General features: G+C 57.1%; 55 protein-coding genes and 1 riboswitch (2 of these 56 cut by a window edge). Of the genes, 28 read left to right on the forward strand and 27 right to left on the reverse strand.

What is annotated here, in order from left to right; translation table 11 throughout:
- Window positions 1-446, forward strand: the 3' end of a protein-coding gene (locus tag V4835_RS16740; protein WP_331412925.1) for a glycoside hydrolase family 31 protein. 1918 nt of this gene lie to the left of the window's left edge; 446 of the gene's 2364 nt are visible here — the last part of the coding sequence; the start codon falls outside the window, past its left edge; it ends in the stop codon at window positions 444-446.
- Between the two features lie 82 nt (window positions 447-528).
- On the opposite strand, the gene V4835_RS16745 is transcribed toward V4835_RS16740, so the two are convergent.
- Complete coding sequence (locus V4835_RS16745; protein ID WP_063143084.1) at window positions 529-2124, reverse strand: ABC-F family ATPase; 1596 nt, start codon at window positions 2122-2124, stop codon at window positions 529-531.
- Between the two features lie 222 nt (window positions 2125-2346).
- On the opposite strand from V4835_RS16745, the gene ldtB reads away from it, so the two are divergent.
- Entirely contained in the window at window positions 2347-3267 is a 921-nt protein-coding gene (gene ldtB, locus V4835_RS16750) for a L,D-transpeptidase (RefSeq protein WP_029740604.1), read from the forward strand.
- Between the two features lie 42 nt (window positions 3268-3309).
- Here ldtB and V4835_RS16755 read toward each other — a convergent pair whose 3' ends face one another.
- The 9 genes from V4835_RS16755 to mntR form a co-directional block, all read right to left on the reverse strand.
- On the reverse strand, window positions 3310-4026 hold the full coding sequence (locus tag V4835_RS16755; protein ID WP_121425670.1) for a GntR family transcriptional regulator: 717 nt from the start codon (window positions 4024-4026) through the stop codon (window positions 3310-3312).
- A gap of 15 nt (window positions 4027-4041) precedes the next feature.
- Window positions 4042-5364 carry a PTS sugar transporter subunit IIC gene (locus V4835_RS16760; RefSeq protein ID WP_320709427.1) on the reverse strand — a complete coding sequence of 441 codons (1323 nt, stop codon included), beginning with the start codon at window positions 5362-5364 and terminating at the stop codon, window positions 4042-4044.
- Window positions 5365-5415: 51 nt separating this feature from the next.
- Complete coding sequence (locus V4835_RS16765; protein ID WP_331412926.1) at window positions 5416-6792, reverse strand: glycoside hydrolase family 1 protein; 1377 nt, start codon at window positions 6790-6792, stop codon at window positions 5416-5418.
- Between the two features lie 160 nt (window positions 6793-6952).
- Window positions 6953-7993: an aldo/keto reductase gene (locus V4835_RS16770; RefSeq protein ID WP_331412927.1), complete on the reverse strand. Its 1041-nt coding sequence runs from the start codon at window positions 7991-7993 to the stop codon at window positions 6953-6955.
- Window positions 7994-8097: 104 nt separating this feature from the next.
- Entirely contained in the window at window positions 8098-9621 is a 1524-nt protein-coding gene (locus V4835_RS16775; protein ID WP_331412928.1) for an efflux transporter outer membrane subunit, read from the reverse strand.
- Complete coding sequence (locus V4835_RS16780; RefSeq protein ID WP_063143090.1) at window positions 9621-11192, reverse strand: DHA2 family efflux MFS transporter permease subunit; 1572 nt, start codon at window positions 11190-11192, stop codon at window positions 9621-9623. Before V4835_RS16780 ends, V4835_RS16775 begins: the two co-directional genes overlap by 1 nt.
- Window positions 11189-12283, reverse strand: coding sequence for an HlyD family secretion protein (locus tag V4835_RS16785; RefSeq protein WP_331412929.1), 1095 nt, complete (start codon window positions 12281-12283; stop codon window positions 11189-11191). Before V4835_RS16785 ends, V4835_RS16780 begins: the two co-directional genes overlap by 4 nt.
- Before the next feature lie 101 nt (window positions 12284-12384).
- Entirely contained in the window at window positions 12385-13494 is a 1110-nt protein-coding gene (locus V4835_RS16790) for an anion transporter (RefSeq protein WP_331412931.1), read from the reverse strand.
- A complete protein-coding gene (gene mntR / locus V4835_RS16795) occupies window positions 13491-13964 on the reverse strand; it encodes a manganese-binding transcriptional regulator MntR (protein ID WP_023335001.1) in 474 nt (157 codons plus the stop codon). Before mntR ends, V4835_RS16790 begins: the two co-directional genes overlap by 4 nt.
- A 183-nt stretch (window positions 13965-14147) precedes the next feature.
- On the opposite strand from mntR, the gene mntS reads away from it, so the two are divergent.
- Together mntS and V4835_RS16805 are read left to right on the forward strand one after the other, a co-directional pair.
- Window positions 14148-14276: a manganase accumulation protein MntS gene (gene mntS / locus V4835_RS16800; RefSeq protein WP_014831181.1), complete on the forward strand. Its 129-nt coding sequence runs from the start codon at window positions 14148-14150 to the stop codon at window positions 14274-14276.
- Window positions 14277-14559: 283 nt separating this feature from the next.
- Window positions 14560-16143, forward strand: coding sequence for a phosphoethanolamine transferase (locus V4835_RS16805; RefSeq protein WP_331412932.1), 1584 nt, complete (start codon window positions 14560-14562; stop codon window positions 16141-16143).
- Between the two features lie 163 nt (window positions 16144-16306).
- Here the strand turns inward: V4835_RS16805 and ompX are convergent, their stop codons facing one another.
- Window positions 16307-16825 (reverse strand): outer membrane protein OmpX, encoded by a 519-nt coding sequence (gene ompX / locus V4835_RS16810; RefSeq protein WP_024908709.1) that lies wholly within the window; start codon window positions 16823-16825, stop codon window positions 16307-16309.
- 354 nt (window positions 16826-17179) lie between these two features.
- On the opposite strand from ompX, the gene rhtA reads away from it, so the two are divergent.
- The 6 genes from rhtA to ybiO all read left to right on the forward strand — a co-directional run bounded on the left by rhtA (window position 17180) and on the right by ybiO (window position 23778).
- The gene (rhtA, locus tag V4835_RS16815; protein WP_331412933.1) at window positions 17180-18067 is read left to right on the forward strand and encodes a threonine/homoserine exporter RhtA; all 888 of its coding nucleotides are present in this window, start codon (window positions 17180-17182) and stop codon (window positions 18065-18067) included.
- 299 nt (window positions 18068-18366) lie between these two features.
- Window positions 18367-18870, forward strand: coding sequence for a DNA starvation/stationary phase protection protein Dps (dps, locus tag V4835_RS16820; protein ID WP_010428924.1), 504 nt, complete (start codon window positions 18367-18369; stop codon window positions 18868-18870).
- Between the two features lie 362 nt (window positions 18871-19232).
- Entirely contained in the window at window positions 19233-19976 is a 744-nt protein-coding gene (gene glnH, locus V4835_RS16825) for a glutamine ABC transporter substrate-binding protein GlnH (protein ID WP_023310880.1), read from the forward strand.
- Window positions 19977-20060: 84 nt separating this feature from the next.
- Entirely contained in the window at window positions 20061-20720 is a 660-nt protein-coding gene (gene glnP, locus V4835_RS16830; RefSeq protein WP_010428919.1) for a glutamine ABC transporter permease GlnP, read from the forward strand.
- Window positions 20717-21439: a glutamine ABC transporter ATP-binding protein GlnQ gene (gene glnQ / locus V4835_RS16835; RefSeq protein ID WP_023310879.1), complete on the forward strand. Its 723-nt coding sequence runs from the start codon at window positions 20717-20719 to the stop codon at window positions 21437-21439. The genes glnP and glnQ overlap by 4 nt, the downstream gene beginning before the upstream one ends.
- A gap of 125 nt (window positions 21440-21564) precedes the next feature.
- A complete protein-coding gene (gene ybiO, locus V4835_RS16840; protein WP_331412936.1) occupies window positions 21565-23778 on the forward strand; it encodes a mechanosensitive channel protein in 2214 nt (737 codons plus the stop codon).
- A 45-nt stretch (window positions 23779-23823) separates the two neighbouring features.
- Here ybiO and rlmF read toward each other — a convergent pair whose 3' ends face one another.
- Window positions 23824-24735 carry a 23S rRNA (adenine(1618)-N(6))-methyltransferase RlmF gene (gene rlmF / locus V4835_RS16845; RefSeq protein WP_063143096.1) on the reverse strand — a complete coding sequence of 304 codons (912 nt, stop codon included), beginning with the start codon at window positions 24733-24735 and terminating at the stop codon, window positions 23824-23826.
- A gap of 243 nt (window positions 24736-24978) precedes the next feature.
- Here rlmF and mcbA point away from each other — a divergent pair, with 243 nt between their 5' ends.
- From mcbA to ybiJ, 3 genes are all read left to right on the forward strand, one after another.
- Window positions 24979-25245 (forward strand): DUF1471 family periplasmic protein McbA, encoded by a 267-nt coding sequence (gene mcbA, locus V4835_RS16850; protein WP_331412938.1) that lies wholly within the window; start codon window positions 24979-24981, stop codon window positions 25243-25245.
- Between the two features lie 122 nt (window positions 25246-25367).
- Complete coding sequence (locus tag V4835_RS16855; RefSeq protein WP_331412939.1) at window positions 25368-25634, forward strand: DksA/TraR family C4-type zinc finger protein; 267 nt, start codon at window positions 25368-25370, stop codon at window positions 25632-25634.
- A gap of 285 nt (window positions 25635-25919) precedes the next feature.
- Complete coding sequence (gene ybiJ, locus V4835_RS16860; protein ID WP_023310874.1) at window positions 25920-26180, forward strand: DUF1471 family protein YbiJ; 261 nt, start codon at window positions 25920-25922, stop codon at window positions 26178-26180.
- Window positions 26181-26297: 117 nt separating this feature from the next.
- Here the strand turns inward: ybiJ and ybiB are convergent, their stop codons facing one another.
- Window positions 26298-27260, reverse strand: coding sequence for a DNA-binding protein YbiB (ybiB, locus tag V4835_RS16865; protein ID WP_063143098.1), 963 nt, complete (start codon window positions 27258-27260; stop codon window positions 26298-26300).
- 256 nt (window positions 27261-27516) lie between these two features.
- Between ybiB and V4835_RS16870 the strand changes: the two genes are divergently transcribed.
- The 5 genes from V4835_RS16870 to V4835_RS16890 all read left to right on the forward strand — a co-directional run bounded on the left by V4835_RS16870 (window position 27517) and on the right by V4835_RS16890 (window position 32888).
- On the forward strand, window positions 27517-28053 hold the full coding sequence (locus V4835_RS16870; protein ID WP_063143099.1) for a fimbrial protein: 537 nt from the start codon (window positions 27517-27519) through the stop codon (window positions 28051-28053).
- A 68-nt stretch (window positions 28054-28121) separates the two neighbouring features.
- Window positions 28122-28796 carry a fimbrial biogenesis chaperone gene (locus tag V4835_RS16875; RefSeq protein ID WP_331412940.1) on the forward strand — a complete coding sequence of 225 codons (675 nt, stop codon included), beginning with the start codon at window positions 28122-28124 and terminating at the stop codon, window positions 28794-28796.
- A 27-nt stretch (window positions 28797-28823) separates the two neighbouring features.
- The gene (locus tag V4835_RS16880; RefSeq protein ID WP_331412941.1) at window positions 28824-31403 is read left to right on the forward strand and encodes a fimbria/pilus outer membrane usher protein; all 2580 of its coding nucleotides are present in this window, start codon (window positions 28824-28826) and stop codon (window positions 31401-31403) included.
- Window positions 31390-32379 (forward strand): fimbrial protein, encoded by a 990-nt coding sequence (locus V4835_RS16885; RefSeq protein ID WP_063143101.1) that lies wholly within the window; start codon window positions 31390-31392, stop codon window positions 32377-32379. The genes V4835_RS16880 and V4835_RS16885 overlap by 14 nt, the downstream gene beginning before the upstream one ends.
- Window positions 32380-32384: 5 nt before the next feature.
- The gene (locus V4835_RS16890; RefSeq protein ID WP_331412943.1) at window positions 32385-32888 is read left to right on the forward strand and encodes a fimbrial protein; all 504 of its coding nucleotides are present in this window, start codon (window positions 32385-32387) and stop codon (window positions 32886-32888) included.
- On the opposite strand, the gene dinG is transcribed toward V4835_RS16890, so the two are convergent.
- On the reverse strand, window positions 32875-35052 hold the full coding sequence (dinG, locus tag V4835_RS16895) for an ATP-dependent DNA helicase DinG (RefSeq protein ID WP_331412945.1): 2178 nt from the start codon (window positions 35050-35052) through the stop codon (window positions 32875-32877). The two genes, V4835_RS16890 and dinG, sit on opposite strands and share 14 nt — an antisense overlap.
- Window positions 35053-35149: 97 nt before the next feature.
- The gene (gene rhlE, locus V4835_RS16900) at window positions 35150-36535 is read right to left on the reverse strand and encodes an ATP-dependent RNA helicase RhlE (RefSeq protein ID WP_331412946.1); all 1386 of its coding nucleotides are present in this window, start codon (window positions 36533-36535) and stop codon (window positions 35150-35152) included.
- 207 nt (window positions 36536-36742) lie between these two features.
- Here rhlE and cecR point away from each other — a divergent pair, with 207 nt between their 5' ends.
- From cecR to V4835_RS16925, 5 genes are read left to right on the forward strand one after another with little or no spacing between them, the layout of a single operon-like run.
- Window positions 36743-37420, forward strand: a complete 678-nt coding sequence (gene cecR, locus V4835_RS16905) for a transcriptional regulator CecR (protein ID WP_331412948.1) — start codon at window positions 36743-36745, stop codon at window positions 37418-37420.
- A complete protein-coding gene (gene hlyD / locus V4835_RS16910) occupies window positions 37417-38412 on the forward strand; it encodes a secretion protein HlyD (protein WP_331412950.1) in 996 nt (331 codons plus the stop codon). The genes cecR and hlyD overlap by 4 nt, the downstream gene beginning before the upstream one ends.
- A complete protein-coding gene (locus tag V4835_RS16915; RefSeq protein WP_331412951.1) occupies window positions 38405-40144 on the forward strand; it encodes an ATP-binding cassette domain-containing protein in 1740 nt (579 codons plus the stop codon). The genes hlyD and V4835_RS16915 overlap by 8 nt, the downstream gene beginning before the upstream one ends.
- On the forward strand, window positions 40134-41267 hold the full coding sequence (locus V4835_RS16920; RefSeq protein WP_331412953.1) for an ABC transporter permease: 1134 nt from the start codon (window positions 40134-40136) through the stop codon (window positions 41265-41267). Before V4835_RS16915 ends, V4835_RS16920 begins: the two co-directional genes overlap by 11 nt.
- A 9-nt stretch (window positions 41268-41276) precedes the next feature.
- A complete protein-coding gene (locus V4835_RS16925) occupies window positions 41277-42383 on the forward strand; it encodes an ABC transporter permease (protein WP_039261395.1) in 1107 nt (368 codons plus the stop codon).
- Here V4835_RS16925 and V4835_RS16930 read toward each other — a convergent pair.
- On the reverse strand, window positions 42345-42755 hold the full coding sequence (locus V4835_RS16930) for a YbhQ family protein (RefSeq protein ID WP_014883088.1): 411 nt from the start codon (window positions 42753-42755) through the stop codon (window positions 42345-42347). The two genes, V4835_RS16925 and V4835_RS16930, sit on opposite strands and share 39 nt — an antisense overlap.
- 133 nt (window positions 42756-42888) lie before the next feature.
- Between V4835_RS16930 and V4835_RS16935 the strand changes: the two genes are divergently transcribed.
- Genes V4835_RS16935 through V4835_RS16945 form a run of 3 tightly spaced genes read left to right on the forward strand, consistent with a single transcriptional unit; the run spans window position 42889 to window position 45847 of the window.
- Window positions 42889-43650 (forward strand): endonuclease/exonuclease/phosphatase family protein, encoded by a 762-nt coding sequence (locus tag V4835_RS16935; RefSeq protein ID WP_331412955.1) that lies wholly within the window; start codon window positions 42889-42891, stop codon window positions 43648-43650.
- Window positions 43647-44885, forward strand: coding sequence for a cardiolipin synthase ClsB (gene clsB / locus V4835_RS16940; protein ID WP_063143110.1), 1239 nt, complete (start codon window positions 43647-43649; stop codon window positions 44883-44885). Before V4835_RS16935 ends, clsB begins: the two co-directional genes overlap by 4 nt.
- Window positions 44885-45847, forward strand: coding sequence for a lysylphosphatidylglycerol synthase domain-containing protein (locus tag V4835_RS16945; RefSeq protein WP_063143111.1), 963 nt, complete (start codon window positions 44885-44887; stop codon window positions 45845-45847). Before clsB ends, V4835_RS16945 begins: the two co-directional genes overlap by 1 nt.
- Before the next feature lie 77 nt (window positions 45848-45924).
- Here the strand turns inward: V4835_RS16945 and V4835_RS16950 are convergent, their stop codons facing one another.
- The 6 genes from V4835_RS16950 to moaA form a co-directional block, all read right to left on the reverse strand.
- Window positions 45925-46632, reverse strand: coding sequence for a Bax inhibitor-1/YccA family protein (locus V4835_RS16950; protein ID WP_029742164.1), 708 nt, complete (start codon window positions 46630-46632; stop codon window positions 45925-45927).
- 64 nt (window positions 46633-46696) lie between these two features.
- The gene (gene moaE, locus V4835_RS16955; RefSeq protein ID WP_063143112.1) at window positions 46697-47149 is read right to left on the reverse strand and encodes a molybdopterin synthase catalytic subunit MoaE; all 453 of its coding nucleotides are present in this window, start codon (window positions 47147-47149) and stop codon (window positions 46697-46699) included.
- Between the two features lies 1 nt (window position 47150).
- Window positions 47151-47396, reverse strand: a complete 246-nt coding sequence (gene moaD / locus V4835_RS16960) for a molybdopterin synthase sulfur carrier subunit (protein WP_023292961.1) — start codon at window positions 47394-47396, stop codon at window positions 47151-47153.
- The gene (gene moaC / locus V4835_RS16965; RefSeq protein ID WP_063143113.1) at window positions 47389-47874 is read right to left on the reverse strand and encodes a cyclic pyranopterin monophosphate synthase MoaC; all 486 of its coding nucleotides are present in this window, start codon (window positions 47872-47874) and stop codon (window positions 47389-47391) included. Before moaC ends, moaD begins: the two co-directional genes overlap by 8 nt.
- A gap of 3 nt (window positions 47875-47877) precedes the next feature.
- On the reverse strand, window positions 47878-48390 hold the full coding sequence (moaB, locus tag V4835_RS16970; RefSeq protein ID WP_331412957.1) for a molybdenum cofactor biosynthesis protein B: 513 nt from the start codon (window positions 48388-48390) through the stop codon (window positions 47878-47880).
- Between the two features lie 24 nt (window positions 48391-48414).
- Window positions 48415-49404, reverse strand: coding sequence for a GTP 3',8-cyclase MoaA (gene moaA / locus V4835_RS16975; RefSeq protein ID WP_063143115.1), 990 nt, complete (start codon window positions 49402-49404; stop codon window positions 48415-48417).
- A riboswitch (molybdenum cofactor riboswitch) is annotated at window positions 49392-49525 on the reverse strand. It overlaps the preceding gene by 13 nt.
- Window positions 49526-49750: 225 nt before the next feature.
- Here moaA and yvcK point away from each other — a divergent pair.
- Window positions 49751-50659, forward strand: coding sequence for a uridine diphosphate-N-acetylglucosamine-binding protein YvcK (gene yvcK, locus V4835_RS16980; protein ID WP_331412958.1), 909 nt, complete (start codon window positions 49751-49753; stop codon window positions 50657-50659).
- A 72-nt stretch (window positions 50660-50731) separates the two neighbouring features.
- Here yvcK and uvrB read toward each other — a convergent pair whose 3' ends face one another.
- Entirely contained in the window at window positions 50732-52747 is a 2016-nt protein-coding gene (gene uvrB, locus V4835_RS16985) for an excinuclease ABC subunit UvrB (protein WP_331412960.1), read from the reverse strand.
- Between the two features lie 753 nt (window positions 52748-53500).
- Here uvrB and V4835_RS16990 point away from each other — a divergent pair.
- Complete coding sequence (locus V4835_RS16990; RefSeq protein ID WP_331412962.1) at window positions 53501-54223, forward strand: ABC transporter ATP-binding protein; 723 nt, start codon at window positions 53501-53503, stop codon at window positions 54221-54223.
- Here V4835_RS16990 and bioD read toward each other — a convergent pair.
- The 4 genes in view from bioD to bioB are tightly spaced (each overlapping or abutting the next) and all read right to left on the reverse strand, a layout consistent with a single transcriptional unit that may run on beyond the window.
- A complete protein-coding gene (gene bioD, locus V4835_RS16995) occupies window positions 54186-54887 on the reverse strand; it encodes a dethiobiotin synthase (protein WP_331412963.1) in 702 nt (233 codons plus the stop codon). The two genes, V4835_RS16990 and bioD, sit on opposite strands and share 38 nt — an antisense overlap.
- Window positions 54880-55635, reverse strand: coding sequence for a malonyl-ACP O-methyltransferase BioC (gene bioC / locus V4835_RS17000; RefSeq protein WP_331412964.1), 756 nt, complete (start codon window positions 55633-55635; stop codon window positions 54880-54882). Before bioC ends, bioD begins: the two co-directional genes overlap by 8 nt.
- Window positions 55619-56776, reverse strand: coding sequence for an 8-amino-7-oxononanoate synthase (gene bioF, locus V4835_RS17005; protein WP_331412966.1), 1158 nt, complete (start codon window positions 56774-56776; stop codon window positions 55619-55621). Before bioF ends, bioC begins: the two co-directional genes overlap by 17 nt.
- A protein-coding gene (bioB, locus tag V4835_RS17010; RefSeq protein ID WP_331412967.1) for a biotin synthase BioB crosses the window boundary here: on the reverse strand, window positions 56773-56843 show its final stretch. The gene runs 970 nt beyond the window's last position; only the last 71 of its 1041 coding nucleotides appear in the window; its start codon lies beyond the right edge, outside the window — the gene reads right to left on this strand; its stop codon occupies window positions 56773-56775. The genes bioF and bioB overlap by 4 nt, the downstream gene beginning before the upstream one ends.

Here is a 56843-nt window from a genome sequence, read left to right on the forward strand (position 1 = left end):
TCTGGCTGCCGGATAACGAAACCGGCTGGTACGATTTTTACACCCACGCGTGGTTCGCTGGCGGCCAGTCGATCGTTCTCGACGCGCCGCTGGAAAAACTGCCGCTGCTGGTGCGCGCCGGTGCCGGTCTGCCGCTGAGCGAACGCATTACCCACGTGTCCGCTGAAAAAGACAACACCCGCGAGCTGAAGCTGTTCCCGGTGAAGGGCGTCGGGACAACCTCGGGCATGCTGTTTGAAGACGACGGCGAAAGCTGGGGCTACCAGAACGGCAGTGCGCTGTGGGTGGAATGGGAAATGGTGTGCGATGGCGCAACCATCAACCTGAAGGTCAACGCGCGCGGGGATTATCGTCCGGCGTGGAAAGCGCTTAAGGTATCGCTGCCCGTAGGGGAAAAACGTACGCTGCTGGTGAATGGGGTTGAAGGGGGCGAGTGGGTGCTTTGAGCATTGCCGGGTGGCGGCTTCGCCTTACCCGGCCTACAAACTGACTCGTAGGCCCGGTAAGCGTAGCGCCACCGGGCTTTTTTTAGCCGTCGATACCTTTACTGCGCAGGTAATCTTCGTAGTTACCGGTGAAGTCCACCACGCGCTCTGGCGTAATCTCGATCACGCGGGTCGCCAGCGAGCTGACGAACTCGCGGTCGTGAGAGACGAAGATCAGGGTGCCCTGATACATCTCCAGCGCCATGTTCAGGGATTCAATAGATTCCATGTCCAGGTGGTTAGTCGGTTCGTCCATCACCAGGATATTCGGTTTTTCCATCATCAGCTTGCCGAACAGCATGCGGCCCTTCTCGCCACCGGAGAGCACTTTAGCCGGTTTTTTGATGTCGTCCTGGCTGAACAGCAGACGGCCCAGAATGCTGCGCACCGCCTGCTCGTCGTCGCCTTCCTGCTTCCACTGGCTCATCCAGTCGAAGACGGTCAGATCGTTTTCGAACTCGTATTCATGGTCCTGCGCGTAGTAGCCAATCTGCGCGTTTTCGGACCACTTCACGGTGCCGTTGTCCGGCTGCAGTTCGCCGACCAGGGTTTTCAGCATGGTGGATTTACCCACGCCGTTGGCACCGAGGATGGCAATCTTCTCGCCCACTTCCAGCAGCAGGTTGAATTTGTTAAACAGCGGGCCGTTCTCAAAGCCTTTTGCCAGGGCTTCCACTTCCAGCGCGTTACGGAACAGTTTCTTGTCCTGCTCGAAGCGGATGAACGGGTTCTGACGGCTGGAGGCTTTGACTTCGTCCAGCTTGATTTTGTCGATCTGACGCGCACGCGAGGTCGCCTGACGCGACTTAGAGGCGTTGGCGCTAAAGCGGCTGACGAAGGACTGCAGGTCAGCAATCTGTGCTTTCTTCTTGGCGTTATCCGCCAGCAGACGTTCACGCGCCTGGGTGGCCGCCGTCATGTATTCGTCGTAGTTGCCCGGGTACACGCGCAGCTCGCCGTAGTCCAGATCCGCCATGTGCGTACAGACCATGTTCAGGAAGTGACGGTCGTGCGAAATGATGATCATGGTGCTGTCGCGATCGTTCAGCGTCTGCTCCAGCCAGCGGATGGTGTCAATGTCCAGGTTGTTCGTCGGTTCGTCGAGCAGCAGGATGTCCGGGTTAGAGAACAGCGCCTGTGCCAGCAGCACACGCAGCTTCCAGCCTGGAGCCACTTCGCTCATTGGACCGTAATGCTGTTCAACCGGAATGCCTACGCCCAGCAGCAGCTCGCCCGCGCGCGCTTCCGCAGAGTAACCGTCCATCTCGCCGTACTGCGTTTCCAGCTCGGCCACTTTATAGCCGTCTTCTTCACTCATTTCAGCCAGCGCGTAGATGCGATCGCGCTCCTGCTTCACTTCCCACAGTTCCCCATGCCCCATGATCACGGTGTCAAGCACGGTGAACTCTTCGAAGGCGAACTGATCCTGACGCAGCTTACCGATACGCTCGTTAGGGTCGAGCGATACGTTGCCGAGCGTCGGCTCCAGGTCACCGCCGAGGATCTTCATAAAGGTGGATTTTCCGCTACCGTTGGCACCAATCAGGCCGTAACGGTTGCCGCCGCCAAATTTGACGGAAATGTTTTCGAACAGCGGCTTACTGCCAAACTGCATAGTGACGTTGCTGGTAACTAACACGGGGAGATTCCTGCGAAAAGTGTGATAAACACGGCATTATGCCACAATTCCGAATTGAGATCCCGTGTTGCGGCAATCCACTAAACTTTAACAAAATCGAAAAAAATGTGATTTCGTACACATCTGAATTCCCTGTGAGCGGGAATGCACATATAATGCGCTCCCATCACAGATTCAGACTTATCAACTCATCGCCGGAATGGCTTAGATACCTCGCACAACATGAACATGAAATTAACAACGCTTTTTGCGGCGGCGTTAGCCGTAGTAGGTTTTTGTAAGACCGCGTCTGCGGTGACGTATCCCCTGCCAACAGACGGTAGCCGTCTGGTAGGCCAGAACCAGGTTGTGACGGTACCAGAAGGTAACTCTCAGCCACTGGAGTATTTCGCTGCGCAGTACCAGTTGGGCCTGTCTAACATGCTGGAAGCGAACCCGGGCGTTGACCCGTATCTGCCAAAAGCGGGTACCGTGCTGAATATTCCTCAGCAGCTGATCCTGCCGGATACCGTTCATGAAGGTATCGTGATTAACAGCGCCGAAATGCGTCTGTATTACTACCCGAAAGGCACCAACACCGTTATCGTGCTGCCAATCGGTATCGGCCAGCTTGGTAAAGACACCCCAATGAACTGGACCACGAAGGTTGAGCGTAAGAAAGCGGGCCCAACCTGGACGCCGACTGCCAAAATGCACGCAGAATACATCGCTGCGGGCGAACCGCTGCCAGCCGTTGTGCCAGCCGGTCCGGATAACCCAATGGGTCTGTACGCGCTGTACATTGGCCGCCTGTACGCTATCCACGGGACCAACGCCAACTTCGGTATCGGCCTGCGCGTAAGCCACGGCTGCGTGCGCCTGCGTAACGATGACATCAAATTCCTGTTCGAAAACGTGCCGGTCGGTACGCGCGTGCAGTTCATCAACGAACCGGTGAAAGCGACCTCTGAGCCAGACGGCAGCCGCTACATCGAAGTGCACAACCCGCTGTCCACCAGCGAAGACCAGATCAACAACAACGAAATCGTCCCTGTTACGCTCAACAGCGCGGTGCAGGCGGTGACCTCTCAGCCAGACGTAGAAACGGCGATTGTTGACCAGGCCGTGCAGAACCGCTCCGGTATGCCGGTGCGTTTGAACTGATAGCGAAGCATTAAAAAAGCGGGCCTCGTTGCCCGCTTTTTTTTATCCGTTATTCACGATCACGATCCCGCCGTGGTCGTAGCGATAGTGGCAGTGCGCATACTCCAGCGGCGTGCCGTCCTCCAGATAAATCACCTGCTCTACTTCCAGTACGGGATCGGTCTGCTCGCAGACCAGATGCTCCCTGTCCAGCGCGTTGGGCTTAAGCGCCCGCACCACCCGGTACGACCCCATAATTTTCAGCCCCAGCGTCTCCTGCACGTACTGGAACACCGAACCTTCAAGATGGTTTTTCGTCAGGCCCGGCACCAGATTCATCGGCATCACCGTGGAGTCCAGAGACATGGGTTCGCCGTTCAGCAAACGGAGTCGAATGAAGTCATAGATCGGCGCATCGGCGTTAATCATCAGCGACGCCTGCTCTTTCTCGTTCGGAAAGCGCAGCTCGAAATGCACCACCCGGCTGGTCACCGTGCCCAGATGTTCCCAGGTTTTGGTCGCGCCAAAGTAGTCGCTGCCGGAAAGATCCCACTGCGAGAGCTGGAGGAAATTTTTACGGATGAACGTGCCCTGCCCCTGGCGGGTATAGACCAGACCTTCGACGATCAGCTGGCGCATCGCCTGCTGAATGGTCATCCGGCTGGTGCTGAACTCCGCCGCCAGCGCAAACTGGTCCGGCAGGGGTTCGTTGGCGGCGTACTGCTGGCTGATAATGCGTTTCTTAATTTCCCGCGCTATGGTGATGTACTTCGCCGCCATCGTCCTTCCTTTCAGTTAGTTTTCTATCCCGCTGTTTTTCAACGCCACTCGCTCGGCAATCTTGAGGAAAGGCAGGTAGAAGAATACACCAAATACAATGATTGCCAACTGCACCACCACCGCCCGCCAGTCCCCCGCCGTCGCCAGCCAGGCGCTGAGAATTGGCGGCGTGGTCCACGGGATCATCACCACGCAGCGCGACATTAACCCCAGCGTGGTACAGAGCCAGGCGAAGTAAATGCCGATGGCGGGCAGCAGCACAAACGGGATCATCAGCGGCAGGTTAAACACGATCGGCAGGCCGAAGATCACCGGCTCGTTAATGTTGAATAAACCGGGCGCCAGCGACAGCCGCGCCACCTGCTTCGCCGATTTTTGACGGGAGAAAATAAAGATGGCGATCAGCAGCGATATTGTGCTGCCCGTGCCGCCCACCATGCCAAACGTCGGCACGAAGATGTTATTGATGATATGCGGGATGGGCTGACCGTTGGCGAAGGCCAGCATGTTCTCGTTGGTGTTAATCAGCAGGAACGGCTCCAGCACCACGCTGTTAACGACAGACTGATGAATACCGAGCGTGAACAGGAAGTTACCGAAGCTGTAGATGAAGATTGTCCCCGGCAGGCTGGTGTTGATCAGCCGCAGCGGCTGCTGGATAAAGGTGGTAATAAGATGGATCAGGTCCGTGTGCAGCACGTTTGCCAGCACTGCCGCCAGCACCGCGAACAGGGAGAGCGTGAGGATGGTCGGGATCAGCGCGGTAAAGGATTTGCTCACCGCCGGAGGCACGTTTTCCCCGAGGGAAATGTGCAGCGCCTTCAGGCGCGAAATAGCGATAAACAGTTCCGTTGAGAGCAGCCCAATCAGCACCCCGGCGAAAATCCCGGTTGAGCCAATGTTGGCGAACGTCAGCACCTGGGTGACGTTCACCGCGGCGTCGCTGCCGACGGGCGTAAGCTGCAGGCGCATCGGCATCATGATGATGAAGCTGCTGACGGCGATGACCACTGCCGAGACCGGATTGTCGAAATCTTTGTTGCGCGCCAGCGACCAGGCAATCATCGGCGCCAGCAGCAGCGCGGCGATGTTCAGCGTGCCGTTGATAATCGCCTCGCCCCACACTTTGAAGTGTGCCAGCGTGTCGCCGTGAAAAATCCACGGAAACACCACGTTGTTCACCAGCACCGCCAGACCGGCGAGGATGAAAATGGGCATCACCGTGGCGAAGGCGTCGCGCAGGGAGCGCAGGTGCACCTGGTTTGCCAGGCGCGCCGAGAACTCGACAAATTTATCGACAAAGGACTGCATGTGCGGTGTTATTTTTGCTTCAGACATAGCGGATAGTTCCCATCAATCAGTCACAAAAACGGCCCGGCAGCGTACGGCTTACATCTCGCGTCCGTTAGTATGGATAACCTGTTTTAACCACGCGTAGCTCTTCTTCGGCACGCGCTTCAGGTCTTTCAGGTCGTGGTTTTCACGGTTGACATAGACCACGCCGTAGCGCTTACGCATGTCGCCCTGAGAGCTGAGAATGTCGATTAAGCCCCAGCCGAGGTAGCCGATCACCTCCGCCCCGTCCTCGAACATCGCCTCCTTCATGGCCTCGATATGCGCCCGGTGGTAGTCGATGCGGTAGGTGTCATCAATCGGGTTCACGCCGTCCCAGGACTCAATCACCCCAATGCCGTTCTCGATCGGGAATACCGGCAGGCGCCAGTCGTTGGCGTAGCGGGTGATGATGGTGCGAAAGCCCAGCGGATCGATCTGCCAGTTCCACTCGGTGGCCTTCAGGTACGGGTTGTTTTTCTCGCCGTGCAGCAGGTAATAGTTTACCGGCGTGCCTTCCGGGATCGCATCGCTGTCCAGCGTTTTGCTGGCATAGTAGCTGAAGGCCATATAATCGTTTCTGGTGCGCGCCAGCAGCGCTAAATCCTCGGCGCGATAGATATCGCCAAAGCCCTCCTGTTCCACCACCGCCATCACCGCAGGGCTGTAGCCCTGGCCGGCAAAGACGCGCAGCAGGTTCTGGTTGAGGAACTCGTCGTACTGCTGAGCGCAGAAGATATCGCGCGGTTTGCAGGTGGCCGGGTAGATCAGCTGGTGCGCCAGCATGCCGCCCATCAGCTGGCCGGGTTTTGTCTGGTGCAGATACTCGGTCAGCGCCATGTGCGCCACCATCGTATGGTGCTGCAGCTCGTAAAGCTCGCGCAGGGTTTTCTCGCCTTTCATATAGCCCGAAATACGGAACGCTTCCGGCATGTGGAAGATGTTCTGCTCGTTGAAGGTCAGCCAGTACTTCACGCGGTCGCCATAGCAGTCGATCATCTTTTTACCGTAGCGGATAAAGGCGTCCATCACGCGGCGGTCGTTGAAGCCGTTGTACTCCTGCGCCAGCGCCAGCGGCATATCGAAGTGGTAGAGGCAGATCACTGGCTCGATGCCGCGGGCGATCAGATCGTCGATAAAACGGTCGTAAAACGCGATGCCCTCGTCGTTAAAATCGCCGTCGCCCTGCGGGCAGACGCGGCTCCAGGAGATCTGGAAGCGGTAGCAGTTCATGCCCAGATCCTGCATCAGGTCGAAATCTTCCCGGTAGCGGTGGTAGGAGTCGGTCGCGACTTTCCAGTCGGAGATGTTCTCCCCGGCTTCGCGAATGTCGTACACCGACATCCCTTTCCCGCCCTCGTTCCAGGCCCCTTCCGTCTGCATGCTGGACACCGAGTTGCCCCATAAAAAGTTGGCCGGCAGCTGATTGTTCATGTTCTCTCCCTATATGACTAGTCATTTAAAATTTCATGACTAGTCATATAGGCGAAGATGAAAGGACGATCAAAGATGAGGATCGTTTTTTGTGAGGTGGATTGAAATAATGACCAGGGAAGTAGCCCCGGCAAGCGAAGCGCCACCGGGAAAAGGAAGGTTATTGTTGTGCAAGCTGATTGCGGCGATATTCTCCCTGGCGCTCCAGCATCCAGCCGGGATACTCGCGAGGCAGCGCGCTCACCGCATCAAGCTGTTTAAGCTCGTCTTCGCTTAAGCGGATCCCGGTCGCGGCGATATTGTCGTCCAGCTGATCGACGCGTTTCGCACCAATAATCACGCTGGTCACGGCTTTTTGATGCAGCAGCCAGGCCAGCGCGATTTGCGCGACGGAGACGCCCTTGCTTTCGGCAATCACGCGCATCACGTCCACGCAGTCGAAGGCGCGATCTTTATCCACCGGCGGGAAGTCGAACGCCAGACGGCGGCCACCGGCTTCACTCTGCCCGTCGCGGCCATATTTTCCGCTCAGCAGACCGCCCGCCAGCGGGCTCCAGACCATCAGCCCGACGCCTTCGCTCTGCATCATCGGCACCAGCTCACGCTCCAGATCGCGCCCGGCAATGGTGTAATACGCCTGCAACGACGCGAAACGCGCCAGCCCAAGACGTTCAGAAATACCGAGCGCTTTGGCAATCTGCCACGCCGCCCAGTTCGAGACGCCGATGTAGCGCACGTGGCCGTGCTGCACCAGGTTATCCAGCGCGTAGAGCGTCTCTTCAATCGGCGTTGCGGGGTCAAAGCCGTGAAGCTGGTAGAGATCGATATGATCGAGCTGCAGGCGGCGCAGGCTCTCCTTCACGCTGCTGACGATGTGATAGCGCGAGCTGCCGCGCGAGTTCACCCCTGCCGTTCCCGTTTCGCCGAACACTTTGGTGGCGACCACCACGTTCTCGCGCGGGATTTTCAGGTTTTTCAGCGCCTGACCGGTGATCTCCTCCGATCGTCCCTCCGAGTAAACGTCCGCGGTGTCGATAAAGTTGATCCCGGCATCCAGCGCGCGGCCCACCAGCTGCTCGGCCTCACTTTGCTGGAGCTGGCCAATCTTGCCCCACATGCCGCCCTCACCGCCGAAGGTCATGGTGCCGAGGCACAGTTCAGAAACGAACAGACCGGTGTTGCCCAGTTTTTGATAACGCATAAGTTATTCCTCGCATGTCGATTGGGTACCCGATAGTTATACCCGCCCCTCAGCCATCGCGAATGTGGCGTTCCTGTCCGTTTCTTGCCCAATCCTCTGAATATTTATCCGCGCGGGGCGTCGCCAAAGACGCTGTAGTCCGGTAATTGCACCTGCTGATACGGCTCCCAGCCGCCGCCGAGCGCCTTGTAGAGCGCCACCAGATCGAGCGCGCTCTGCACCTGCGCCTGTGCGCGCTGCTGCTGGGCCTGCGCCAGCTGACGCTGGGCGTCCAGCACGTCGATAAAGCTGGCAATCCCCTGTCGATAGCTGTCGCTTGCCAGGTCAAAGGCGTTTTGCAGGGCGTCGATCGTTTTTGCGAGACCCGCTTCACGCTGCTGGTCGGTGCGATAGCTCACCAGCGCGTTTTCAACATCGCCGAGCGCGGTCAGCACCGTCTGGCGATAGTCCAGCACCGCCGCACCCTGCTGCGCGCGCGCCACCTTCACGCTGGAGACCAGTCGACCGCCCTGGAAGATGGGAATAGAGACCTGCGGGCCGAAGCTGTAGAAGTGGCTGCTCCAGTCGGTCAGCCAGTTGGTTTCGCTGTTGCGCAGGCCAAACTGCCCGGAAAGCGTAAAGCTCGGGAACAGCTCCGCCACCGAAACGCCGATTTGCGCCGTGGCGGCGTGGAGGTTCGCCTCCGCTTCGCGCACGTCCGGACGGCGGCGCGCCAGCGTCGACGGAATGCCCGTTTGCACGATATCCGGCAGGGCAGGCATCGGCTGCACGCTTTGCAATTCCGCATCCAGCGCCCCCGGCGGCTTGCCGAGCAGGATCGCCAGGCCGTTCATCGCCTGCCGCTCCTGCGCCTGATATTGCGGAAGCTGTGCTTCAAGATTGCCTAACTGCGCCCGGGCGTTTTCCACGTCCATCTGCGGCGACAGCCCGCCCCGCTGGCGGCTTTCGGTCAGATCCAGCGTCTGCTGCGCGCTTTTAATCTGGGTGTTCAGCGTGGCGATAATGCTCTGCGCCCCGCGCAGCTGTAGCCACGCGCGCGCCACTTCGGCTTCCAGCGACACCAGCGCGTCGTTACGCTGCTCGATAGCCGCTTTCTGCTGCGCTTCGGCGGCTTCCACCTGACGACGCACCTTGCCCCACAGGTCGATTTCCCACTGGGCGTCGAAGCTGCCCTGGTAGAGATTAATCGGCTGCGTCAGCGGCCCCAGCGCGCCTTTCAGGTTGGGATCGATGCTATCCACCTGGTCGTAAACGCCGTGAGATTTCAGCTCCCCTTCCAGCCCAAGCTGCTGCCGCGTTGCCTGCAGATTGCCGTTGACCGACGGATAAAACGCCCCGCCCGCCTGGTTAATCTGTTCACGCGCCCCGGCGATGCGCAGCACCGTCTGCTGCAGCGTCAGGTTTCCGGCGATGGCGCGCTCAACCAGGCTGTCGAGCTGCGGCGAGCCGAAGGTCTTCCACCAGCGCGGGTTGGTCGCGGCGGAGGTGGTTTGCGACTTCACCGCGCTGTCGCCTTTATCGTTCCAGTGCGTGACGGAAGGTGGCGCGGGCTGCTGGTAGTCCGGCCCGACGGCGCAGCCCACCAGCAGCATCATTATCATCAGAGGGTGTAAACGTCTGTGTATCATCAATGTGCTCCTGCACTCCCCTCGCTCTTAACCGGCGAGAGCAACAAACAAAACGGAATCAGTAACAAGGCCACCGCGCTCAGGATGGTGAAGACGTCGATGTAGGCCAGAATGCGCGACTGCTCGATCATGGTCTGGTACATGCGCCCGGTGGCTATGCCGGTGGGATCGCCCACCTGCGTGGTGAAGTTTTGGATTGCCTGCGCGCTTTCGCGTATCGCCTGCTGGAACTGCTCGTTAAAGGGCGAGGCGTGGTACGCAAGGTGCGCGCTGTGCGCCTGCGCGCGTTCGGTAATGGCGGCCGTCGAGAGCGATATGCCAATCGAGCCCGCCACGTTACGGAACATGGTGAACAGCGCTGCCGCATCGGCGTTGAGCCGCCTCGGAATCGAAATAAAGGCAATGGTGGTCAGCGGCACAAACAGGAACCCCAGCCCAATCGACTGGGCGCTGCGGAACAGCACCAGCGTTTCGAAGTCGATATCCGGCGTCAGCGTGCGCGACCAGAAGAACGACACCGCCAGACAGGTAAAGCCAAAGGCAATAATCCAGCGCGTCTGCACCACCGGCATCAGCTTCAGCACCAGCGGAATGGTTAACACAATCAGCACCGCCCCGGGCGACAGCACCAGCCCGGACCAGGTGGCGGTATAGCCCAGGTCCTGCTGCGCAAGCTGCGGGATCACCACCGAGCTGCCGTAGAGGATCATCGCCATACCGGCCATCAGCAGGCTGGAAACGGCGAAGTTGCGGTCCTTCATGCAGTGCAGATCCACCACCGGCTTTTTGGCATACATCAGCCAGTAAATCGCACCAATGATGCCGATCAGCGTTAATACCGCGAAAGTGCGGGTAAAGTTCGAGTTAAACCAGTCTTCGTCTTCTCCCCGGTCGAGCATCACCTGCAGGCAACCGAGACCTAAGGCGATCAGGCCGATCCCCGTCCAGTCGATGCTCAGCTTCTCTTTTGATTTGCTCTCCCACGGCGGATCTTCCAGCAGCTGGTAGATCGCCAGCACCGTCACAATCCCCACCGGAATATTGATAAAGAACACCCAGCGCCAGGAGTAGTTGTCGGTGATCCAGCCCCCCAGCGTCGGGCCGAGCACCGGCGCAACGATGATGGCGATGGACGACAGCCCAAAGGCTTTTCCCCTGTCTTCGGGCTTGAAGTAGTCGAGCAGCACCGACTGCTGCGTGGGCTGTAGCCCACCGCCAAAGAAGCCCTGCATCACGCGGAACAGGATAATCTGCCACAGCTCCGTGGCGATGCCGCACAGGAACGAGCAGACGGTGAACATCACAATACAAATCAGGAAGAACTGCTTGCGGCCAAACACCCGGCTCAGAAACGCCGAGATGGGCAGCACGATGCCGTTCGCGACCAGATAGCTGGTTAACACCCAGGTGGATTCGTCATAGCTGGACGAGAGCGAACCCGCCACGTGGGGCAGCGCCACGTTGACGATGGTGGTGTCCAGAATTTCCATAAACACCGCCAGAGTGACGACAATCGCCACCGCCCACGGGTTGCTGGCGGGTTTCCAGCTGTCGTGGCTGTGATCCGTCATTCCACCGTCACCTTCGGTGCAACCGACAGCCCCAGCGGCAGCGGTTTGTTCGGATCGAGGCCTTTATCAATCACGATTTTGACCGGCACGCGCTGCACAATTTTGACGAAGTTACCGGTGGCATTTTCTGCCGGGAAGGCGGAGAAGCGTGAGCCGCTGCCCTGCTGGATACTGTCTACGTGGCCCTCAAGCTCCATATCCGGCCACGCGTCGACGGACACGGTGACCTTGTCGCCCGGCTTCATGCGCTCAAGCTGCGACTCTTTAAAGTTCGCAACCACCCACACGTTCGGGGAAACCAGCGAGAACAGCGCCGTTCCCGCCTGCACCAGCGTGCCGGGCTGCACGTTGCGTTTAGTAACAACGCCGTCGAACGGGGCGCGGACTTCAGTGTAAGAGAGGTTTAGGTTGGCGGTTTCCAGCTGCGCTTTAGCCTGATCGACCTGACGCTCGCGCGCTTCAACGTTGGTTTCCTGCTGGCGGATTTGCAGCTGTACCTGCTCCGCCACTTCCAGCTGCGCCTGGGCGCTCGCCAGCCCTGCCTGGGCGCTACGCAGCTGCGCATTCGCAGAATCAATACTTTGCTGAGTGGTCGCGCGCGGGTCGACGCCGCGCTGGCGGCGGTACTCCGCCTGTGCGTTTGCCATATCGGCCTGCGCTTTCAGCACCTGCGCTTTGGCTTCGTCACGCTGGGCGGGATATTGCACCTTCGAGAGCGCCAGCTGCGCCTGCGCCTGATGCAGCTGAGCAAGCGCCAGCCCAAGCTGCGCCTGGGCCTGATCGCGCTGCGCGGTGGTATCACGCGGATCGATAACCACCAGCAGATCCCCTTTCTTCACGCGCTGGTTATCGCGCACGCGAAGCTCGGTGACGTATCCCGCCGTTTTGGGGGCAATGGTCACCACGTCACCGTCGGTAAAGGCGTCGTCGGTCGTCTCTTCGTTACGGGTTAAAATCCACCAGACCAGCGCCACGACGACCATTACCACCACGACAATGCCGAGGATAATTAACGGTTTCTTGCCCGGGCGCTTACGCTCATTATTGTTTTTGGCCTGCTCGTCAGCAGGCGGGTTTTGATCTTCAGCCATAGGTCAGCAACGGTCCTGTCAGTGAGCGGCATCACACTATGCCGTTCACTAAAGCTAGGACGTTGCTATACGTTTGCCAGGAAAAACTGACAAATTGCGCACTATATGAGAAGGAATAGTCCGAAACCGATCGCCGCGGCCCAAACCAGCATTGGAATCGACCAGATGTGGAAACGCCACCAGATACGACGGTCGTTGGCCATACGCAGGGCAATCAGGTTTGCCAGCGAACCGGGCAGCAGCCCAAACCCGCCGATGTTCACCGCCCAGGCCAGAAGCGTATCGGGCGGAACATAGTTGAGCAGCAGAATGGTGGAAGGCACGTTGCTGATAAACTGCGACAGGCCAATCGCCGTCAGCCACAGTCCCGGCTGAGACAGCGTGCTGACGCTGTGCAGCACGTTTTGCAGCACCGGAAGCTGAATAAGAAGATGCACATCAATAAACATCGCCATAAAGACCAGCAGAAGCGTCCAGTCCACGCTCACCAGCACGCGACGCGCCAGGACGACAAACCCTGCGGCAACGAGCAGGACGCCCGCCAGCTCATACTTCAGCTCCAGCGCGAGCAGAAAGACGATGTATAACCCGAGACAGCTCCAGACCAGACGAGGCTGCCACTGCGGGCCGGTTGTTCCACTGTGGTACTGCAGCTTTTTATCAGGAAACGCAAACCAGCACACCGCCATCAGCGACAGCATCATCACCAGCGCCAGAGGGGCCATCTGCCAGGTAAAGGCGGCGAACGACAGACCGGAACGTCCCCAGAGAAGGATATTTTGCGGGTTGCCGATTGGCGTCAGAAGTGAGCCTGCATTGACGGCTAGCGCTTCAAAGATGATCAAGCGGCTTACCGGGATCTCGCACAGCTTACGCAGCGTAAGCGTGAGGGGCACGATGATAAACAGCGCCACATCGTTGGTCAGAAACGTCGACAGCACCGCGGCGGAGAACACCATAAACAGGGACAGCCTGCGTTCGGTGGCAAAGCGGCGCACCATTTTACGTCCCAGGACGTCAAAATAGCCGCTTAGCTCGACCCCTTTGGTGAGCATCATCAGGCCGCTCAGGGTAATGATGGTGCGCCAGTCAATCGCGGCGGGCCAGGCGTGTGGGGCAAACGGCACAAAGAGGCTTAACGCTGCGCCAATAAGTAATAAGAGATGGAAGAAACGATCGCGTGCCAGGGCCTGCAGTCCAGGAATTTTCATTCAGCGGAGGGACCATATTTCAGCGTAAACTCACGAAACTTCACCAGCGTCTCTTCGCTAACGTGGTGTTCCATTCCTTCCGCATCCCGGCGGGCGATCTCCGGGCTGACGCCCAGCACCAGTAAAAAATTCTCGACAAGCTGATGGCGCTCGCGGCTCTCCTGCGCGAGCTTCTCCCCTTCCGGCGTCAGAAAAACACCGCGCCAGGGGATCATTTCAATTAAGCCCACGGAGGCCAGGCGTTTTAACATTTTAGCGACAGTTGGCTGTGAAACCCCCAGCCTGGCGGCCATATCGACCTGACGCGCTTCCCCGACCTCGCGGATCAGATCGGAAATGAGTTCGACATAATCGTCAATCAGCTCACGCCGGTGCGCTTCACGGACCTGGCGAAAACCTTCGACATGTTCTTCAACATTCACCAGTTGCGTCGTTTTCCTCATTGTTGGCTTACCTGCGCGACGGTTCATTGTACTTCCTCAGTGGGGTGACGCTTCCAGCGCCCGGTATCGAGAGCGCACATTGTAAACCATCCCTTCACAAGCACAAAAAATTAACGAAATAGCCATAGCTATACAATATAGCCTGTGCTATATCTGTATGTAATGCAGTCACCCTTCACGGATCGAAGGGATCAAAAATCAGGAGGTCTTATGAACGAATTCAAGAGGTGCATGACCGTGTTTACCCACTCTCCCTTTAAAGTGCGCTTAATGCTGTTGAACATGCTGTGCGATATGTTTAACAACAAACCGCATCAGGACGACAAACCTTCCCACTAAGCGGCGTTGCGGTACGCCGCTTCATTTTCCCGTCACAATCTCGCTGTAAACTGGCTTCCAGCCGCCTTATTCCCGATCTTTTTTATGGATTTGCAATCCCCTTCGCAAAACATCTGCTTAGCAACTGTTGATATTATTTAGCGCTCGCACTATCTTCTTGCAGCCCTGCACAATTTGCGGCTCGCTGAAGCGGACCCTCATTCCCTCTCCACGCACTGTCAGGCAGGTTATGACCCTTGACGCCAGGGTGAGCACATGGCGTTTTCATCCATGATAGTGACCTATGAATGTAACCCTGATAGATACCGTTGTGACCCGCAGCCGGGCCTTAAGCCCGTGGACGGGTTTTTACTTTTTGCAGTCATTACTGATTAACTTTGCGCTGGGTTATCCCTTTAGTCTGCTCTACGCGGTTGCGTTCACCTGCGTTCTACATGTACTGTGGCGAGCCGCACCGCGCGTGCAAAAGGCGTTAATCGGGATCTGTTCGCTGGTTGCTGCACTCTATTTCCCGTTTGGTCAGGCTTACGGCGCGCCAAACTTTAATACCCTGCTGGCGCTGCACTCGACCAATATGGAAGAGTCGACGGAGATCCTGACGATCTTCCCGTGGTACAGCTACGTGGTCGGGATCTTTATCTTCGCGTTGGGCGTTATCGCCATTCGCCGTCAGCCGGGCGAGAAAAAATCCTGGGGTAAGATCGAAATACTCTGTCTGGTGTTCAGCATTGCCGTGGCCTTTGTCGCCCCCATCCAGAATATTCCCTGGGACGGTAAGCTCAGGCTCATCAATATCGGCTATCCGGTTTTCCGCTTCGTGAAAGACGTCGTTGTAAATAATAAAGAGGTCCTCGACGAACAGGCCCGCATGGCTGAGCTTTCCAATATGAAAGACACCTGGAACGTGCTGGCCGTTAAGCCGAAATATCACACCTATGTGGTGGTGATTGGCGAAAGTGCCCGTCGCGATGCAATGGGAGCCTTCGGCGGACACTGGGATAACACACCGTTTGCCAATTCGGTCAAAGGCACGCTGTTTACCGATTACGTCGCGGCCAGCGGCTCGACGCAGAAATCGCTTGGCCTGACGCTTAACCGGGTCGTCGACGGCAAACCTCAGTATCAGGATAATTTTGTCACCCTGGCAAACCGAGCGGGTTATCAGACCTGGTGGTTCTCCAATCAGGGACAGATTGGCGAATACGATACGGCCATCGCCAGTATCGCCAGGCGTGCCGACGAAGTGCAGTTCCTGAAGAACGGCGACTTTGAAGCCGACAAAAACACCAAAGACGAAGCGCTGTTGAAAATGACGGCACAGGTCTTCGCCACCCCGCGCACCCAGCCTCAGCTGATCGTCCTGCACCTCATGGGGTCGCACCCGCAGGCCTGCGATCGGACCGGCGGGAAGTACGCGGAGTTCGTGCAGTCCAAAGAGACGTCTTGCTATCTCTACACCATGACGCAAACCGACGACCTGCTGAGCAGGCTGTACGATCAGCTACGCAATACGGGCGAAAGCTTCTCCATGGTCTATTTCTCGGATCACGGGCTGGCGTTTAAAGAGCGTGGTAAAGAGGTGCAGTACCTGGCGCACGATGACAAGTTTCAGCAGAACTTCCAAGTGCCGTTTATGGTGCTGTCGAGTGATGATAAAACGCATCGCGTTATTAAAGCGCGTCGTTCAGCTAACGATTTCCTGCAGTTCTTCTCGCAGTGGACGGGGATTAAAACCGAGCAGATAAAAAATGCTTATCCGTTTGTCTCTAACAAGAAAGCTCCCCCAGTGTACGTTACCAACTTCAAATTACAGAAAGTTGACTATAACCATCTGGGTACGGATATTTTTGATATTAAGAGTAAGTAAACTCTGCCGACTCGTGCGGCCTGATGCCCTCACCCTGGCCCTCTCCCACGGGGAGAGGGAATAAACACTAAAAACGGCAACCTTGGGTTGCCGTTTTGCTTTTGTCTTCCACAAAAAAAAATCCGCCACATTGGGCGGATTTTTTATTAGCTCACCGGAGTGATTAGAAGCGGTAACCTACGCCAGCGATCCAGGTGCCAACGTCAACGTTGCGGATACGGCTCTGCTCATAGGAGAAGTCCAGAGCAACGTCCTGGATTGGGTTGAACTGCAGGCCTGCGCCATAGGAGAAACCGTAGTCGCTGTTGCTTGCAGTGCGGTTCAGACCCTGGTTTTCGGTCTGCTGGAATTTACCGTAGCCAACACCTACAACACCGTAGATGCTTGCCCAGTCATTCAGACGGTAAGCTGGACCAGCGGTGATACCGTAGTACTGGCCTTTGTTGTATGCGCCGTTTTCAGAACGATCTTTCTCGGTGTAGGTGAAAGAACCGATCACGCCCAGTGGGTTGTTATCCTGCTCGTAGCGATACTTCAGGTTGAAACCGTTAGCTTTGTTCATCACGCCCTGATAGTCGCTCTGAGCGTAACCACCAGTAACAGTAGAAGTAGCAGCTACAGCGGTACCTGCGGAAACAGCCAGTACAGCGGCCAGTGCTGAAAGACATGCAATTTTTTTCATAACCACCTCAAATGTGCTTCAAGTAAGTCCGTAAGTCATAAATATATCAAAAAAAATTGCGAAACTCTTTGTGATTCGTGATGTCTAATGAAACCTTTCCTGTAACAGAACATTTCCAGCATCAGCTATCTCTTTCAAATCACATGCAATTTTCACTACTAAATGCGCATAGTGCGCGTATGCGCCGTTACATTCATCCAGATTATTCCTAATCTATCAGGCGATAAATCCACCAGCGCTTAACCATTTTACGGATTTCACGAGGTTTTTTTTCAACAGCGCCTCAACCGTTGCCGCTTATTTCCTTTACACTGCAACCTTTACCTCATTTGACATAAGCTGACAGGAGAAAGGATGCCTGGGTTATCCCGCACGTCGTCGGTCTGGCTGCCGGTCGCAGTCATACTCATTGCCATGTTGTCCATTCAAAGCGGTGCTTCGCTTGCAAAATCACTTTTTCCGCTGGTCGGTGCGCCTGGGGTGACAGCCCTGCGTATCGTGCTGGGCACGGCGATACTGGTGATCATTTTCAAACCCTGGCGTCTGCGCTTCAAAAAGGAGCAGCGTTTACCCCTGCTGTTTTATGGACTCTCCCTGGGGGCAATGAACTATCTGTTCTACCTCTCTATTCAGACGATACCGCTGGGGATCGCCGTCGCGCTGGAGTTTACCGGCCCGCTGGCGGTAGCGCTTTTCTCCTCGCGACGTCCGGTCGATTTTATCTGGGTCGTGCTAGCCGTTCTGGGGTTATGGTTCCTGCTTCCCCTGGGCCAGAATGTCGCTGAGATCGATCTGACGGGCGCAGCCCTGGCGCTGGGTGCAGGCGCCTGCTGGGCTGTCTATATACTCACGGGCCAGCGTGCAGGAGAAGAGCACGGTCCGGCGACCGTCGCGTTGGGGTCACTGATCGCAGCTATCGTCTTTGTGCCCATCGGCATGGCGCAGGCTACCGAATCTATATGGCAATGGTCCGTCATGCCCATCGGGCTGGCGGTCGCAATTCTCTCTACCGCACTGCCCTACTCTCTGGAGATGATTGCCCTTACGCGTCTGCCGACACGCATATTTGGCACCCTGATGAGCATGGAGCCTGCGCTAGCCGCCATTTCCGGGATGGTGTTTCTCGGCGAAACACTCACATTGACCCAGACCCTGGCGCTCTGCTCGATTATCGCGGCATCAATGGGCTCGACGCTCACCATGCGCCCTGAACCTAAAGTTGAGAAGGTTGATATCAGCTAAGGCCATATATTCTGCATGGCTTCCACGCCATGCAGAATAAAGGCCAGAACGACAGTCGTTATAATTTCTTACACACTTTACGCTATTTGCGAAATATCCCTCTGCGTTTACATCCCCATTCAGCAATTAAGATTGATCTGTATCAATTTTAAATTTATCCATTAATTTCAAGTAATTAAATTCTCAACCTCCTTCTCGCTATTAAACCGATAGGCACAGCCAAACCGCAGACAAAAAATCCGGTGCTATACTTAGTTCCGTAATTACCTGGGACATAAACATCAAGAGGATATGAGATTATGAGTACCGCTAAACTGGTGAAAACGAAAGCGTCTAATCTGCTTTATACCCGTAACGATGTATCGGATAGCGACAAAAAAGCGACCATTGAGTTGCTGAATCGCCAGGTGATCCAGTTCATCGATCTTTCGCTGATCACCAAACAGGCCCACTGGAATATGCGCGGTGCAAACTTTATTGCCGTTCATGAAATGCTGGATGGCTTCCGCACAGCACTGGTGACCCACCTCGATACGATGGCTGAACGTGCCGTTCAGTTAGGCGGCGTGGCTCTGGGTACCACGCAGGTGATCAACAGCAAAACGCCACTGAAAAGTTATCCGCTGGATATCCATACCGTTCAGGATCACCTGAAAGAGCTGGCGGACCGTTACGCGATTGTGGCCAATGACGTTCGCAAAGCGATTGGCGAAGCCAAAGACGAAGATACCGCAGACATTTTCACCGCCGCATCCCGCGACCTGGATCAGTTCCTGTGGTTTATCGAATCTAACATCGAGTAATTCATACGAATTTTCTATCAAACCCTCGCCCTCCGGTGAGGGTTTTGCACATCTATGGTGCACAGTTTTTGTCTGCACACCTGCAAAAGTGAACGAAATGTAATAATCACTTCACACAACCGTTAACGGAAGATTGTTTTTTCGTCAGAATTTACGCTAAATATCTCCCCGTCAGTTGAGCCAAACGAAGCGCACCAAAACAGTGCTCCACTTTGGTGCAATAAAAGCTCATTGCCCCATTTATTGTGCAATGCATGACATCATCCCCTTTGCAAAACAATAGCTTGTAAAGTTGGCACGATTTTTTCATTGTGCCACCTGTTCTCGCAGGGGATCGCCCCGTGGATATAAAAGGAAATGCTATGAAGTCTGTATTAAAAGTTTCACTGGCTGCACTTACCCTGGCTTTTGCAGTGTCCTCTCAGGCTGCCGACAAACTGGTTGTGGCGACCGACACGGCGTTCGTTCCGTTTGAATTCAAACAGGGTGATAAATACGTTGGTTTTGATGTGGATCTGTGGGCCGCTGTCGCAAAAGAACTCAAGCTGGATTACACCCTGAAGCCGATGGACTTCAGCGGCATCATCCCGGCACTGCAAACCAAGAACGTTGATCTGGCGCTGGCAGGCATCACCATTACCGATGAACGTAAAAAAGCGATCGACTTCTCTGACGGCTACTACAAAAGCGGCCTGCTGGTCATGGTCAAAGCCGATAATAACGACGTAAAAAGCGTGAAAGATCTCGACGGCAAAGTGGTGGCAGTGAAGAGCGGCACCGGTTCTGTTGATTACGCGAAAGCAAATATCAAAACCAAAGACCTGCGTCAGTTCCCGAACATCGACAACGCGTACATGGAACTCGGCACCAACCGTGCTGACGCTGTTCTGCACGACACGCCTAACATCCTGTACTTCATCAAAACAGCGGGCAACGGCAAGTTCAAAGCCGTGGGCGAGTCTCTGGAAGCACAGCAGTACGGTATTGCCTTCCCGAAAGGCAGCGACGACCTGCGCACGAAAGTTAACGGCGCGCTGAAAACGCTGAAAGAGAACGGCACCTATAACGAAATCTACAAAAAATGGTTCGGTACCGAGCCTAAATAATAAGACGTAAAAATGACGTTCACTCGGGGGCGACCTTTCGCCCCTGCTATTTTTGAAACACGGTAACAGTAACAGGAAATTATCATGCAGTTTGACTGGAGCGCCATCTGGCCTGCCATTCCACTCTTGCTTGAAGGCGCTAAAATGACCCTGTGGATTTCGGTCCTGGGTCTGGTTGGTGGGTTGATTATCGGTCTTGTCGCCGGTTTCGCTCGCACCTACGGCGGCTGGATTGCAAACCACATCGCACTGGTTTTCATCGAAGTGATCCGCGGCACGCCTATTGTCGTGCAGGTCATGTTCATCTACTTCGCCCTGCCAATGGCATTCAATGACCTGCGCATCGACCCGTTCAGCGCAGCCGTCGTCACCATTATGATCAACTCAGGCGCCTATATTGCGGAAATTACTCGCGGTGCGGTGCTGTCGATTCATAAAGGTTTCAGTGAAGCCGGTCTGGCGTTAGGTCTTTCTCGTCGCGAAACAATCCGCCACGTTATTCTGCCGCTGGCGCTGCGCCGCATGCTGCCGCCGCTCGGTAACCAGTGGATCATCAGCATCAAAGATACGTCGCTGTTCATTGTTATCGGCGTGGCCGAGCTGACCCGTCAGGGTCAGGAGATCATTGCTGGCAACTTCCGCGCGCTGGAAATCTGGAGTGCGGTAGCCGTTGTCTACCTGATCATTACTCTGGTTCTGAGCTTCGTTCTGCGTCGTCTTGAAAGAAGGATGAAAATCCTGTGATTGAATTTAAAAACGTTTCCAAGCACTTTGGCCCAACCCAGGTGCTGCACAATATTGATCTGAACATTAAACAGGGTGAAGTGGTGGTGATTATTGGGCCATCCGGCTCCGGTAAATCCACCCTGCTGCGCTGCATTAACAAGCTGGAAGAGATCACCAGCGGCGATCTGATCGTCGACGGCCTGAAAGTCAATGACCCGAAAGTGGATGACCGTCTGATTCGTCAGGAAGCGGGCATGGTGTTCCAGCAGTTCTACCTGTTCCCGCACCTCACGGCGCTGGAAAACGTGATGTTTGGCCCACTGCGCGTGCGCGGTGCCAGCAAAGCGGCGGCGGAAGCGCTGGCAAAAGATCTGCTGGCAAAAGTCGGCCTGGCAGAACGTGCGCACCACTACCCTTCCGAGCTGTCCGGTGGTCAACAGCAGCGTGTGGCGATTGCCCGCGCCCTGGCGGTCAAACCGAAAATGATGCTGTTTGATGAACCTACGTCCGCACTCGACCCGGAGCTGCGTCACGAGGTGCTGAAAGTCATGCAGGATCTGGCGGAAGAAGGGATGACGATGGTGATCGTAACCCACGAAATCGGCTTTGCTGAGAAAGTGGCATCCCGCCTGATCTTTATTGATAAAGGCCGTATCGCGGAAGACGGTAACCCGCAGGAGCTGATTGCGAACCCGCCGAGCCAGCGTTTGCAGGAGTTCCTGCAGCACGTCTCCTGATCGTTCGCTTCACACGTAAGCCGGGCATGCCCGGCTTTTTTACGCCAGATTGTTCCCAAAAATCTCCCTCCTCGCTCCGACTTCTATACTTATCATTTTGTTCGACATTTTCACCGGAGGACGCCGTGCCGTGGATCCTGTTGCTGTTGATAAGCCTGTTTAGTGCGCCATCGTTCGCCGTCGCGATCCCCGGAGTGACCACCGGAACAACCGCCAGCCAGCAAAGTACGCCCCCTCCGGAGCCGGATGTCGAACAGAAAAAAGCCGCCTACAGCGCCCTCGCTGACGTCCTCGAAAACGACACCTCCCGGCAGGAACTCATTGGTCAGCTGCGGAAAGTGGCCGCCACGCCGCCGCAGGCGTCGGTGCCAACCCTCACACCTCCACAAGTGGAGGAGCAAAAAACGGTGCTGGAAAACGTCACCGACGTGAGCCGCCACTATGGGGAAGCGCTCTCCTCGCGCTTCGCTCAGCTTTACCGCAACCTGATTGGCTCACCGCATAAGGCATTTAACCCGCAAACGTTCACCGCCGCCGCCACGCAGTTCCTGATGCTGGCGGGTGCGGTGTTTCTTTTTTACTGGCTGGTGCGCCTGTGCGCGTGGCCGCTGTACCGCAAAATGGGGCATTGGGGGCGCAGGAAAAATCAGCAGAAAAGTAGCTGGCTACACCTGCCGTTGATGATCGCCTCCGCGTTTATCATCGACTTACTGCTGCTGGCGTTGACGCTGTTTTTAGGCCAGATGCTGGCCGACAGGCTGAATGCAGGCAACAAAACCATCGCCTTCCAGCAGTCGCTTTTCCTGAACGCCTTTGCCCTGATTGAGTTCTTCAAGGCGCTGCTGCGGTTACTCTTTTGTCCGCACGTGCCGGCGCTGCGTCCTTTCTCCATTCGCGATGAGAGCGCGAAATACTGGGCGCTGCGTCTGAGCGTGCTCAGCGGGCTGATTGGCTACGGCCTGCTGGTTGCCGTGCCGATCATCTCCAACCAGGTGAACGTCCAGTTTGGCGCCCTGGCAAACGTGCTGATCATGATCTGCATTACCGTCTGGTCGCTGTATCTTATCTTCCATAATAAAAAAACCATTACCCAAAGCCTGCTGAATCTGGCCGATCGCTCCCTCTCGTTCTTCAGCCTCTTTATTCGCGCGTTCGCCCTGGTGTGGCACTGGCTGGCAAGCGCTTACTTCATCGTATTGTGCTTCTTCTCGCTGTTTGACCCGGGCAATAGCCTGAAATTTATGATGGGGGCGACGTTCAAAAGCCTCGCCATTATCGGCATCGCGGCCTTTGTGTCGGGGCTGCTGTCGCGATGGATCTCGAAAACCATCACCCTGTCGCCGCAGGTCCAGCGTAGTTACCCTGAGCTGCAAAAACGGGTGAACGGCTGGATGTCGGTATCGCTCAAAGTGGCGCGCATTCTCACCGTCTGCGTGGCGGTTATGCTGCTCCTGAATGCGTGGAGCCTGTTTGATTTCTGGAACTGGCTGCACAACGGTGCGGGTGAAAAAACGGTCGATATCCTGATTCGCATCGCGCTGATCCTGTTCTTCTCCGCCGTCGGCTGGACGCTGCTGGCGAGCCTTATTGAGAACCGTCTGGTCTCGGATATTCACGGCAGGCCTCTGCCCAGCGCGCGGGCAAGAACGCTGTTAACGCTGTTCCGCAACGCGCTGGCGGTGATTATCAGCACCATCACCATCATGATCGTGCTGTCGGAAATCGGCGTGAATATCGCCCCGCTGCTGGCGGGTGCCGGTGCCCTGGGGCTGGCCATCTCCTTCGGCTCGCAAACGCTGGTGAAGGATATTATTACCGGCATCTTTATCCAGTTTGAGAACGGGATGAACACGGGGGATCTGGTGACCATCGGGCCGTTAACCGGCACGGTAGAGCGGATGTCCATACGCTCCGTCGGCGTGCGCCAGGACACCGGGGCGTACCACATCATTCCCTGGTCTTCGATCACCACCTTCGCCAACTTTGTGCGCGGCATTGGTTCCGTTGTGGCGAACTACGATGTGGATCGCCACGAGGATGCGGACAAGGCGAAGCAGGCGCTGCGCGATGCGGTAGAAGAACTGATGGAGATGGAGGATATTCGCGGGCTGGTGATCGGAGAGCCGTCATTTGCCGGTATCGTCGGGCTGACGAACACGGCGTTTACCCTGCGCGTGTCGTTCACCACCCAGCCGCTGAAGCAGTGGACGGTGCGCTTTGCGCTCGACAGCATGGTGAAAAAACACTTTGATCTGGCGAACGTGCGGATGCCCGTGCAGACCTATCAGGTATTGCCGCCGCCCGCCTCGCCGCTCCCTCCGCAGGAGCCGACGCTGTAACCGAGCCGGGTGGCGGCTTCGCCTTACCCGGCCTACGACGGAGTGCTATTTGCGACGTTTGTTGTTTTCCATAAACGTCCATGCGATAAAGCGGCTCTGTTTCTGGCCCTGCGCCATCTCTTTTTTCACCACTTTTACGGCACCCGCTTCGGTCAGCGCGCGATAGAGCGGTGGCAGGTTATCCCCCCGGGAAACCAGCGTCGTGAACCACTTCACCTGACGGCCAAACTGTTTGCTTTCCGCAATCATGCGCAGGATAAACGCCACTTCGCCCCCTTCACACCAGAGCTCCTGCTGCTGACCACCGAAGTTCAGGGCGGCATCCTCAGCCTGGCCCAGGTTACGGCGCTTGCGCTCGCTGCCCGCGCGGGCCGATGCCGCCGAATCGTGGAACGGCGGATTGCACATCGTGGCGTCATAGCTTTCGTTTTTGTGAATAATGCCGTTGAAGATCGACGCCGCGTCTTTCTGACGACGCAGGCGAATGGCGCGGCTTAATCCCGGGTTAGCGCTGATAATCGCCTGGGCGCTGCCAAAGGCCTCGTCACCGATTTCGCTTCCGGTAAAGCGCCACTGATATTCGTGCGCGCCGATCAGCGGGTAAATCAGGTTTGCCCCGGTGCCAATATCCAGAATGGTGGCCTGCTGTGGAACGACACCCTCATTGCCTTCGGCAAGAAGGTCGGCAAGGTGATGAACGTAATCAGCGCGGCCCGGCACAGGGGGACAGAGAAAGCCTTCCGGAATATCCCAGTGAGCTACACCGTAAAAATGCGCCAGCAGGGCTTTGTTCAGCATTTTAACCGCCTGCGGGTCAGCAAAGTTGACCGAGGGCTCACCCGCTGGGGTCTGAACCAGGTAGTCCTGCAGCGGCGGGCAGCTCAGGCATAACGCGTTCATGTCGTAGCGGCTGCGGTGGCGATTTCGCGGGTGCAATCCCGGCTTTTGGGCAGTCATGGCATTCTCCTTTAAACAGCGGCGTAAGATACCCTTTGCTGGCCCAGCGGTAAATCTTTCTCTGCGACGCTCAAAAAATCGCCACAAATCAAATACCTCTATGTCTATGATCCGTCAGCGGATTGTCAATTTAAATCGTTCAAAAAATAAGCAGATCATCATCAAATATTTGCGCTAAGTCACATTCGTCAGGCTTCTAAACTTAAAGGGAATCACCTGTTGTTTCCTCATGAGGATGTGATTATGAAAAAGTACCTGACCCTTGCTGTTATCGCAGCCGCCCTGGCGACCGCGTCCTTCTCTGCCATGGCCGTTCAGTCACTGACCCAGAGTACCGATACGAGCCAGCTACGTCCTGCGGGCACCGTTTCGGTAAGCCGTGCCAGTAACCTTGACGATCTCCAGGCTAAGCTCGCCGGAAAAGCCCGTCAGGAAGGCGCAAAAGGATTCGTGGTGAACTCCGCTGGCGGTGATAACCATATGTACGGCACTGCGACCATTTATAAATAACCTGTCTCTTCCACAAGACTGCATCTGCCCAACGGGTGCAGTTCTCTTCTCCCTTCGCCTTGATTGTTCATTTTTTAACCCCATAGTAAACGTATGGCCTAAACCGATATCAGGAGGACGCTATGGCTTCCGGCTGGGCAAATGACGACGCTGTTAACGAACAGATCAACAGTACAATTGAAGATGCGGTTGCGCGTGCCCGCGGTGAAATTCCGCGCGGCGAAAGCTTAACGGAATGCGAAGAATGCGGAGAACCCATTCCGGATGCGCGACGAAAAGCCATTCCCGGCGTACGGCTTTGCATTACGTGCCAGCAGCATAAAGATTCAAGAAATGTATCACACTCGGGATATAATCGCAGAGGTTCGAAAGACAGCCAGTTACGTTGACTTTGCTTTACCAAAGCTAACCGAACCCGCGCGTTCCTTTACGCTCACGGTTTTTAGCCAGACGCGTAGCAAAAAGTGCCCTTCATATCGCTTCTGTAAAGCGCATCCGCAAGAAGTGTAAAGCGGTGCTTTGAATTTATTAATATTCAATAAGTTATTTGTCATTCAATTTTTTTGAGCAACCACGTCAATTCTCTTCGATTTTATCACTCGCGAAAAACCGTGATACTTATCACATCGACGGAACATCGTCCCCTTAACAGAAACACCTGCGAGAGATTAATTATGAAAACCATCAAATATGCTGTAGCTGCTGTTGCCCTGTCCGCTCTGTCTTTCGGCGCTTTCGCCGTAGAGCCTGTCTCTTCTACCCAGGCACAGAACATGAACAAAGTCGGTGTGGTTAGTGCTGATGGCGCCACCACGCTGGACGGCCTGGAAGCTAAACTGGCTGAGAAAGCCGCTGCTGCAGGTGCAAGCGGATACACCATTACCTCCGCTAACGGCAATAACAAGCTGAGCGGTACCGCGGTTATCTACAAATAATCGTCTGAATGAATGCTGTACCCTCGCCATACCCTCTGGTGAGCTGCTCCACCCTCATTGACCCTGTTGTTGTTACCCTTGCTTGCCCGTCCGCCACTGGACGGGCTTTTTTTTTGTCTAAAACGCCTGCGCCACGCGTTCAAGCCCGGCCTGGACGGATCCCACTTCTCCGGTTGCCAGCAAACAGCAGGCCATCTGCAGCTTGATCGAATGCGGAACAGGAACATTTCCGGCAAGGCACTGCTCAATCCAGTGGGCCGTAGTATGGGGATCTTTTGCCTCAGGCAATATCACACCGGCATTCTCTTCCCCGCGTTCCAGAACGGCGCGCGTACCTGCAGAATCGATCAGCATCACCTGCGGACAGCGCTGCGGGTTCGCATAAACCTCGCCCTCCGTGCCGTGCATCAGTAACGCCCTTCCGCCAATAGCCTCAAAGAATTGCCCCACGCGCGCCACGTATTCCGGGTGCGAAACGCTGGAGAGACGCAGGGCGGCATCTTCGCCAAACGGCGTGGCCAGTTTCGCCAGCGTGTGCGCGCTGTTACGCACGCCCATGCGCCAGCGCATATCGAGCTGCTTTTCCAGCGGCGGGCAGAGTGTGCCGACCGGGATATAAACAGGCTGATGACCATCCAGCTTCGCCTGCGCCTGACCGGCATGGCGCGTTGGCTCGATGCCCAGCATCCCGAAAATGGTCTCCGTCAGCACGCGGGTGGGATCTTCGCTTACGCCGTGCACCACCACCGGAAACCCCAGCTTGTGTAATAAGATAGCGAGCAGCGGGGTTAAATTTGCCTGCTTGCGCGCGCCGTTGTAGCTCGGGATTACGATCGGCATCGGCTTTGCCACGGGCGGCGTTAAGCGCAGCGTTTGCGCCTGCATGGCTTCATAGAACCCGCGCATCTCCGCCTCACCTTCCCCTTTGATACGCAGCGCGATCAGAATGCCCCCCATCTCCAGGTCGGGGACGTCGCCCTCAAGCATACGGGTATAAAGCGCACGCGCGGTTTCATGGTCCAGATCGCGGGCATGATTTTTCCCGCGTCCTACTTCTTTGATAATTTTGCGGTAATCCACGACTTCTCTCCTGACAGCATCATCTTGTTAACAATATAGCCCTGATGATTGCCTGGCCGTTAGTGTTTTATCCCCTAACCCAACGCGCTGTTTTAATGAAAAAAAATAAACACAAGCAATTTTTCAATTATTTGTGATTTCTATAGAAGATTCTTAGCCATACATTTTTTGATTAAATAACCAGCGGAAAGTCTTCAAGGGTCAACGGTGAAAACGTCCAGGCAACGTTCGCACCCGTCACATACCAGGATTCACTATGAACAAGGTTGCTTTAGGTTTATTTATCGCCGCAGCAGTAGGATGTTCTGCATCCGCATTTGCGGCAACAAACGGTGAAGGACAGATCAATTTCACCGGAGAAATTATTGATTCAGCGTGCCAGGTGGTTAATGGGTTAAGTAACCCGTTAAACGTTCCGTTAGGCAAAGTCTCTAAAACGGTATTTACCGGTGCGGGCTCTACCAGCACGTTAACGAAGTTCGATATTCAGTTAAAAAACTGTCCGGAAACCGTTACCTCCGCCGCGATTAACTTCGGCGGAACGCCGGATGCGAATAACAACGCGACGCTGGCATTAACGCCGGATGCGGATGCGGCAACGGGTGTAGCCATTCAGCTGGTTGACGCTTCTGAGCAGCCGGTGAGTCTATATACCCCTTCTCAGCAATATCCGTTAGCCTCCGGTACGGCGGTAAACGATCTGATATTCGGTGCTCGTTATATTCAAACCGGAGCCGCGATCACCGCAGGTCCGGCTAACTCCGTTTCGACCTTCACCGTTATCTATAACTGATATTATCAATCCTGAGATATTAACGCGTTTATACGCGTTAATATCTCTTCTATTATTGAGAAATATTTATGCGCCACGGTTATTTACTGAGCACGCTTTTACTGGCGGCCGCCGCTGCACATGCAGGTGTCATTATTAATGGCACACGTCTGGTCTACCAGGGAGATAAAAAGGAATCGTCTCTTGGTCTTTCAAACCCGGATACAACGGATTATCTGGTACAGTCCTGGGTCGACTCTGGCGGTAAAAACCTGGCCAAAGCCCCTTTCCTGATCACCCCCCCTCTTTTTCGCCTTGATGCGAAAGAGGATAACGTTCTGCGCGTGGTACGCACCGGCGGTAATTTGCCGGAAGACCGTGAGTCCTTGTACTGGCTGAATATCAAAGCCATCCCTTCGTCAAAGCACGTTGACGGGATGAATACCCTGCAAATTGCCATTAATACGCGCATTAAATTGTTGTATCGCCCATCCGCAGTTAAAGGCAAACCGGAAGATGTCGCCAATAAACTTGAGTGGCATCGCGAGGGCAACGATTTGGTCGTCAATAACCCAACGCCTTTTTACATGAATTTCCAGAAGGTGACGCTGAACGGCCAGAAAGTGGATAAAGCCACATGGGCAATACCGGAAACGGAAACGCATTTTGCCTTACCTGGCAACGTCAGCGGCTCCACTGTGGCGTATTCCATTATTACGGATTACGGCAGCATCAGCCAGACCTGGTCGAAATCAGTCCACTAATATCACGCGCGGACAATTACTATAATCATGTACAGCCATAAAAAGCCGTTCACCTGTCGAATTTCATCACTGCTGGTCATTCTCTGTGGCCTGGCACTGGCGATCTTTGCGCAGCAGGTTATGGCTGATGATTATTTTAACCCGGCGCTGCTGGATATTGATAACCCGCAACAGGGTAAGACCGATCTGTCGGTTTACGAAAAAGGGCCAGGGCAGGCACCGGGTAAATATCAGGTCGCCATTTTTATTAATAACAATAAAATTGATACCCGCGACGTCACGTTCACATTGCAAAAAGATTCACACGGCAGCAGTTCACTTCAGCCCTGCTTTAGCCTGAGCGATTTAAAAAGCCTTGGGATCAAAACCCAAAAATATCCGGCGCTGATGGCAAAAGGCCGGTGCGCTGATTTAACCGCCATCCCTGCAGCCTCCGCATCGTTTCACGTTCGCAATCAGCAGCTGCTGCTCAGTATTCCTCAACTGGCCCTGGGCCAGGTTCCACGCGGCTATATCGACCCGAAAGAATTCGACGAGGGGATCAACGCAGGCATTCTCAACTACAGCGCAACCGCCAGCCAGAGCCGCGCGCGTCAGCCGGGCGAGCAGGATAACAGCAGCCAGTACGCTAACCTGCGTCCCGGTTTTAACGTCGGTGCCTGGCGCGTACGCAACTACTCCACGTGGAATCGCAGCACCCAGGGCAAGGAAGAGCAGCAAAAATTCTCCTCCGTTTATACCTACGCCCAGCGCGATATCGTGGCGATGAAGAGCGATCTCACCGTTGGGCAAAGCTCTTCGCCTTCTGATGTTTTTGACAGTGTGCCCTACACCGGCGTGGAGCTTAAATCCGACAGCGACATGCTGCCGGACAGCGAGAAAGGCTATGCACCAATCATTCGCGGCACCGCACACAGTAACGCGCTGGTGATGGTTCGCCAGAATGGCTACGTCATTTATCAGAACACGGTCGCCCCCGGCGCGTTTGAAATTAACGATCTCTACCCCACCGGCAGCAGCGGCGATCTGCAGGTCACCGTGAAAGAGACCGACGGCAGCGAAAGCCATTTCGTGGTGCCGTATGCCTCCGTGCCGGTACTGCAGCGCGAAAAAAACCTGCGCTACAGCGTGACCGCCGGGCGGTACCGTTCTTACGACAACGACGTCGAGAAGACGCCGTTTGCCCAGGGCAGCGCGATCTACGGCCTGCCCTATGGTTTCACCGCTTATGGCGGCGTGCAGCAGAGCAGCCACTATCAGTCCCAGGCGCTCGGCGCCGGGAAAAACATGGGCGATTTAGGGGCGTTCTCCATCGACGTCACCCGCGCGAAAGCCCTGCTGAAAAAGCAGCAGTCCAGCAAGGGCCAGTCCTGGCGAGTGCGCTACAGCAAAGATTTTGCCGGTTCAGGCACCAACTTCTCGCTCGCGGGCTATCGCTACAACAGCAAAGGGTTTTACACCCTGGAAGATACCATGGAGTCATATACCCGCTCTGACGACTGGTCTGCCCCCCAGCAGCGCCGCGCCCGAACCGAGGCCACCGTCGACCAGACGCTGCCTGAAGGCTGGGGGTCCGTCACCCTGAGCATGGTGAAAGAGACTTACTGGAGCCAGAACCAGGACATGACCTCCATGAGCGTCAGCTACAACAACAGCTGGCACGGGGTGAGCTACAGCCTGAGCTACAGCATGAACAAGAACACCAACGACAGCGATGAAAACGGCGATGAGGTGACGAACGACAACGAGTTCTCGCTGAGCGTCTCCGTTCCGCTGGACCGCTGGATGCATAACACCTGGGCCACCTACAACCTGAACAATACCAAAGACGGTACCACGCAGAATGTCGGCCTGAACGGCACGGCGCTGAAGGAAGACAACCTCAACTGGAATATCCAGCAGGGGCTGAGCAGTACCGGCAGCGGTAATTCGACCAGCATGAACGCCGATTACAAAGCGACCTATGGCGAAGTGAGCGCAGGCGTCAGTCAGGATAAGTATCAGCAGACCGTTAACGTCGGTTTGCAGGGCGGCGTGGTTGCCCATGCGAACGGGATCACCCTGAGCCAGCCGCTGGGTGAAACCATCGCGCTGGTGAAAGCACCCGGCACGCACGGAACGCATATTGCTAACCAGACGGGCGTAGAGACCGATTTCCGCGGCTATACCGTCGTGCCGTTTGTTACCGCGTATCGCCACAACACCATCGCGCTGGATACCGAAACGCTGCCGGACAACGCTGACGTGACGCACGCGGCGCAGGTGGTGACCCCAACGCGCGGTGCCGTGGTGCGCGCCAGCTTCAATACCCGCGTGGGCAGTCGCGTGCTGATGACGCTCACGCAAAACGGTAAACCGCTGCCCTTTGGCGCAACGGTGACCACGGAGGATAAGGACAGCGAGTTTATTGTCGGTAACGACGGTCAGACCTACCTCTCGGGTCTGCCACAGCAGGGGCATCTCGCCGTCTCCTGGGGACAGGATGCGAGCGAGCACTGCGTCGCTGACTATGCGCTAACGGATGAGAAAGAGAAAACCAGCATCATTAACGCTGCCGCGCAGTGTCACCGATCCACCGTTCAGGCTAACGATTATGCAAATGATTAAACAGTGCTTTTTCATACTGGTTCTGGGAACGGCCGCGTTATTTATGCCGCATGCGAAGGCGACCTGTACCTCGCCGGATATGCCAAAAATGATTAATGTCGCGTCAATTTCTGTGCCGACAACGCTGTCCGTTGGCGAGACCATCCCCGGTACGGAGCAAACCGTTCACGTTGCCGGTAATTGCGATCAAAGCGTCGACAAAGGTCTTGAAATTGTCTCGTGTTACTACGGTTCGGGAGCGGAAATTCCAGGGCTGAAGGGCGTATACGATTCTGGCGTGCCGGGTATTGGCGTGGCACTGAAGAATGAAGACGGTCAGCGTATTAGCGGTGCTGGCGGCGTGCAGTGCGATTCACGCGGAACACCGATTGGCTACGTCTCTTCCGACGGTTCGCAGTCGTTTAGTTTTCAGGTCACGCTTGAGCTGGTCAAAACGAGCGACACCGTCTCATCTGGCACGCTGGTGCAAGCCCAGACCCGGTTCGGTATTGGCGTTTTTGGCCATGAAGGAATTGGGGATCCAAACGATATCTCGTATTCCGGCAACGTCATTCTTCATCAGGTCACCTGCTCCGTCCTGCCGAAAAACCTGACGGTTAATCTGGGTGATTTTCCCGTCAGTGATTTTATGGGCGTGGGATACTTATCTACCCCAGCCCAAAACTTTAACGTCACAGTTAATTGCGATAGCGCCGTGCAGCCAGAAGTGAAAATCACCAGTTCAAACGGGTACGACACCGCATTCGAGGGGGTAATCAAACTAACTCAGCAAACCGGGATGGCAAAGGGCGTCGGCGTCAGAATGTTATTTGACGACAACATTGCCACCTTTGACACCTACGTTAATACCCGCAGCGAAACCATCGCCAACGAAACGATGACCATACCGTTTGAGGTTCGCTATGAACAGGTCAGCGATGTAGTGACGCCAGGACCTGCCAACACCGTCGCGACGATCACTCTTGCCTATAAGTGAACACCATGAAAAAGACCATTGCGATCCTGCTCCTGGGCTTGTTTTCCCAGGCCCATGCGGATGACATTCAGATCCAGATGACGGGGAATATTTACGCCAACACGTGCGTCATAGACAGCGCCAGCCGCAACCTGACGGTGAACTTAGGCCAGGCTGTTTCCGGTAGTTTTAAAGATGTGGGGGATACCGGCGAATGGAAAGACTTTTTCCTGTCTGTGTCGCATTGTCCGGCCACGCTTGCGCTTGCTACCGCCTTTTTCTACGGCCAGGCAGATAGCGTGCACCCGACAAAATTCGCCAATACTGGCAGCGCGAAAGGGCTTGCGCTGGAGCTGGCTGACCGTCAGGACAAAATACTTCTCTCCCCGCAGGCTGCCTTTAACGTCGCCATTAATCCGAGTGACCACACGGCGACGTTTCCGCTCTCAGCACGCTATTACGCCACCTCCATGCCCGTCACCGCTGGCACATTCAGCAGCGTGATTCAGGTGACCTTCACTTACCAGTAGGACCGCGCCCCTTAGCACGGATGCTTTTCTTACGCCCGGCGGTCAGTTTTGCCGGGCGTTTTTTTACCTCCGGCACCTCCGGCTGTTCGATCGGGAAGATCGGCAGCGCGTTCAGGAGCCGCTGGCCGTAATTTTTGGTGAGCAGACGTTTGTCATAAATCACCACCTCTCCCCAGCAGCCGTGGCTACGAATCAGACGCCCGACCTGTTGAATCAGGTTAAACGACGCCGCGGGTAAACTCTGCACCTCAAACGGATAGCGGTTGAGGCTTTTCAGCCACTCCCCTTCGGTGATCACCACCGGACTGTCGATAGGCGGAAAGGCGATTTTATGGATATGCACCTGCGTCAGGTAGTCCCCTTTCAAATCCAGACCTTCAGCAAACGACTGTAACCCCACCAGCACGCTACGCTCACCGTTATCAATGCGTTTACGATGGGTTTCCACCAGCCGGTAGCGCGGCTGATCGCCCTGCACCAGCAGGAGTAAACGCAGATCGGTGACGTGCTCCAGGAAGCGCTGCATCGCGCGCCCGCTGGCAAACAGCACCAGCATGCCGGGGTGCTTTTTACTCTCGACCTGTTCGCGGAAGTAGGCCGCCATCTCCGCAATGTGCTGCTCTTCGCTGTCGATAAGCGGCTCGAATTTCATGCGCGGAATGACCAGCTTGCCCTGCTCGCAGTGGTTAAACGGCGAGTCCAGCGCCACGAAACGGTCGCCCGCTTTCTCTTTTAGCCCGCTCATCTCCTGCAGCCTTGAGAAACTGTTCAGGGAGCGCAGCGTGGCAGACGTGACCACCACGTGCGGCACGCTGCGCCAGATCAGCTTTTCCAGCTGATCGGCCACGCGGATGCCCACGCAGTGGAAAAAGAGGTGCACCTGCCCGTCCCGCACGTCGCGGGTGGCCCATTTGGTGACCGGCGCGCCGGAGGCCTGCGCCATCGAGGCCAGCCGCCAGAGCTTGCTCTGCGCTTCAAACATCCCCAGCGCGCGGTTCATCTGCAGAAGAATGCGGTGCAGACGCACCACGTCATGCGAGCCGGTTTTCTCGCTCAGATCGTTCAGGAACATCTCCGCCAGCCCGCGCAGCTTTTCCAGATGCTTCGCCAGCTGCTGGCAGATCTCCATCACCTCTTCCGGTAGCTCACCCATCGCAAAGCGGTGTTCAGCTTCCTGGGTTGCCGGAAGATAAAGATTCAGGATGTTGTTCAGCGACGAAATGAGGCTATAAATCTCTTCGCAGTGGTCGCTCAGCCGCTCGGGCACCGCCAGCGGCGGCGTGGTTTTCGGGCGGAACTGCTCCATGCAGGTCGCCACCAGCTTGCAGAAAAGATCCAACTGCAGGCGAAACCACGGGGCGGTAATTTCGGCGCTCATCTCCAGCGCGTCCCGCGCCACGTCCGGCAGATGATGGCCTTCATCAAGCACCAGCAGCAGGTTTTTAGGCTCCGGCAGCACCGCTTCGCTCTCAAGCGCGGCCATTACCAGCGCATGGTTGGCGACTACCACTTCCGCCTCCTGAATTTCGCGCCGGGCGACAAAGAACGGGCACTCGCGGTAGTAGTGACAGTTGCGGTTCAGGCAGCTCGCTTTGTCGGTGCTGAGCCTGCGCCATAGGTCATCGCTTATGGCCTGGCTGGTGTGATCCCGCAGGCCATCCCACTTATAGCCGTCGAGCTCGGCTTTGAGTTTTGCACACTGCTCCTGCTCGGCCTTATTGTTTGGCGTCAGCTCATCATCCAGAAACGCGAGCAGATCCTGTTGATTCGGCTCGCTGCTGGCCAGCGCCGCCAGGTTACGCGGGCACACGTAACGCCCGCGTCCAAAGGCTGCCGTAAACCGCAGGTCAGGGATAATTTTGCGCAGCAGCGGTAAATCTTTACTGAAGATCTGATCCTGCAGCGCCACGTTGGCGGTGCTGACCACCAGCGTTTTGTCCTCTTCCCGCGCAATCGCGATGCCGGGAATGAGATATGACAAGGTTTTCCCGACGCCGGTCGGGGCTTCAATCGCCAGATGTCGCCCGTCGTCCCCGGCAAGCGTTTTTGCCACGTCAGCAATCATCTGCCGCTGCGGCGCTCGGGGAATAAAGTCGGGGATCTGCTGTTGTAGCGCCTTATACCATGCGCCAATTTGCGCCTTGAGCGCAGCGGTTAAAGCCATTGGAAAACCTGAAATACTGTATAAACAGCCACTATTGTGGCACTTTCTCTTCGCTGCCGCAAAAAGAAAAGCCCGGCTTTACGACCGGGCTTCCAGATTACTGCGGGTTAGCAGGCTTGCGCGGGCGGCGTCGACGCTGCCCTTCTCCTGCCGGTTTCCCTTCGCCGCTGCGCCACGGGCTTTCACCCGCCGGTTTGCTGTCGTTGTTGCGACGCGGCGGTTTACCGGATGATTTCGGCGCGCCGCCTTCGGCACGACGCGGCTGCTGACCGCGACCGCCGCCGCCCTGACCGCGTCCACCGCCACCCTGACGACCGTTCTGAATCGGCTCGGCTTTGATCGACGGGTCCACTTCGTAACCCGGGATTTCGATGCGCGGGATCTCTTTCTTCAGCAGGCGTTCGATGTCGCGCAGCAGCTTGTGCTCATCCACGCAGACCAGAGAAAGCGCTTCACCGGTTGCCGCCGCGCGGCCGGTACGGCCGATACGGTGAACGTAGTCTTCCGGCACGTTTGGCAGCTCGTAGTTCACCACGTGCGGCAGCTCTTCGATATCCAGGCCACGGGCGGCGATATCGGTCGCCACCAGCACGCGGATATCGCCGGACTTGAAGTCCGCCAGCGCACGGGTACGCGCGCCCTGGCTCTTGTTACCGTGGATCGCCGCGCTGCGGATGCCGTCTTTATTCAGCTGTTCCGCCAGGTGGTTGGCGCCGTGCTTGGTGCGAGTAAAGACCAGCACCTGCTGCCAGTTACCCTGACCGATCATCTGGGAGAGCAGTTCCCGCTTGCGCTTTTTATCAACAAAGTGAACGTGCTGGGTCACCTGCTCGGAGGCGGTGTTGCGACGCGCCACTTCCACTTCCAGCGGGTTATGCAGCAGCTTTTCCGCCAGCGCCTTGATCTCGTCGGAGAAGGTCGCGGAGAAGAGCAGGTTCTGACGACGCGCAGGCAGCTTCGCCAGCACGCGGCGAATGTCGTGAATAAAGCCCATGTCGAGCATGCGGTCGGCTTCGTCCAGCACCAGAATTTCAACCTGGTCCAGCTTAACCGCGTTCTGATGCTCCAGATCCAGCAGGCGACCTGGGGTAGCAACCAAAACGTCGACGCCGCTGCGCAGCTTCATCATCTGCGGGTTGATGCTGACCCCGCCGAAGACCACCAGCGAGCGAATGTTGAGATAGCGGCTGTACTCACGCACGTTCTCACCAATCTGGGCTGCCAGCTCACGGGTTGGGGTAAGAATAAGGGCACGAACCGGACGACGGCCTTTGGCGTGCTGCTGGTTTTTTACCAGCAGCTCTAACAGCGGCAGCGTAAAGCCCGCGGTTTTACCGGTACCGGTCTGGGCGCTGGCCATCAGGTCACGACCCTGCAGGACGGCTGGGATCGCCTGCTGCTGGATTGGGGTTGGCTCAACGTAGCCCTGCTCTGCGATCGCGCGCAGAATTTCTGGGTTCAGGCCAAGGGAATCAAAAGACATAAAAACTCCGAACCGCCCCGACCATCACAGGTGTAGTTTTCAGGGAGATATAACGAATAGGGGAGGACAAAAACCACAATGTCGCGAAGGAGCGGAGTGTAGCAGCTTTTGTGACGTGGCGCATAAAATATCCCTCAGCATTCCCTCGACGTTAGCGTAAATCAGGCATAATCTTAATCAATCGATTGATTAATTCTTAATGCCGCCATGAATACGACACCCACAACAACCAAAGGTGAACAGGCCAAAAATCAGCTTATCGCCGCCGCGCTGGCGCAGTTTGGCGAGTACGGGCTGCATGCGACCACGCGCGATATTGCCGCGCTGGCCGGGCAGAACATTGCGGCTATTACCTACTATTTTGGCTCAAAAGAGGATTTATACCTCGCCTGCGCCGAGTGGATCGCCGATTTCATCGGCACGCAGTTTCACCCGCACGTTGAGGAAGCCACCGCGCTGCTCGGCCAGCCGTCGCCCGATCGCGCCGCCGTTCGCCAGCTTATTCTCAATGCCTGCCACGATATGATCCGCCTGCTGACGCACGACGATACGCTCAACCTGAGCAAGTTTATCTCCCGAGAGCAGCTCTCCCCGACGGTCGCCTACCAGCGGGTACACGATCGGGTGATTGAGCCAATGCACTCGCACCTGACCCGGCTGATCGCCGCCTATACCGGTCGGGATGCCGGTGATACCGAGACAGTTTTGCATACCCACGCCCTGCTGGGTGAAATCCTTGCCTTCCGTCTGGGCAGGGAAACCATCCTGTTACGCACCGGCTGGACACAATTTGATGAGGATAAAGCCGCGCAGATTAGCCAGGTTATCGCCTGTCATCTCGATCTGATCCTGCAAGGCTTAACGCAAAGGAGCCTGAAGTCATGAAAAAACCTGTCGCCATCATTCTGGTGGTTGTTGTTTTGCTTGCCGCTGGAGTCGGTGGATGGCTGTGGTATCAGAGCCATCAGGATAAAGGCCTGACGCTGTACGGTAACGTGGATATTCGCACGGTGAACATGAGCTTCCGCGTGGGCGGACGTCTCGCCTCGCTGAGCGTGGACGAAGGCGATGCCATTAAAACCGGGCAGACGCTGGGGATGCTGGATAAAGCCCCCTATGAGAACGCGCTGATGCAGGCCAAAGCAGGCGTGTCCGTCGCTCAGGCGCAGTATGACCTGATGCTGGCAGGCTATCGCGACGAAGAGATCGCCCAGGCCGCCGCCGCCGTTAAGCAGGCGCAAGCCGCCTATGACTACGCGCAGAACTTCTACGCGCGCCAGCAGGGGCTGTGGAAAAGCCGCACCATTTCCGCCAACGATCTGGAAAATGCGCGCTCGTCCCGCGACCAGGCGCAGGCCACGCTGAAGTCCGCGCAGGATAAATTAAGCCAGTACCGCACCGGTAACCGCGCGCAGGATATCGCCCAGGCGAAAGCCAGCCTTGAACAGGCGCAGGCGCAGCTGGCGCAGGCAGAGCTGGATCTGCACGACACCACCTTAGTCGCGCCGTCTGACGGCACGCTGATGACCCGCGCCGTGGAGCCGGGCAGTATGCTCAGCGCGGGCAGTACCGTCTTAACCCTTTCCCTGACCCGTCCGGTCTGGGTACGCGCCTACGTTGACGAGCCGAATCTCGGCCAGATGCAGCCGGGCCGCGAGCTGCTGCTCTATACCGACGGCCGCCCGGACAAGCCGTATCACGGCAAAGTGGGCTTTGTCTCCCCTACCGCCGAGTTCACGCCGAAAACCGTTGAAACGCCGGACCTGCGCACCGACCTGGTGTATCGCCTGCGCATCATCGTGACCGATGCGGACGACGCGCTGCGTCAGGGCATGCCCGTCACCGTAAAAGTAGACAGCGGGGAACGACATGAATGACGCGGTTATTCAGCTCAACAATCTGGTTAAACGCTTCGCGGGAATGGACAAACCGGCCGTCGCGCCGCTGAACTGCACCATCCAGAAAGGCTATGTGACCGGGCTGGTCGGCCCGGACGGGGCGGGCAAAACCACGCTGATGCGGATGCTGGCCGGACTGCTGAAGCCGGATGAAGGATCGGCACGCGTGCTCGGCCTTGACCCGATAAAAGACGACGGCGCGCTCCACGCCATGCTCGGCTATATGCCGCAGGAGTTTGGCCTGTACGAAGACCTGACGGTGATGGAAAACCTCAACCTGTACGCCGACCTGCGCAGCGTCACCGGCGAAACGCGACAGAAAACCTTCGCGCGCCTGCTGGAGTTTACCTCCCTCGGACCGTTCACCGACAGGCTGGCGGGCAAGCTTTCCGGCGGGATGAAGCAGAAGCTGGGGCTGGCCTGTACGCTGGTCGGCGAGCCGAAAGTGCTGCTGCTGGATGAGCCCGGCGTCGGCGTTGACCCCATTTCGCGCCGTGAATTGTGGCAGATGGTGCACGAGCTGGCGGGCGACGGGATGCTGATCCTCTGGAGCACCTCCTACCTTGACGAAGCGGAACAGTGCCGGGACGTGCTGCTGATGAACGAAGGCGAGCTGCTTTATCAGGGCGAGCCGACGACGCTGACGCAGAGCATGGCCGGACGCAGCTTCCTGCTGCACAGCCCGCAGGAGTCCAACCGCAGGCTGCTGCAGCGGGTGCTCAGGCTGCCGCAGGTCAGCGACGGGATGATCCAGGGCCGCTCGGTGCGCATTATTCTCAAAAAAGAGGCCACCGCCGACGACATTCGCCAGGCGCAGGGGATGCCTGAGATCGAGATAGAAGAGACCGCACCCCGCTTTGAGGATGCGTTTATCGACCTGCTGGGCGGCGCGGGTACGTCAGAGTCGCCGCTTGCCGCCATTCTGCATACGGTGGAAGGCACGCCGGGCGAAACGGTGATCGAAGCGAAATCGCTCACCAAAAAGTTCGGGGATTTCGCCGCCACCGATAACGTCAATTTCGCGGTTAAACGCGGCGAGATTTTTGGCCTGCTCGGGCCGAACGGCGCGGGAAAATCAACCACCTTTAAGATGATGTGCGGCCTGCTGGTGCCAACGTCCGGCAAGGCGCTGGTGCTGGACATGGATCTGAAGGTCAGCTCCGGCAAGGCGCGCCAGCATCTCGGGTATATGGCGCAGAAGTTTTCGCTGTACGGCAACCTGACGGTCGAGCAGAATCTGCGCTTTTTCTCCGGCGTGTACGGCCTGCGCGGGCGCGCGCAGAACGAGAAAATCCGCCGCATGAGCGACGCCTTCGCGTTAACCAACATTGCCTCCCACGCCACCGACGCGCTGCCGCTCGGCTTTAAGCAGCGGCTGGCCCTGGCCTGTTCGCTGATGCACGAGCCGGACATTCTGTTTCTGGATGAACCGACCTCGGGCGTGGATCCCATTACCCGCCGCGAGTTCTGGCTGCATATCAACAGCATGGTGGAAAAAGGGGTGACCGTGATGGTGACCACCCACTTCATGGACGAGGCGGAGTACTGCGACCGCATCGGGCTGGTGTATCGCGGCAAGCTGATTGCCCACGGTACACCGGACGACCTGAAAAACCAGGCCGCCGACGATGAGGTCCCGGACCCGACCATGGAGCAGGCGTTTATCACCCTCATCCACGACTGGGATAAGGAGAATGCCCATGCGCAGTAATGCCCTTTCCTGGCGCAGGGTGCGCGCGCTGTGCATCAAAGAGACGCGGCAGATCGTGCGTGATCCCAGCAGCTGGCTGATTGCGGTGGTGATCCCCCTGCTGCTGCTGTTTATCTTTGGCTACGGCATTAATCTGGACTCCAGCAAGCTCCGGGTCGGGATTTTGCTGGAGCAGCAGAGCGAAGAGGCGCTGGACTTCACTCACGCCATGACCGGCTCGCCCTACATCGACGCCACCATCAGCGACAGCCGGCAGGAGTTGATCCAGAAAATGCAGGCCGGGAAAATTCGCGGTCTGATCGTCATTCCGGTGGATTTCGCCGCCAATATGGCGCGGGCGAACGCCGAGGCGCCGATCCAGGTGATCACCGACGGCAGCGAGCCGAACACCGCCAACTTCGTGCAGGGCTACGCGGAGGGGATCTGGCAGCTCTGGCAGATGCAGCGCGCCGAAGACCGGGGCGAAACGTTTGAACCGCTCATCGACGTGCAGACGCGCTACTGGTTTAACCCTGCCGCCATCAGCCAGCACTTTATTATTCCGGGCGCGGTGACCATCATCATGACGGTAATCGGCGCGATACTGACCTCGCTGGTCATCGCCCGCGAGTGGGAGCGCGGCACCATGGAGGCGCTGCTCTCTACCGAAGTCACGCGCGTCGAGCTGCTGCTGTGCAAGCTCATCCCCTACTACTTCCTCGGCATGCTGGCGATGCTGCTTTGTATGCTGGTGTCAGTCTTTATCCTCGGCGTGCCGTATCGCGGCTCGCTGGTCGTGCTGTTATTTATCACCAGCCTGTTTTTACTCAGCACGCTGGGCATGGGACTGCTCATCTCCACCATCACCCGCAACCAGTTTAACGCCGCGCAGGTGGCGCTGAACGCCGCTTTTCTGCCGTCGATTATGCTGTCCGGGTTTATCTTCCAGATAGACAGTATGCCTGCGGTGATCCGCGCCGTGACCTACATCATCCCGGCGCGCTACTTCGTGAGCACCCTGCAAAGCCTGTTCCTGGCGGGGAATATTCCGGTTGTGTTGATTATCAACACCCTGTTTTTGATGGCGTCGGCGGTGATGTTTATCGGGTTGACCTGGATGAAAACCAAACGACGGTTAGATTAAGGAGCGCGCATGTTTCACCGTTTATGGACGTTAATACGCAAAGAGCTGCAATCCCTGCTGCGCGAGCCGCAAACCCGCGCCATTCTGGTCTTGCCGGTGCTGATCCAGGTTTTACTTTTCCCGTTTGCCGCCACCCTTGAGGTGACCAACGCCACCATCGCCATTTACAACGAAGACAACGGCAAACATTCCGTCGAGCTGACGCAGCGCTTTGCCCGTGCGAAAGCCTTTACCCACATCCTGCTGCTGAAAAGCCCGCAGGAAATCCAGCCCACCATCGACACGCAAAAAGCGCTGCTGCTGGTGCGGTTCCCGGCGGATTTCTCCCGTAATCTGGATACCTTCCAGACCGCACCGATGCAGCTGATCCTCGACGGACGCAACTCCAACAGCGCCCAGATAGCGGCCAACTATCTGCAGCAGGTGGTGAAGGATTACCAGCAGGAGCTGATGGACGGCAAACCGAAGCCCAACAACAGCGAGCTGGTGGTGCGTAACTGGTACAACCCGAATCTGGACTACAAGTGGTTCGTGGTGCCGTCGCTGATCGCCATGATCACCACCATCGGGGTGATGATCGTGACCTCCCTGTCCGTCGCCCGCGAGCGCGAACAAGGCACGCTGGATCAGCTGCTGGTCTCCCCGCTCGCCACCTGGCAAATTTTTGTCGGCAAAGCGGTGCCGGCGCTGATCGTCGCGACGTTCCAGGCCACTATCGTGCTGGGTGTCGGTATTTGGGCCTACCAGATCCCGTTCGCCGGTTCGCTGGCGCTGTTTTACTTCACCATGGTGATTTACGGGCTGTCGCTGGTGGGGTTTGGACTGCTGATCTCGGCGCTCTGCTCGACGCAGCAGCAGGCGTTTATCGGGGTATTCGTCTTTATGATGCCCGCGATTTTGCTCTCGGGTTATGTTTCGCCCGTCGAGAACATGCCGGTGTGGCTACAGGATCTGACGTGGGTAAATCCGATTCGGCACTTTACCGACATCACCAAGCAAATCTATCTGAAGGATGCGAGTCTGGATATTGTCTGGGGAAGTTTGTGGCCGCTACTGGTCATAGCGGCCACGACGGGCTCAGTGGCGTACGCGATGTTTAGACGCAACATTGCGTAGCTTTTTCTCTTTGGTCAGCAACGAGACGACCGCAGGCCCTGCAAGGATTGCCAGACCCGCGAGGGCCAGCAGCAGGTTGTTTTGCAGCACGCGCGACAGCAGCCACAGGACGATCATCGCTGCACCAAAATACCAGGTGGTGGTGAGCTCTTCGAGCACATCACCCACCTCGCGCCAGCGCGCTTCGTGGTGGCGCTGTAAGAACAGCATCGACAGCACGGTGACGCCATAAAGGACGCATAGCCCCAGGCCAACACGCACCAGCGTGCCGCTCATCCAGCCCATCACCAGTACGGCCACGACCAGTAAATGCAACATTATCTGCCAGCAACTCAGGCCAGTTGCGACACGAACACGTTGTTGCCACTTCATGGCTTCTCTCCTGAAGGATTTTTCTCTGCTTAATCAGACTACCGCACTTTACGGAAAATTCCGTAACGCCGCATCTTTTTGTGACGCCGACTACACTTTATTTTCATTGGGATAGTCACTCAGGAAAGAGCTTATGACTCAAAAAATGCAGCATTTCTCGCTTAAGGTGCTGACGATAAACATTCATAAGGGCTTCACAGCATTTAACCGCCGCTTCATTTTACCGGAGCTGCGCGACGCGGTACGCACCGTCAGCGCAGATATTGTCTGCCTGCAGGAGGTGATGGGCGCACACGAAGTGCATCCGCTCCACTTTGAGAACTGGCCCGACACGCCGCACTATGAATTTCTGGCCGACACCATGTGGAGTGATTACGCCTACGGCCGCAACGCGGTCTACCCGGAAGGGCATCACGGCAACGCGGTGCTGTCCCGTTACCCCATTGAGCATTACGAAAACCGCGACGTTTCCGTCGGGGAAAGCGAAAAACGCGGCCTGCTTTACTGCCGCATTACCCCGCCCGACCTCGAGCGACCCGTCCATGTCGGCTGCGTTCATCTGGGCCTTCGCGAAGCCCATCGTCAGTCGCAGCTGAAAATGCTGGCCGAATGGGCTAACGCGCTTCCCGAAGGTGAACCGGTGGTCGTGGCGGGCGATTTCAACGACTGGCGACAGCGGGCAAACCATCCGTTGAAGGTGGATGCCGGACTGGAGGAGATTTTTACTCGCGCCAACGGCAGGCCTGCGCGCACCTTCCCGGTCCGTTTCCCCCTGCTTCGGCTTGACCGCATCTACGTGAAAAATGCCCACGCCAGCAGTCCCACCGCCCTGGCGCTTCTTAACTGGCGACATCTTTCCGACCATGCCCCGCTTAGCGCGGAGATCCACCTATGAAATGTTCCTGGCAGGAAGGCAACCGGATCACGCTGCTGGTCAACGGGGACGAGTACTACCCGGCCGTGTTTAAGGCGATTGATAACGCTCAGCAGAAGGTGATCCTCGAAACCTTTATCTGGTTCGAAGACAACGTCGGCAAGCAGTTGCACAGCGTGCTGCTGCGCGCCGCCCAGCGCGGCGTCACAATTGAAGTGCTGCTTGATGGCTATGGTTCGCCGGATCTCAGCGATGCGTTTGTGAATGAATTGACCTCCGCGGGCGTGGTGTTCCGCTACTACGATCCCGGCCCTCGCCTGTTCGGCATGCGTACCAATCTTTTCCGCCGGATGCACCGCAAAATTGTGGTGGTGGACGAGACGGTGGCGTTTGTCGGCGGCATTAACTATTCCGCTGAGCATATGTCAGACTACGGCCCGGAAGCGAAGCAGGACTACGCCATTCGCATTGAAGGCCCGGTTGTGCAGGACATCTTGCTGTTTGAGCTGGAGAACCTGCCGGGTAAAGAGGCTGTTCGCCGCTGGTGGAGACGCCGCCATCGCCCGGAAGAGAACCGGAAGCCCGGCGAAGCGCAGGCCCTTTTCGTCTGGCGGGACAACGGCGAGCACCGTGACGACATTGAACGTCATTATCTCAAGATGCTCGCCAACGCGAAGCGCGAAGTGATTATTGCTAACGCCTACTTTTTCCCGGGCTATCGCCTGCTGCATGCCATGCGCAATGCGGCCCGGCGCGGCGTACGCGTGAAGCTGATTGTGCAGGGCGAGCCGGATATGCCCATCGTCAAAGTCGGCGCGCGGCTGCTGTATAACTATCTCGTGAAGGGCGGCGTACAGATTTACGAATATCGCCGTAGGCCCTTGCACGGCAAAGTCGCGCTGATGGACGATCACTGGGCCACCGTGGGCTCCAGTAACCTCGATCCGCTGAGCTTATCGCTCAACCTTGAAGCCAACCTGATCATTCACGATCGCCAGTTTAACCAGACCCTGCGGGATAACCTGCAGGCGTTGATCGTTAACGACAGCGTGCGCGTGGACGAATCCATGGTCCCTAAACGTACCTGGTGGAACCTGGGCATCAGCGTGGTGGTGTTCCACTTTCTGCGTCATTTCCCGGCCATGGTCGGCTGGCTGCCGGCGCATACGCCTAAGCTTGCGCAGGTGGACCCGCCGGTACAACCCGAAATGGAAACCCAGGACCGTATTGAAGCGGAAGATGGAGGCAAACCCTGATGTCAAAATCGCATCCACGCTGGCGGCTGGCAAAAAAGATCCTGACCTGGCTGTTTTTTATTGCGGTCGCGGTTCTGCTGGTGGTCTACGCGCAGAAAGTTGACTGGGAAGAGGTGTGGAAAGCCATCCGCAACTATAACCGGATGGTGCTGCTGGGCGCTGTGGGGCTGGTAATTGTGAGCTACCTGATGTACGGCTGCTATGACCTGCTGGGCCGCGCTTACTGCGGCCACAAGCTGGCCAAACGTCAGGTTATGCTGGTGTCGTTTATCTGCTACGCCTTTAACCTGACGCTGAGCACTTGGGTCGGCGGCATTGGCATGCGCTATCGCCTTTATTCGCGGCTCGGCCTGCCGGGCGGGACCATCACGCGCATCTTCTCGTTAAGCATCACCACCAACTGGCTGGGCTATATTCTGCTCGGCGGGGTGATCTTCACCATCGGCGTGGTGCAACTGCCCGCGCACTGGTATATCGACGAGGCCACGCTGCGCATTCTGGGCATCGTACTGCTGCTGATTATCGCCGTTTATCTGTGGGCCTGCGCCTTTGCCAGACGCCGCCATATGACCATTAAAGGGCAAAAGCTGGTGCTGCCCTCGTGGAAGTTTGCGGTGCTGCAGATGGCCGTCTCCAGCGCCAACTGGATGGCGATGGGGGCCATTATCTGGCTGCTGATTGGCGAGGACGTAAATTACTTCTTCGTGCTGGGCGTGCTGCTGGTCAGCAGTATTGCGGGCGTAATTGTGCATATTCCGGCGGGGATAGGCGTGCTGGAAGCGGTATTTATTGCCCTGCTGGCCGGGGAGCATGTTTCTCAGGGTGCCATCATCGCTGCCCTGCTGGCATACCGCATGCTGTATTACTTCCTGCCGCTGGCGCTGGCAACGGTCTGTTATCTGGCGCTGGAGAGTCGGGCGAAGAAGTTACGGGCGAAGAATGAGAAGGTGTTGGCGAAATAAAAGCAAAACGGCAACCTTGTTGCCGTTTTTAGTTTCGTAGGCCGGTTAAGGCGAAGCCGCCACCCGGCAAAACAACCCTAGCGACGGTTGCCGAAAATACGCAGCAGCATCAGGAACAGGTTGATAAAGTCCAGATACAGCGTCAGCGCGCCCAGGATCGCGTATTTGCGCAGGTTTGAACTGTCGCGTACGTCGATCTGCTCGCCGATGTTTTTCAGCTTCTGGGTGTCATACGCCGTCAACCCAACGAAGATCACCACCCCGATGTAGGTCACAGCCCACATCAGCGCGTCGCTCTTCAGCCACAGGTTTACCAGCGACGCCAGCACAATCCCAATCAGCCCCATAAACAGCATGCTGCCTAAACCGCTCAGATCGCGCTTCGTGGTGTAACCGTACAGACTCATCACGCCGAACATCCCGCCGGTCACCACAAAGGTGCTGGCGATGGAGGAGTAGGTGTAGACGATGAAAATACTGGAAAGCGTCAGCCCCGTCAGCGCCGAATAGAGCATAAACAGAGTTGTTGCCATTCCGGCACTGAGTTTCTGTACAAGACCGGAAAGCACAAACACCAGCGCCAGCTGCGCGATAATCAGCCCAAAGAAGGTGATTTTGCTGGAGAAGATAAACATCATCAGTTCAGGCGTGTTCGCCGCATACCACGCGATAAACGCGGTAAGCAGCAGGCCAACCGTCATCCAGCCGTACACCTGAGCCATATACGTCTGCAGGCCGCTACGGGTCTGCTGTACTATTGAATCGGAACGCGGAAATCGGTCCATGATTCACTCCTGATTAAGATTAAGTAGACACACACGTTAAGATTAACACATCCACGTAAACCGACTACCAACGGCTGGCGGCTTGTTTATCGCTGTCGCGAGATTCCACCCAGCGGTCACCTTCCGGCGTGGCTTCGCGCTTCCAGAACGGCGCTTTGGTTTTGAGGTAATCCATAATGAACTCCCCTGCCGCAAACGCGCTGCTGCGGTGTGCGCTCGTCACCCCGACGAAGACAATCTCCTCGCCGGGCCACATCTCGCCGATGCGGTGAATCACCGTGACGCGGCCAAGCGGCCAGCGGCCCCGCGCCTCGTCGACAATCTCCGCCAGCGATTTCTCGGTCATCCCCGGATAGTGCTCCAGCGTCAGCGCCTTCACGCTGTCACCGAGGTTGTGGTTGCGCACTTTGCCGGTGAAGGTGACGACCGCGCCGTCTTCATCGCGTTCCGCCAGCCAGCTGTATTCGGTCCCCACGTTAAAACGGTCGGGGCTCACCAGAATTCGGGTTTCAGCCATCTTAGCCCCCTGTCACCGGCGGGAAGAAGGCCACTTCATCGCCTTCCTTCAGCGGATGGGTGAACTCCACCAGCGTCTGGTTAACGGCGGCCAGCAGCTTGCCTTCGTCCAGCGCCAGCGCCCAGCGGTCGCTTTGTGCCGCCAGATGCGCGCGCAGGGCAGCGACGTTGTCAAAGGACGCGTCCAGCGTCAGGCTGTCGGTATTTACCAGCTCGCGCACCTGGGCAAAAAAGAGCACCTTAATCATGGCTGTCCACCTTAAAATCACCGGATTTGCCGCCGCTTTTTGCCAGCAGGCGCACCGGGCCAATCACCATATCTTTCTGCACCGCTTTGCACATGTCGTAGATGGTCAGCGCGGCAACGGAAGCCGCCGTCAGCGCTTCCATCTCTACGCCGGTTTTCCCGGTTAAGCGGCAGAGTGACTCAATGCGCACGCGGCTCTGCTCCGGCTGCGCCTGCAGGTTCACTTCCACCTTGCTCAGCATCAGCGGGTGGCACAGCGGAATAAGATCCCAGGTGCGCTTGGCGGCCTGAATACCCGCGATGCGCGCGGTGGCAAAGACGTCGCCCTTATGGTGGCTGCCGTCGATAATCATCGCCAGCGTTTCCGGCTGCATAGTGACGAACGCTTCCGCGCGCGCCTCGCGCACCGTTTCGGCTTTGGCGGAAACATCCACCATATGCGCTTCACCGGCGGCGTTAATGTGGGTCAGTTGTGACATAGCTTATTTCTTTAAATGGGGATGGAAATTACACGGACGGGTGCGGGCATCCAGCTGCGGGGCGATGATGTTTCCCCACGCGGTGCGGCAGGCTTTGGTCGAACCCGGCATGGCGAAAATCAGGGTTTTGTTAGCCACCCCGGCAACGGCGCGCGACTGGAGCGTAGAGGTACCAATCTCTTCAAAGGAGAGCATGCGGAACACTTCGCCGAAGCCTTCCACCTCGCGGTCAAACAGCGGGATCAGCGCTTCGGGGGCCTGATCGCCTGCGGTAAAGCCGGTGCCGCCAGTAATCAGCACCACCTGCACCTCATCGCTGGCGATCCACTGAGAGACCTGAGCGCGAATGGCGTAGCGGTTCTCCTTCACGATCGCTTTATCAACGATGCTGTGCCCCGCGTCATGGGCCGCCTCGCGCAGCCAGTGGCCGGAGGTATCATCCTCTTCGCCACGGCGGTCGGAAACGGTAAGGATAGCAATGCGTGTCGGGATAAATTCTGCGCTTACCTGACTCATCTTCTGATTCCTTCTTAAGCCCGATTACCCGCCGATGTAGGACAGGTTCTGAGTAATGCCGGTATTGCCCTGATGCAGGAAGTGGGTCTGTTTTTTATGCGTCAGCGCTTCAGAAATGCGTGCTTCAAGCGCGTCCTGCTGCGCATCGTCTTCCAGCAGATCGCGAAGGTCCACGCCGCCGTCGCCGAACAGACAAAGATGGAGCTTGCCAACGGAGGAGACGCGCAGGCGGTTGCAGCTGGCGCAGAAGTCTTTCTCATAGGGCATGATAAGCCCGATCTCACCTTCGTAATCCGGGTGGCAGAAGACCTGCGCCGGGCCGTCGCTGCGCTGGCGAATCTGATGGATCCAGCCGCGTTTCAGCAGCGCGTCGCGCAGCACCATGCCGGAGATGTGATGGCGACGGAACAGCTCGCTGCCCTCGCCGGTTTCCATCAGCTCAATAAAACGCAGCTGAATGGGGCGGGATTGGATCCACGCCAGGAAGGTGTCCAGCTGATGATGGTTTACATCACGCATCAGTACCGTGTTGACTTTGACTTTTTCGAAGCCTGCCGCAAATGCCGCGTCGATACCGTCCATGACCTGCTGGAATTTATCCTGGCCGGTAATGGCGTGGAACTGACGGGCGTCCAGACTATCGACGCTGACGTTGATCGCCGTCAGCCCCGCATCGCGCCAGTTCGCCACGTCACGCGCCATGCGGTAGCCGTTGGTGGTCACCGCAATCTGGCGGATACGTTCGTTTTCACGCACGGCGGCAATGATGTCGGGGAAATCACGGCGCAGAGAGGGTTCACCGCCGGTCAGACGCACTTTTTCGGTACCGAGCTCAGAGAAGGCGCGCGTGACGCGGCGCACTTCATCCACGGAGAGAAAGCCGTTATTGGTGACGCTGCCCGGTTTGTAGCCATCGGGCAGGCAGTAGGTGCAACGGAAGTTGCACACGTCGGTAATCGACAGACGTAAGTAATAAAACTTACGCGCGAAAGCATCAGTAAGTTGTGAAGCCATGTACACCTTTCCAGATCGGGAGGCACAGTCATTTCTTTCTGTACCCTGGTGGCATATTCGCCACGGCCAGAGCGCCATATCTTTCGACACAGGCACAAGGGCTAGAGTGTATGTTTTCAATTTTGAAAACGTGGTTAGGGCGATAGTAGCGCGGAAATTCTGACGGCGCCATTATCGCTTTACGCTATATAATTATCTATATAGCGAATCAATCCTGTATTTTCGCTACAGAATACCTAAAAATCGCATTTTCACATTGATATACGTCATTTTGCATCGGGTGAGGCATCGTCTTTTAGGGGTAGTTAGGTTACTGTTACGCGATCGAACGTGATAAGGAATACGTATGCGCAATCGCACTTTTGCGGATCTTGACCGAGTGGTCGCTCTTGGCGGAGGACACGGCTTAGGCCGGGTTATGTCCTCTTTGTCGTCACTCGGCTCAAGGCTGACAGGGATAGTGACCACCACCGACAACGGCGGCTCAACCGGGCGCATTCGTCGTGCCGAAGGCGGCATTGCCTGGGGAGATATGCGCAACTGTCTGAACCAGTTAATTACCGAGTCAAGCGTCGCGTCGGCGATGTTTGAGTACCGTTTTGGCGGTAATGGCGAACTTTCCGGGCATAACCTCGGAAATCTGATGTTAAAGGCGCTTGATCACCTGAGCGTACGGCCTCTGGAAGCCATCAACTTAATCCGCAATCTGCTCAAAGTGGACGCATTCCTGATCCCCATGTCTGAACAACCGGTTGACTTGATGGCAATCGACGCCGAAGGACATGAAGTTTACGGCGAGGTGAATATTGACCAGCTCCTCCTGCCGCCAACGGAGTTAATGACCTATCCGAGCGTACCCGCCACGCGAGAAGCGGTGGAGGCCATCGGGGAAGCGGATCTTATCCTGATCGGTCCTGGCAGTTTTTACACCAGCCTGATGCCCATTCTGCTGGTGAAAGAGCTGGCGCAGGCGCTGCGCCGCACCCCTGCCCCGATGGTTTACATCGGTAATCTGGGACGTGAACTGAGCCCGGCGGCGGCGAGCCTGTCGCTGGCAGATAAACTCAATTTGATGGAGCATTACGTCGGCAAGAAAATCATTGACGGCGTAGTCGTGGGCCCAAAAGTGGATGTGTCAGGGATTGGCGATCGTCTGGTGGTGCAGGAGCCGCTGGAGGCCAGCGATATCAAGTATCGTCACGACCGCCATCTGCTGCGCGAGGCGCTGGAGAAGGCGATTCAGGCGCTGGGTTAGGTTCGTTTTGTGCGGCCTGATGCCCTCACCCCGGCCCTCTCCCACGGGGAGAGGGAGAAAACAACGCTTTACTCACGATGCCGCGATGAAAAGATCCCGCAGTTGATGAAGCTGGTCGCGGATCTGCGCCGCCTCTTCGAACTCCAGGTTCTGCGCGTGCTGCATCATCTGCCCTTCCAGCTCGTGGATTTTCTGCTGCAGCGCTTTCGGCGTCAGCACGACGGTATCTTCTTCCACCACTGAACGCGCCTTGCCGCGGCCTTTCGCTTTGGTTTTGGCAATGTTCTGACCCAGCGCCAGAATATCCACCACCTTCTTGTTCAGCCCCTGCGGCGTGATGCCATGCTCTTCGTTGTAGCGCTGCTGTTTCTCGCGACGGCGCTCCGTTTCGCCAATCGCTTTCGCCATCGACGGAGTGATTTTGTCACCGTACAGAATCGCTTTCCCGTTGACGTTACGCGCCGCACGGCCAATGGTCTGAATCAGGGAGCGTTCAGAACGCAGGAAGCCCTCTTTATCCGCATCCAGAATCGCCACCAGCGAGACCTCCGGCATATCCAGGCCTTCTCGCAGCAGGTTGATCCCCACCAGCACGTCAAACTCGCCCAGACGCAGGTCGCGGATAATCTCCATGCGCTCCACGGTATCAATATCCGAGTGCAGATAGCGCACCTTCTCGCCGTGCTCTTCGAGATACTCGGTGAGGTCTTCCGCCATACGCTTGGTGAGCGTGGTTACCAGCACGCGCTCGTTAATGGCGGCACGGGCGCGGATCTCGGAGAGCAGATCGTCCACCTGCGTCGCCACGGGACGCACCTCGATAATCGGGTCCAGCAGCCCGGTCGGACGCACAACCTGATCGACAACGTCTTCACCGGATTTCTCCAGCTCGTAGTTGCCCGGCGTGGCCGAGACGTAAATGGTTTGCGGCGCCAGCGCCTCAAACTCTTCAAACTTCATCGGACGGTTATCCAGCGCTGACGGCAGGCGGAATCCGTACTCCACCAGCGTCTCTTTACGCGCCCGGTCACCGCGGTACATCCCGCCGATCTGCGGGATCGTGACGTGGGATTCGTCGATCACCAGCAGACCGTCTGCCGGAAGGTAATCAAACAGCGTCGGCGGCGGCTCGCCCGGCCCGCGCCCGGAGAGGAAGCGCGAGTAGTTTTCAATGCCGGAGCAGTAGCCCAGCTCGTTCATCATCTCAAGGTCGAACTGGGTACGCTGGCTCAGGCGCTGCTCTTCCAGCAACTTATTATTCGCCAGCAGCACCTTACGGCGCTCGGCCAGCTCCACTTTGATCTCTTCCATCGCCTGCACGATACGCTCGCGCGGCGTCACGTAGTGCGTTTTCGGGTAAATAGTGAAACGCTGGATCACCGACTCAACGTGTCCGGTCAGCGGGTCGAAGAGCGACAGGCGTTCAACCTCTTCGTCAAACAGCTCGACGCGCAGCGCCATATCGTCCGATTCCGCCGGGAAGATGTCGATCACCTCACCGCGTACGCGGAACGTCCCGCGCTGGAACGCCTGATCGTTACGGGCGTACTGCAGCTCCGCCAGACGACGAACGATGGCGCGCTGGTCGATGATCATCCCCTGCGTCAGGTGCAGCATCATCTTGAGATAAAGATCCGGATCGCCCAGACCGTAGATCGCGGAAACCGATGCGACGACGACCACGTCGCGACGCTCCAGAAGCGCCTTAGTGGCCGACAGTCGCATCTGCTCGATGTGTTCGTTCACCGAGGCGTCCTTCTCGATGAAGGTGTCAGAGCTCGGTACATAGGCTTCAGGCTGGTAGTAATCGTAGTAGGAGACGAAATACTCCACCGCATTTTCCGGGAAGAACTCTTTCATCTCGCCGTAAAGCTGCGCGGCCAGGGTTTTATTGGGTGCCAGCACCATCGTTGGGCGCTGGAGATCCGCAATCACGTTGGCGATGGTGAAGGTTTTACCCGAGCCGGTTACCCCCAGCAGCGTCTGGTGCGCCAGCCCATCTTCCAGCCCCTCTTCCAGACGACGGATCGCCTCAGGCTGATCGCCAGATGGACGGAAAGCAGAATTCAATTTGAACGGTTTACTCATGGGCGACAACCTGATGACGTTAAAAGCGGCAGGTGAGTAATTTTACTCGTTGTTGCCAGGAATGCCAGTAAAAAACACTGGATGAAAAACCAGTAGCATGTCAGGATATTTAGCATAGCGCCTTAAGGATTGGTGCGATAACGGCCAAAATTTGGACTGTGACAATATAAAACACCAGTCAGGTCAGGTTATCCCCAGAACTTTTTCTTTTTTAACATTTGTCAAGCCAGGTAATGATAGTTTTGTGGCAACGGGTGACACTTTCATGACGGGAATTGCTTTTATCTAAGCAGTTAAATAATAAACGATATTTTCTAAAGCCGCGTTTCGCGTCAATTTGGACGTAAGCCGCGTCTTCTCTCGCTTATCGCGTGTTTTCTAACTCTAATACACATGGTTATCCACAGGAATAGTGGATAACTGCTTCCAGCCCATGCAGCGTGGCGCTCGGCAAATTCCCGGTTTTTCCCACGAGACGGCAGTAAAAAATTTTTATAGCTCTTTTTTGATGATTAACAGTTGTGTCATTCATAACCAACCGATGGGATCTTGCTCACATTTTCATCATTTCGGGCACTGCACCACAACTCAACACCGCCAGCACCGTCGATGTGCAATCCCGTTTTTTCTCAGCCCCCTCTCCGGTGACTTATTCCTAAAAAAGCCGTTTTTTTAAACACTTTTCGGTTTCTGGCAGGGGTTTTGCACACTCAAACTCGAGCCTCACCTACACACATTTTTAAGGAGAGAAAGATGTTGAGTCTGCGTGCTGTGAATCAGTTTTACGGAAGCCAACATACGCTATGGAACGTGAATTTGGATTTTCCGCAAGGGATGTGTACAGGCGTCGTTGGCCTGCCGGGGATGGGGAAAACCACCCTCATGAATTGCATCGCCGGGAAAGTGCCCGTCGAAAGCGGCAGCATCATCTGGCATGAGGCGGGCGCCCCGCCCCGCGACTTGCTTAACCTGCCGCCAGAACAGCGTTCAGGGCCGGGGATAGGCTATGTCCCGCAGGACAGGCGGATCTTCTCCCAGCTAACGATTGAGGAAAATCTGCATATCGCCATGCGGGCGATGGGGAAACCCAACCCGGAAGCGAAAAGCGACGTTTACGACCTGTTTCCGGCGCTCTACGCGTTGCGGCAGACCCGCGCCAACGCGCTCTCTCCGGACGACCAGTACCAGCTGGCGCTGGCTAATGCGCTGGTGAACCGCCCGCACCTGCTGATCCTTGATGAGCCCCTGCATGGCGCAGGAAACAGCTTCGCCCAGAAGCTGGGGCAGTTGCTGGTGCGCTTAAACCGGGAGTTAGGTATGACGGTGCTGTTAGCAGAGCAGCAGCTTTCGTTTATCCGCCGGGTTGCGGACCGTTTCTGCATGCTCTATCGCGGGCGTAACGTGGCGCAGGGCCACGTTAACGAACTGGATGACGAGCTTATCGCGCACTGGATGTCGCGGGAAGCAAGACGCTGAGATCGAGATAACGCCCGGTTTCGGCATTTTCCGCGCCGTCAGCAAGCCAGGGAATTTCCCCGAGGCACGGGGCGGGCAGTACACGCCTGAGCGTCGCCAGATACTCCTGGTGTCGTTTCCCCGGCGCAACCACGTCGTTGGCTATCCAGCCCGCCAGACGCAGCCCGGCCTGCTGCACGGCCTGCGCGGTCAACATGGCGTGATTGATGCAGCCCAGCTTGACGCCGACGACCAGAATGACCGGAAGCTGCTCCGCCTGCACCCAGTCGGCAAACGTCTGCGCGTCCGAAAGCGGCGTAAACCAGCCCCCTGCACCTTCCACCAGCACCCAGTCGGCCTGGCCTTCCAGCGTCCGTAACCCGGCAGACAGCACCGCGAAATCAATCGGACGACCTTCGTCAGCGCTGATGATGTGCGGCGAGGTCGGCTCGGCAAAGGTGTACGGATTGACCGCTGAATAGGCGAGTTCAAGCGTGCTGTTACGCTGGAGCGCCAGCGCGTCGGTGTTGCGTAACCCTTCCGGCGTCATCTCGCTGCCGGACGCAACCGGCTTATATCCGGCGGTGTTTTTCCCAAGCTTCCGTGCCGCCTGCAGCAGCGCCGCGCTGGCAACCGTTTTGCCCACTTCCGTGTCCGTGCCGGTAACAAAATAACGTTCAGTCACGTTCGATAACCCCATGAAAAAGTTGATAAGAGAGCGGGAAATGACCCCGCTGCTGCGGCCAGGCCAGCTCCAGACGCTGCAGCTGGCCCCGGGTCAGCGGTTTTCTCTCCCGTCCGGCATGCAGGTGCGTGGCCCCGATGCCCTTCAGCGAGCGCATGGCGCTGAACGCATCGCTAAAATTGAGGGTGATGGTCTGCACCGTGCTGCGGTAGCGCCAGCCTGCCAGCGCCTGCGTCACCTGCTCATGCGATAAAAAGCGGTTAGCGTGCGGCTGCTCATCCACCGCTTTCCACGCCTGATTCAGCTCCGGCAGCGAACTTTCCAGCAGGGTGGTAAAAGCCACCTTCCCACCCGGTCGCGCCACGCGATAAAGCTCGCGCAGGGCCTGCGGCAGGCTGCTGCACCACTGGACCGCCAGATGACTCCAGACCAGATCGAACTGCGCATCCGCCAGCGGGATCGCCTCGATATCGGCCAGCAGATAGCGATCCGCAGCCTGCCTCTGACGCGCCTCGTTGAGCATCTGGTCTGAGAGGTCGATAGCCGTGACCTGGCTTCCCGTCCCGCGCCAGTAGCGGCTGTTGCTGCCGGGACCACAGCCCGCGTCCAGCACCTGCGAAAAACGGTTCTCGCCAAGCGCGGCCAGAAGCCCCTCCGCGCTCTGACGCTGCAGTTCATCGTGCTGCGAATAGCTCTGCGCGGCGCGACCAAATGCCGCCGCAACGGCCTGTTTATTCACCGGCAACATAGAGCGCCTCCAGCAGCGTCTGGATATCCCGTGCTTCATGCGCCGCCGTCAGGGTTAAGCGCAGCCGCGCCGTTCCCGGCGGGACCGTTGGGGGGCGGATGGCGGTCACCCACATGCCGCGCTCGCGCAGCGCCTGCGCCAGCGCCAGCGCGCGGCCGTTTTCGCCGACAATCACCGGCTGGATAGCGCTCTGCGAATCGGGACTGTGGAAGGGCAGCGCCGCCAGCCCCTGACGGAAGCGGGAGATATGCTCTGCCAGCCGCTGACGACGTTCATCCCCTTCTGCGCTGCGGATCACCGCCAGCGACGCAGACAGCGCCACGGCCTGCGCCGGGGGCATGCTGGTGCTGTAGATCAGGTGTCGGGCAAACTGTAGGAGATAGTCGGCGACGGACTCGCTGCACAGCACGGCGGCGCCGCTGACGCCAAACCCTTTGCCGAAGGTGACAATCAGCAGTTCCGGCTTCACGTTTTGCTGATGCGCGCTGCCGCGACCTTCGTCGCCCATTACGCCAATCCCGTGGGCATCGTCCACCAGCAGCCAGGCGTTTTGCCGCTTTGCGGCCTCGTGCAGCGCGGCAAGCGGCGCGCTGTCGCCGTCCATGCTGAACACGCCTTCGGTGACCGCCAGCTGCTGTCCGTCGCAGGGTTTATCCAGCAGCGCAGCAAGCTGCCCCGCATCGTTATGGGCAAAGCGGCGCAGCTGCGCCGGGCTTAAATTTGCCGCCTCCAGCAGCGAGGCGTGGCTCAGGCGGTCAGCGACAATACGGTCCTCTTTTTCCATCAGGGCGGTAATGACCGCCTGATTCGCGGCAAAGCCGGAGATAAAGAGTAGCGCGCGCGGGTAGCCGAGCCAGTCGGCAAGCGCTTCCTCAAGCGCCTGATGCGCCGTGGTGTAGCCGCTGACGTGTCCCGAACCGCCGCTACCCACGCCAAACCGCTCCGCCCCCTGCTGCCAGGCGCGGATGATGGCCGGATGTTGGCTCAGTCCGAGATAGTCGTTGCTGGAGAAATTACAATACTGCCGCCCGTCGCGGGTAAGAAAACGGCCCGCGCCGTTTTCCACCACCCTGCGAACGCGAAACGCCTCTGCCGCCCGGCGTTCATCCAGCGCGGTATTCACTCGTGCCTGCCAGGTCATACGGCTGCCGCGTTGTAGAACTGGTCGGTGTCGGCGTTGAAAATCTGCTGCTCCAGCTGCTGCTGTT

The organism is Enterobacter cloacae complex sp. CARB60, from assembly GCF_036487345.1.
Classification (GTDB): Bacteria; Pseudomonadota; Gammaproteobacteria; order Enterobacterales; family Enterobacteriaceae; genus Enterobacter; species Enterobacter asburiae_D.

Excerpts from the sequence above, each read along its gene's own strand:
- bioF (WP_331412966.1), bottom strand. The coding sequence starts at position 56,776 with ATGACCTGGCAGGCACGAGTGAATACCGCGCTGGATGAACGCCGGGCG.
- V4835_RS16925 (WP_039261395.1), top strand. The coding sequence starts at position 41,277 with ATGTTTCACCGTTTATGGACGTTAATACGCAAAGAGCTGCAATCCCTG.
- V4835_RS16785 (WP_331412929.1), bottom strand. The coding sequence starts at position 12,283 with ATGGCTGAAGATCAAAACCCGCCTGCTGACGAGCAGGCCAAAAACAAT.
- V4835_RS16790 (WP_331412931.1), bottom strand. The coding sequence starts at position 13,494 with ATGAAAATTCCTGGACTGCAGGCCCTGGCACGCGATCGTTTCTTCCAT.
- V4835_RS16885 (WP_063143101.1), top strand. The coding sequence starts at position 31,390 with ATGCAAATGATTAAACAGTGCTTTTTCATACTGGTTCTGGGAACGGCC.
- dps (WP_010428924.1), top strand. The coding sequence starts at position 18,367 with ATGAGTACCGCTAAACTGGTGAAAACGAAAGCGTCTAATCTGCTTTAT.
- rlmF (WP_063143096.1), bottom strand. The coding sequence starts at position 24,735 with ATGACTGCCCAAAAGCCGGGATTGCACCCGCGAAATCGCCACCGCAGC.
- ompX (WP_024908709.1), bottom strand. The coding sequence starts at position 16,825 with ATGAAAAAAATTGCATGTCTTTCAGCACTGGCCGCTGTACTGGCTGTT.
- yvcK (WP_331412958.1), top strand. The coding sequence starts at position 49,751 with ATGCGCAATCGCACTTTTGCGGATCTTGACCGAGTGGTCGCTCTTGGC.
- V4835_RS16775 (WP_331412928.1), bottom strand. The coding sequence starts at position 9,621 with ATGATACACAGACGTTTACACCCTCTGATGATAATGATGCTGCTGGTG.
- moaE (WP_063143112.1), bottom strand. The coding sequence starts at position 47,149 with ATGGCTGAAACCCGAATTCTGGTGAGCCCCGACCGTTTTAACGTGGGG.
- ldtB (WP_029740604.1), top strand. The coding sequence starts at position 2,347 with ATGAACATGAAATTAACAACGCTTTTTGCGGCGGCGTTAGCCGTAGTA.
- clsB (WP_063143110.1), top strand. The coding sequence starts at position 43,647 with ATGAAATGTTCCTGGCAGGAAGGCAACCGGATCACGCTGCTGGTCAAC.
- glnP (WP_010428919.1), top strand. The coding sequence starts at position 20,061 with ATGCAGTTTGACTGGAGCGCCATCTGGCCTGCCATTCCACTCTTGCTT.
- mcbA (WP_331412938.1), top strand. The coding sequence starts at position 24,979 with ATGAAAAAGTACCTGACCCTTGCTGTTATCGCAGCCGCCCTGGCGACC.
- V4835_RS16930 (WP_014883088.1), bottom strand. The coding sequence starts at position 42,755 with ATGAAGTGGCAACAACGTGTTCGTGTCGCAACTGGCCTGAGTTGCTGG.
- V4835_RS16935 (WP_331412955.1), top strand. The coding sequence starts at position 42,889 with ATGACTCAAAAAATGCAGCATTTCTCGCTTAAGGTGCTGACGATAAAC.
- V4835_RS16880 (WP_331412941.1), top strand. The coding sequence starts at position 28,824 with ATGTACAGCCATAAAAAGCCGTTCACCTGTCGAATTTCATCACTGCTG.
- V4835_RS16950 (WP_029742164.1), bottom strand. The coding sequence starts at position 46,632 with ATGGACCGATTTCCGCGTTCCGATTCAATAGTACAGCAGACCCGTAGC.
- mntR (WP_023335001.1), bottom strand. The coding sequence starts at position 13,964 with ATGAACCGTCGCGCAGGTAAGCCAACAATGAGGAAAACGACGCAACTG.
- V4835_RS16780 (WP_063143090.1), bottom strand. The coding sequence starts at position 11,192 with ATGACGGATCACAGCCACGACAGCTGGAAACCCGCCAGCAACCCGTGG.
- rhlE (WP_331412946.1), bottom strand. The coding sequence starts at position 36,535 with ATGTCTTTTGATTCCCTTGGCCTGAACCCAGAAATTCTGCGCGCGATC.
- glnH (WP_023310880.1), top strand. The coding sequence starts at position 19,233 with ATGAAGTCTGTATTAAAAGTTTCACTGGCTGCACTTACCCTGGCTTTT.
- rhtA (WP_331412933.1), top strand. The coding sequence starts at position 17,180 with ATGCCTGGGTTATCCCGCACGTCGTCGGTCTGGCTGCCGGTCGCAGTC.
- V4835_RS16945 (WP_063143111.1), top strand. The coding sequence starts at position 44,885 with ATGTCAAAATCGCATCCACGCTGGCGGCTGGCAAAAAAGATCCTGACC.
- dinG (WP_331412945.1), bottom strand. The coding sequence starts at position 35,052 with ATGGCTTTAACCGCTGCGCTCAAGGCGCAAATTGGCGCATGGTATAAG.
- V4835_RS16920 (WP_331412953.1), top strand. The coding sequence starts at position 40,134 with ATGCGCAGTAATGCCCTTTCCTGGCGCAGGGTGCGCGCGCTGTGCATC.
- moaB (WP_331412957.1), bottom strand. The coding sequence starts at position 48,390 with ATGAGTCAGGTAAGCGCAGAATTTATCCCGACACGCATTGCTATCCTT.
- V4835_RS16760 (WP_320709427.1), bottom strand. The coding sequence starts at position 5,364 with ATGTCTGAAGCAAAAATAACACCGCACATGCAGTCCTTTGTCGATAAA.
- V4835_RS16855 (WP_331412939.1), top strand. The coding sequence starts at position 25,368 with ATGGCTTCCGGCTGGGCAAATGACGACGCTGTTAACGAACAGATCAAC.
- cecR (WP_331412948.1), top strand. The coding sequence starts at position 36,743 with ATGAATACGACACCCACAACAACCAAAGGTGAACAGGCCAAAAATCAG.
- V4835_RS16870 (WP_063143099.1), top strand. The coding sequence starts at position 27,517 with ATGAACAAGGTTGCTTTAGGTTTATTTATCGCCGCAGCAGTAGGATGT.
- V4835_RS16770 (WP_331412927.1), bottom strand. The coding sequence starts at position 7,993 with ATGCGTTATCAAAAACTGGGCAACACCGGTCTGTTCGTTTCTGAACTG.
- V4835_RS16875 (WP_331412940.1), top strand. The coding sequence starts at position 28,122 with ATGCGCCACGGTTATTTACTGAGCACGCTTTTACTGGCGGCCGCCGCT.
- V4835_RS16915 (WP_331412951.1), top strand. The coding sequence starts at position 38,405 with ATGAATGACGCGGTTATTCAGCTCAACAATCTGGTTAAACGCTTCGCG.
- hlyD (WP_331412950.1), top strand. The coding sequence starts at position 37,417 with ATGAAAAAACCTGTCGCCATCATTCTGGTGGTTGTTGTTTTGCTTGCC.
- moaC (WP_063143113.1), bottom strand. The coding sequence starts at position 47,874 with ATGTCACAACTGACCCACATTAACGCCGCCGGTGAAGCGCATATGGTG.
- V4835_RS16890 (WP_331412943.1), top strand. The coding sequence starts at position 32,385 with ATGAAAAAGACCATTGCGATCCTGCTCCTGGGCTTGTTTTCCCAGGCC.
- V4835_RS16990 (WP_331412962.1), top strand. The coding sequence starts at position 53,501 with ATGTTGAGTCTGCGTGCTGTGAATCAGTTTTACGGAAGCCAACATACG.
- V4835_RS16765 (WP_331412926.1), bottom strand. The coding sequence starts at position 6,792 with ATGAACAATCAGCTGCCGGCCAACTTTTTATGGGGCAACTCGGTGTCC.
- uvrB (WP_331412960.1), bottom strand. The coding sequence starts at position 52,747 with ATGAGTAAACCGTTCAAATTGAATTCTGCTTTCCGTCCATCTGGCGAT.
- bioC (WP_331412964.1), bottom strand. The coding sequence starts at position 55,635 with ATGTTGCCGGTGAATAAACAGGCCGTTGCGGCGGCATTTGGTCGCGCC.
- V4835_RS16755 (WP_121425670.1), bottom strand. The coding sequence starts at position 4,026 with ATGGCGGCGAAGTACATCACCATAGCGCGGGAAATTAAGAAACGCATT.
- moaD (WP_023292961.1), bottom strand. The coding sequence starts at position 47,396 with ATGATTAAGGTGCTCTTTTTTGCCCAGGTGCGCGAGCTGGTAAATACC.
- V4835_RS16805 (WP_331412932.1), top strand. The coding sequence starts at position 14,560 with ATGAATGTAACCCTGATAGATACCGTTGTGACCCGCAGCCGGGCCTTA.
- mntS (WP_014831181.1), top strand. The coding sequence starts at position 14,148 with ATGAACGAATTCAAGAGGTGCATGACCGTGTTTACCCACTCTCCCTTT.
- moaA (WP_063143115.1), bottom strand. The coding sequence starts at position 49,404 with ATGGCTTCACAACTTACTGATGCTTTCGCGCGTAAGTTTTATTACTTA.
- ybiJ (WP_023310874.1), top strand. The coding sequence starts at position 25,920 with ATGAAAACCATCAAATATGCTGTAGCTGCTGTTGCCCTGTCCGCTCTG.